This is a genomic window from Lutibacter citreus (genome assembly GCF_003260195.1).
GTDB lineage: Bacteria > Bacteroidota > Bacteroidia > Flavobacteriales > Flavobacteriaceae > Lutibacter > Lutibacter citreus.
Map to the genome: position 1 here is coordinate 230685 of NZ_QEIH01000005.1, position 57671 is coordinate 288355.

Here is a 57671-nt window from a genome sequence, read left to right on the forward strand (position 1 = left end):
GGTGATCCATATATTTATGGAAGAGCAGGTGAGGAAGCACGGTATTTAACCAAAGAAAAAATACCATTTAATGTTGTACCAGGTATTTCGGCGGCATTGGCAGCTGCAAGTTATTGCAATATACCTATTACTGAACGTCAAAAATCGAATGCAGTTTTAATTTGTACAGCGCATACCGCAGATTATTCATTTGATCAGCTAAAAGGAATTGCATCTTTATTAAAAGCCGGAAATTCATTGGCTTTGTATATGGGTCTAAAAAGTTTGGATAAGTTAATTCCAAAACTAATTGAAGTTACTGGAAACCCAAATATTCCAATAAATGCTATTTCCAATGTATCTAGAGAAAACGAGTTGTTGTTAAGTTCAACATTAGGAGAAATAGAAGCAGCAATAAAAGAAAATCCATTACCAATGCCAGTAGTATTTTTAATTGGAATAGAACCAATTCAATAATTATGAAAAAAGGAATTTTATTATGCGGTCACGGTAGTAGAACCAAAACAGGTACTTCTGCATTTAAAGAAATGGTAGATGCTCTTAAAGCAAGGTATACAGATTATGAAGTAGATTATGGTTTTTTAGAATTCAATCATCCGTTATATGAAGCTGCAGTAGAGCGTATGTATGAAAAAGGAATTCGTGAAATTTATGCGTTACCAATTATACTTTTTGCAGGTTCTCATGCAAAAAATGATATTCCGTATGAATTAAATACGTTACAATCATATCATTCAGATTTAACAATAAAAATGGGTAAACATTTAGGTGTTAGTTCTTTTTTATTGGATTTATCTCAGAAAATTTTGCTGGAAAAGGAACAAGAATTACCAGTAATTCCAAGAAAAGAAACAGCTTTAATTGTTGTAGGAAGAGGAACAACAGATCCAGATGCAAATTCTGATGTACACAAATTATGCAGTATGCTTTGGGAAGGAATGGGTTTTGGATTTGCAACCGTTGGGTATAGCGGTACGGCATATCCAAGTGTTAAAGAATCGATGGAATTTGTTGATAAATTAGGTTTTAAAAGAACGTATGTAATTCCATTTTTCTTTTTTACAGGAATTTTGTTAGAACGCATTTATAAAGCTGTTGAAGATTTTAATGAAACAACCACAAACAAATATATTTCAACAAAACCTTTTGGAAAAGATGAGTTGATTTTAAAGGCTTTTGATGAACGGTTAGATGAGGCAATTAATGGTACTGGAAATATGAATTGTCAGGTTTGTAAATACCGTAAGCAAATTGTTGGTTTTGAAGAAGAGATTGGAAAAGAACAAATTGGACACCATTTAAATGTGAAAGGGATTTTGTTTGAAGAAGATGAAAAAGTTGGTGCTAAAAAAAGCATTTCAAAAACATTAAAAAATATTTTAGGAATTTAATTAATTCCAATTAAAAGATAATAAATGAATACAGAATCAATAATTTATGGAGTTTCATTAGGTCCGGGAGATCCTGATTTAATTACATTAAAAGGATTAAAAGTTTTACAAGATGCAGATAAAATTTACTATCCCGGATCTTTGTTTAAAAATGGCGTAAAATCAAGTTACTCACTTAGTATTTTAGAACATTATAAATTAGATGAAACTAAATTTGAAGGTTTTTATTTAGAAATGGATTTGGCACGAGTTAAAGTAAGTAAATTATACGATTTAACTTTTGAACAAATTATATCAGATTATAAAAAAGGCTTGAAGATAGCAATAGTAAGTGAAGGAGATGTAAATACATTTAGCTCTTTTTCATATTTGTTAGAAAAAATTAAAAAAGAAAATTTCAACGTAGAATTAATTCCAGGAATCACTTCATATGCTTTAGCCGCTTCAGAACATTTAACGCCGTTATGTTTACAAAATGAGAAGCTAATTATTTTGCCAAGAGTTCAAACTGAAGCAGAATTAGAAGAAGCTTTAACACATTTTGATACCGTTGTTTTAATGAAAATTAAATCGGTGATGGATGTGGTTAATAATGTGCTTTCAAAAGGAAATTACGCTATTAATTATTCTGAGAAATTAGGAACAAAAAATCAATTTATAGCTTCAAATTTAGAAGAAATCAACAAAAGAGATATTCCATATTTCTCTTTAATAACTATTAGAAAATGAAAATTACAGTAGCAGGTCTTGGACCAGGAGATAAAAATTATATGTTACCCTTAGTAAAAAATGCGTTGGCATTGGCTGATGTTGTTATTGGGTACGATTATTATTTTCAATTTGGAAAAGAATTTTTTAAAGAAGATGCAGAGTTAATCTCAATGCCTTTGGGAAAGGAAGAAGCACGTGCCGAAAAAGCAATTGAAAAAGCAAAAGAAGGTAAATATGTTGTTGTAATTGGTTCTGGTGATGCTAGTATTTATTCAATGGCAGCAATTGTTTACGAAATGGTTGCTAAACGAGATATAGAAAATCTTGAATTGGAAACCTTGCCTGGTATTTCAGCATTTTTAGCATCAGGAAGTAAATTAGGAGCACCACTTGGTCACGATTTCTGTTGTATTTCATTGTCGGATTTAATGACACCTTGGAATGTAATTGAAAAACGAATTAGAGCTGCTGCAATGGGAGATTTTGTAACTAGTTTGTACAATCCAAAAAGTATTAAAAGACATTGGCAGTTAGGGAGATTGCAAAAAATATTTTTAGAAGAAAGAAGCGCATCAACTCCAGTTGCTATTGTAAAACAAGTTACACGTCCGGATGAAAATATTAAAATTACGACGCTTGGAGAATTCAATCCAGAAGATGTAGATATGTTTAGTTTGGTAATGATTGGGAATTCTCAAACATTCCAGTTTAAAAACTATTTGGTAACTCCTCGTGGATACTTAAATAGAAAACCGCATACAGGAAAAGAAATTCAGCAAGAAAGTTTTAGAATAGTTACAAATCATATTCAGGATTTGGACTATGCTAATAACGATAAATGGGCAATTACACGTGTAATTCATACCACAGGAGTTTTAGACGATCATCAGTTTTATAAATCTACTGAGAATGCAATTTTAAACTTGCATAATTACCTAAAAAACGGAGGTGAAATTATTACGGATGTTACTATGGTAAAAGCAGGAATTACGAAAGCTTTTAGTGGGCAATATGGAACAAGTATTCATTGCTATTTAAATGATGAAGATGCGCAGGAATTAGCCATAAAAGAAAATATTACACGTTCTCAGGCAGGAATTAGAAAAGCTATTGAGTTGCATCCAAATGCGTTATATGTTGTTGGAAATGCACCAACTGCTTTAATGGAAATTACAGATCAGATTAGAACGAATAAAGATTTTAAACCAACAGGAGTTATTGGAGCACCAGTAGGATTTGTAAATGTAATTGAATCTAAAGAACAATTATCGCAGGTAAAAGATACTGATTGGGTAATTATTGAAGGAAACAGAGGAGGAAGCAATGTTGCAGCAGCAATTGTAAATGCAGCTTATACATTAGAAGAAGCTTCAACTTATTTTGAAGAATAGTTAAAGGTATGTGCAAAAAAGCATTCGATAAAACACATTGTTTTGATTTTTATATTGTTGGAATAGGAAATCATTCCAAACCAATTATAAGCAAAGAGGTTTTGTTATTGATACAAAATACTTCGGTTTTTTCTGGTGGAAAAAGACATTATAAATTAGTAAAATCAATATTACCAAAAAAGCATACTTGGATAGAAATATCGGGTAGAATGGATGTTGTTCTTCTAAAATATGGAGAATATAAATTACCAATAATGATTTTTGCCTCTGGAGATCCATTTTTTTATGGCTTTGGAAATACGCTAAAACGGTATATGCCTGAAGCTAAGATTAAATCATTTCCATATTTCAATAGTATTCAACGGTTGTGTCAAAAAACAACAATTGATTATAGCTTATTGCGTTCGGTATCTGTTCACGGTAGATCTTGGTCAGCTTTAGATATTGCTTTAATTCATGAAGAGCCTTTAATTGGAGTTTTAACCGATAACAAAAAAACGCCTGCGGCTATTGCAGCACGATTGTTAAAATATGGTTTTGATAATTATAAAATTACAGTAGGCGAAGAGTTAGATGGAGAAAATGAAAAAATTAATACCTACGATTTAATTGAGTGTAAGTTTTTAACGCATCAAAATTTAAATTGTGTGCTTTTGGAACGAAAGTTTGCGAAAAACAGCTTTTTTGGAATTCCAGATGCTGAGTTTATTTCACTTCCAAATAGGTCGAATATGATTACCAAAATGCCTATTCGGTTAAGTACATTAAATGCTTTGCAATTAAAAAACGCGGTTACCTTTTGGGATATTGGTTCTTGTACGGGTTCTGTGGCTATTGAAGCGAAAAAACATTTTCCACATTTAGATATTATAGCTTTTGAAAAAAGAGAGGAATGCGGAGAGATTATTCAGAAAAATAAAGAACAATTTTCAGCACCTGGAATTAAAGTTGTAATCGATGATTTTTTCGATTTAAACTTGTCAGAATATCCAACTCCAGATGTTGTTTTTATAGGAGGTCACGGAAATAGATTGAAAGAAATGATTCATAAAGTATATGCGTTAAATCCTTCAGTACGATTTGTAACCAACGCAGTAAAAGAAACAACCAGTTCAACTTTTATAAATGAACTTACACAGCTGGAATATTCAATAGATAGTATGAATATTCAGGTAAACGAACATAATAAAATCACAATTCATTCAGCAGTGAAAAAATAGAAAAAATGAAAAAAATAAGCATTATAGCAATTACGGATAAAGGGATTGAACAAGCCTTAGTTTTACAAAAACAATTTCCAAAGTCATTAATAATTACAACGCGTACATCTGATAATGAACATGTATCAGTAGTATCTTCAATTTCAGATTATCTAGCTGATAATTTCTCAAAAATTGACGGCATCTGTTTTATTAGTGCACTTGGTATTTGTGTTAGAACTATTGCACCATTTTTAAATGATAAATATAAGGATGCAGCCGTAATTTGCGTAGATGAATTAGGATTAAATGTACAGTCTGTAATTAGCGGACATACAGGTGGAGCAAATGATTTTGCTGTTAAAGTAGCTCAGTTATTGGGTGGAAAAGCAATTATTTCAACATCAAGTGATGTGCAAGAAATTTGGGGGTTGGATACTCTTGGAAAACAATTTAATTGGAAAACAGAAAGTGCTTCAACGTTGAACGAAATAATGGCATTATTTGTAAACAATAAGCCTACCGCTTTATTGTTGGATATAAAGGATAATGGAACAGAATTCTTAGAAAAAACGTTGCCAAATTTTGTGACTGTTTTTTATAATGTAGCAGATATTGATTTCACTAAATTTGAATTATTAATTGCAGTAACTTATAAAGTAATTACAGCTACAATTCCTGTATTGTACTATGTTCCTAAAGTGTTATCTGTTGGTTCTGGTTGTTCAAAAAGTTTAGATGAACGTTTATTTGATGAAACTTTTAAAGCGAAATTTGAAGAAAAAGGATTGTTGTTTTCAGCAATTGAAAATTTTGGATCTATAGATATTAAAGGAAAACAAAGTGCTTATTTAGATTGGAGTACAAACAATAATATTCCGTTTAAAACTTTTACTTCTGAAGAAATTGATACTGTAAATGTGCCAAACCCAAGTTTAATGGTACAAGAAAAAATTGGTGTTGACGGAGTTTCAGAATCTACAGCTATGTTATTGTCTAAAAACAATAATTTATTGGTTGAAAAACAAAAAGTTATTCTTGATAATAACGAAAAATTTACGTTTGCAGTTGCTTTAAATTCAAAGGTTGAAAGAAAAGCTCAAATAGCAATTATTGGAGCTGGTCCTGGAGATGAAGAATTGATTACTGTAAAAGGAAAACAATACTTAGAAAATGCTGATTGTGTACTGTATGCAGGGAGTTTAATTCCTGAAGAAATGACAAATTGGTGTAAAAAAGGTGCTGTAGTTCGTAATTCAGCTTCAATGACTTTAGAAGAACAAGTTGCTTTAATGCAAGAACATTATATAAAAGGAAATTCAATAGTTCGTTTACAATGTGGTGATCCTTCAATTTATGGCGCTATTCAAGAGCAAATGACCATTTTTGATGAGTTAGGAATGGATTATTTTATTGTCCCTGGTATCTCTTCATTTAGTGCAGCTGCAGCCGCATTAAAATCGGAATTTACAATTCCAGAAGTTGTACAATCTATTATTTTAACTAGAGGAGAAGGTAAAACACCATTACCAGAATCTGAAAAATTAGTTGAAATGGCAAAACACAAAGCAACAATGTGTTTGTTTTTAAGTGTTGGTATTGCTAAGAAAGTTCAAAATCAATTATTAGAACATTATGATGCTACAACACCAGTTGCTGTAATGTATAGATTAACTTGGAAAGATGAAGAAATATACCAAGGAAAACTGGAAGATTTAGCTCAAATAGTTAAGGATAGTAAAAAATCGAGAACTGTTTTAATTATAGTTGGAGAGGCCATTGGAGCAAGAAAAAATAGATCACATTTATACAGTCCAGAATGGAAACATATTTTTAGAACCAATAAGAAATTTGTTTTAAGTGAGTAAATAGAGCGCACTTAGACAATCTCAGGGAGACAACTTTAGAAGAGAGGATAGAGAAGCACTTCGACAGGCTCAGTGTGACAATTAGAAGAAATAAAAGAATTTAGATAATAGAGATGATATTAGTTTTTGGAGGAACAACAGAAGGTAAACAAGCAATTGAGGTGTTAGATGCACTTCAATTGCAGTATATCTATTCCACCAAAACAGCAATAAAAGTGGAATTAGGTAAAAATGGATTGTATCGTTCTGGTGCTTTTTCTGTTGAAAGTTTAGAACAATTTATTTCTGATAAAAAAATTACAGCCATTATTCACGCATCACATCCTTTTGCTGAAGAATTACATAGAACAATTGATGTGGTGGCTAAAAGATGTGAATTACCAGTTTATAGATTACAAAGAGCATATCCTGAGAGAATAGAAAGTTCAATGATTTATTATGTGCAGAATTATGAAGACTCATTGAAAGTGTTGAATGAAAAATTTAAAGGAAAAATTTTATTGGGATTAACAGGTGTTCAAACAATTGAGAAGTTTGAAAACTTTTGGGAAAACAACTTGAGTTATTTTAGAATTTTAGATAGACCATCTTCAAAAGATATTGCGTTGAAAAGTGGTTTTCCTGAAAATCAATTGATTTTGGGTTATCCAAATACTTCAGTTGAAGCTGAGGTTGAACTTTTTCAACAAAAAAAGATAGCAGTTGTTATCACTAAAGAAAGTGGAAATAGTGGCGCTTTGTCTGTGAAGATTGATGCGGCAAAACAATGTAATATTCCAATTATAATTATAAAAAAACCTAAGTTACCAACATCTTTTCAATTGGTGAACAATAAATCGACTTTGTCAGAAATTTTAAAAACAACAGTTCAATAAAATGGGATTAAGAAAAGTACCAGACGGACCTTTAAGAGATGGTTTTACAACCGGAACTTCTGCTACGGCAGCTGTTAAAGCAGCGTTGGTATCTATTATTGAACAAAAAAAACAGTCGAAAGTCAACGTTCATTTGCCAATTGATAAAATATTGGAGATTAAAATTCATACCAATGAGTTTACAAATGATAGCGCAAAATGCAGTGTTATAAAAGATGCGGGAGATGATCCTGATGTTACAAATGGCGCTGAGGTTGGGTGTGAAATTCAATTGACGGAAAGTAAAGAAATTAAGTTTGTTGGTGGTGAAGGTGTTGGTACAGTTACATTGCCAGGTTTAGAGTTGGCAGTTGGCGAACCTGCTATTAATCCTGTTCCAAGAAAAATGATGACAAGTGCAGTTCAAAAATTATTGCACGACTTTGATTTAGAATGTGGATTGGTAATTTCAATTTTTGTAACCAATGGAAAAAAATTGGCGAAACGAACCTTGAATGAACGTGTTGGAATTTTAAATGGTTTATCCATTTTAGGAACTTCAGGAATTGTAAAACCATATTCCTCATCATCTTATATTGCAAGTATTGAACAAGGAATTGATGTTGCAGTTGCTAATGGAATTAACGAAGTTGTTATTAATTCTGGAGCGAGAAGTGAGAAGTATTTACGACAATTATTTCCCAATTTAACAGAGCAATCTTTTATACATTTTGGTAACTGGATTGGAGAAACTTTACAGAAAATAAGCACTTCAAAAATAGAAAAAGTTACGATAGGAATTATGTTGGGGAAAGCTGTAAAATTAGCTTATGGAAGAACAGATACACACAGTTGTGTTTCTAGTTGGAATAAAGAGTTTGTTGTGAGTGTTGCTGCAGCCTGTGGATATGATTCAGCAACAACTGATAAAATTTTGGAACTAAATATGGCAGGAAGATTAACTGAAATATTTCCATTCAATAATGATGAAATTTTTTATCAAAAGCTATTGGGAAAATGTTATTTCCAAAGCAAAGGAATAATTAATAAAGTAGCATTAGATGTGTACTTAATAGGTAAAAGTGGTGAGTTTATTAAATATAAAAAAATATGAGTATAGTTAGTTTAGTAAGACCTTTAATGGCGGGTGTTTTACACTCATTTGAGCCAGATCACGTTACGGCAATTTCTGTATTAGCAACAGAAAACGCAATAACAAAAGAAAAAACATCTTTTAAAACGGTATTAAAAGCATCCCAATGGGCTTTGGGGCATTCGCTAACCTTATTATTATTTGGAGTTGTAGCGCTTGTTTTTAGATCTTCTTTAGCCCTTTTTATTCACGATATTTCTTATTGGGCAGAAGTCTCTGTTGGCCCAATTATGATTTGGTTAGGAGTTACCGCTATTAGAAGAAATCATAGAATTAAAGAGATGATTCAAAAGCATAAAGAAATTGAAGAACACGATCATTTAGATTCAAATTTAATCCATTTACACGGAAAAGGTGGTGAAGAAATAGCTATGAATCCAATGAATAAATCTTTTTGGGTTGGTATGTTACACGGATTGGCTGGTACTGGAGGAGCGTTAACTTCTGCATTGGTTATTAGTGCTGCAACAATTACGGATGCTGTTATTGTTTTAGTGGTTGAATGCTTAGGAATTATCATTGCAATGGGTGTTTATAGTTATTCCTTAATTGCTGTAATGAGCCGTTTTATAGAGAAAAATCTTTCCATTTTTAAATGGATGAATGGTGTTGCTGGTTTGGCTTCTATTTTAATTGGTTCTTATTGGATTTATAATACAATTTTCGCAGTATGAAAACATTAAAAAACACATTTCCATTTTCTGCAATTGTTGGTCAGGACGATTTTAAACTAGCCTTAATATTGAATGTTATTGATCCTTTATTGGGTGGTGTTTTAGCTATTGGTGATAAGGGAACAGGTAAAACCACTTTAATCCGTTCTTTGGCTCAATTAATTAATGCTGAAGATTCGTTTCCTTTTGTGAATTTACCAATTGGTGTTTCTGAAGATCGGGTTTTAGGACACGTGAATTTGGAAAAGTTGATTAATGAAAAGAAAGAACAAGTACAACTTGGATTATTAGCAAAGGCAAACAAAGGCTGCCTATATATTGATGAAATTAATTTGTTAAATGATTATTTAATGGATGTTTTATTAGATGCATCCGCTACCGGATCTTACCATTTAGAAAGAGAAGGAATTTCAAAAACTATTGAAAGTCGCTTTTGTTTAATTGGATCAATGAATCCTGAAGAAGGCGATTTACGTCCGCAATTAAAAGACAGATTCGGATTAAGTGTTGTTATAAAAACAGCTGTTTCTTTGGAAGAGAGAACTCAAATTATTTCGAACAGATTGCAATTTGATGATGATCCACAAGAGTTTGTAGCTAGCTATTCAGAAAAGCAAGAAAAAATATATCATCAAATTAAAAACGCTCAAAAAAACTTGAAGTCTATAAAAATAGATGAAAGTTTATATGAAATAGCAGCTAATTTGGCCTTGTTAAATGAAGTTGAAGGACATAGAGCTGATATTTTATTATTGAAAACAGCAAGAGCGTATGCAGCGTATTTAAATGATACTACGGTTGAAGAGTTTCACTTGCAAAAAATTGCTCCGTTTGTATTGAATCATCGTTCAAATAATGGCGATTTTTCTAAAGAACAGAATAATTCTCAGGAAGAACAAGAACAACAAAAACAAGAGCAACAAAAAGAAGAAGAATCTTCAAATAGTTCACAACAAGAACATACGTTTCAATCTATCATTCCAGCCAATGAACGTAAGCATTCAAATGGTGTAAAGACTGGTTCAAAAAATGGAGCGAATACCAAGAGTTATCATCAGCAAAATCAATTGACTGAAAATCCTTCAGCATTGAAAAATATTGATAATCGAAAAACGGTTTCTCAATATTTAGCGACTGATAAATTCGAAATAAAAAACAAATTTCAACAAAGTAAATCACAACCGCATCTAATATTTTTATTGGATTCAAGCGGATCCATGTTAAAAGAGAAAGTGGTTGCTTATGCTAAAGGATTGGTAGAGAAATTCGCAAAATTAGAAAGTGGATTAAAACCAATATACTCATTAATTTCATTGTACAATGGTGATGCCGATTTAGTGCAAGAAGGATCTAAGGATATTGATGAATTATTAGAGAAACTGAAAGATATTAAAACAGGTGGAAAAACTAATATAGTTCCTGCTTTTAAGAAAATTAAAGCGTTGACAAACAATTCAAAAGATATTAATTATGAATTAATCATTATTACGGATGGGAAATTTAATACAGCTACTGAAAATGCTTTTGATGAAGCCGTTATTGCTTGTCAGACGTATTGTAAATCTGTACATCAATTAACAGTTGTTGATGCTGAAAAAGGTTTGGTGAAATTAAATTTAGCGCAAAAATTTGCAACAAAAATTAGAGCGAATTACGAACCTTTAATGCTACAAAATGGTTAAGCAAATTCCTCAATTTATTATAGCTGCACCTACAAGTAACTCAGGTAAAACGACCATTACTTTAGGTTTACTTCGTGCTTTAGAAAATCGTGGTATTTCCACACAATCTTTTAAAGTTGGGCCAGATTATATTGATCCTAAATTTCATAAAGTTGCCTGTGGGAAAAATGGTTTGAATCTGGATTTATATATGACAGATACCGAAGATATTTTAGCAACCTATGCTAAATATGCTAAAAATAAAGGAGCTGTTTGTGTTGAAGGAGTTATGGGCTTATTTGACGGTGCCAGAAGATCAAAAGGAAGTACTGCAGAGGTTGCAAAAATATTGGATTTACCCATTATTTTGGTGGTTGATGCAAAATCTGTTGCCTATTCTGTTGCTCCGTTATTATACGGTTTTAAAAACTTTGATAAAGCGTTGAATATTGCTGGTGTTATTTTTAACAGAGTGAATACCAAGAGTCATTATCAATTTTTATTAGAAGCTTGTGAAGATGTTGGAATTCCGGCTTTGGGTCACGTTCCATTTCTTCCAGATTGTGAAATTCCATCCAGACATTTAGGATTGTCTATTCAAGAAATGCAAGGTTACGATTCCGTAATTGAAAAAGTGGCAAATGCAATGGAAGAAACAGTGGATATAGATTCATTATTGGACTGTTGTTTATTAGATGAGAAGTCAACTAAAGAAATCCCAATTATTTCAACTTCAGAGAAAATAAACATAGCCGTTGCGGAAGATGAAGGATTCAATTTTAGCTATGTTCAAAATATTGAATGTTTAAAAGAGCTAGGAAACGTTGTGTTTTTTAGTCCGCTAAAAGATGAAAAATTACCCAATGTAGATTTGGTGTATTTACCTGGAGGTTATCCAGAATTTTACACAAAACAATTATCTGATAACAAATCAATGCTTCAAAGCATCAAGAATTTTGCTGATGCAGGAGGGAAGATTATTGCTGAATGCGGAGGGATGATGTATTTGGGGAAATCTATTATAGATAAAGAAGGCAATGAATTTGAAATGGCAAATGTTTTTGATCTCTCAACTTCAATGCAAGCAATGAAACTGAATTTAGGTTACAGAACCATTCAGTTTGATGATTTTCAATTAAAAGGACACGAATTTCATTATTCAACAATAATTCAGCATAAAAAATTTAAAAGTATAGCAACCGTGTTTAACGCAAGAGAAAGCGAAGTAGATACGGTTGTGTTTCAATATAAAAATGTTTTAGCATCCTACATTCATTATTATTTAGGACAAGAAAAACTATTAAAAAACCTATTAAAATTACTTACTAACTAAAAAATTAAAAGAGATGAAAGTTTACACTCGAAAAGGAGATAAAGGACAAACAGGAGTTTTTGGAGGAAGCAGACAATATAAAGACTCACCAAGAGTGGAATGTATTGGAACTATTGATGAAGCAAATTCGACCATAGGTTTATTAAGAGCCAAATTGGGTGAAACACACGAATGGCAACCAAATTTACATAAAATCCAAAAGGACATTATGAATATGATGTCTCATTTAGCACGTCCTTCAGATGCAAGAAAGGTAAATGAAAATCCGAGACCGGAAGATGGCGCAGCATTTTGTGAACAATGGATTGATGAATTGGAAGGTGCAATGAGTGCTTCTTCAGATTATTTTTTATTACCTGGAGGAAATGAAATCTCTGCATTATGTCACGTTTGTCGTACACAAATTAGAAGAGGAGAACGTAAAATGGTAACATTAATGCGTGAAGATCCTGAAAGTGTACACGATTATATTGCAGCATATATAAATAGATTGTCGGATTTGTTTTTTACAATGGCAAGAGCTGAAATGGACAGGCAAGGAGTTGCTGAAGAAAAATGGAATTTATTTTTATATAAAAGAAAAAAGAAAACTACTAAATAAAAATAGCTACAAATGAAAAAAATACCAATTACTGTTATAACGGGTTTTCTTGGAGTAGGAAAAACTACGTTAGTTCACAATATGATTAAAAATGCGAATGGTAAAAAAATTGCTGTTTTGGTAAATGAATTTGGTGAAGTTGGAATTGATGGAGATATTATAAAATCGGGTTGTGGAGATGATGAATGCAACTTAATTGAATTGGCAAATGGCTGTATTTGTTGCACAGTTCAAGAAGAGTTTTTACCCGCCATGTTAGATTTAATTGAGCGTAAAGATGAAATAGATCATATTGTTATTGAAACTTCCGGTTTGGCAATGCCAAAACCTTTGATTAGAGCTGTAAACTGGCCAGATTTAAAGCCACATATTACTATTGATTCTGTAATTACGGTTGTAGATGCAGTTGGAATGATTACAGGTGAATTATGTGACAGAGAAAGAGTTCAAAAGCAACGTTTGGCTGATGATTCTTTGGATCACGAAACACCAATTGAAGAATTGTTTTTAGATCAGTTGTCTTGTGCAGATTTAGTGTTGGTTAGTAAAACAGATTTATTGGAAGCTGATAAATTAGCTGAGGTTAAAGAATTAATAATTAAAAAAGCGAGACCAAATGTGAAGATTATTCCTGTTCAAAATGGATTAATAGACAATGAATTGTTATTGGGTATTGAAGCAAGTACGGAAAATGATTTAGATAATCGTCATTCAATTCACGAGCATCACCACGATCATCATCACGATCACGACCACGATGATGACATAAATACAATTGTGGTTGAAACTGCTGAAACTCCTGATATAAAACTATTGGTAAAAGAATTAAAAGCAAGGGTTCAGCAAGAAGAAATTTATAGAATAAAAGGTTTTGTAAATATTCCAAATAAACCAATGCGTATGGTTTTACAAGGAGTAGGAGAGCGTTTTGATTACTATTTTGATAGAGCTTGGGCTGTAGATGAAGAGAGAAAAACAAGCTTGGTTATTATAGGAAGAAATATTGAAGAAGCAACAAAAACTGAAGTATAGTTTTTAAAAAATAAGAAGTGCATAAAAACATTAAACTTTTATTATTAACCTCTATTTTAATACATTCAGGAGCTAATTTATTGGCTCCTATTTATGCAATTTTCATTAAGCAAATTGGAGGAGATTTAATTGATGCCGGAATAGCAATTGGTATTTACGCCTTATTAAAAGGTGTTTTTTATTTTCTATTTGGAAGAATAAAAGAAGAGTTATTCAGTAAAAGAATAATGATGTGTATTGGTTATTCTGTAATGGGAATTGGCTATTTGGCATATATTTTTGCTGCAAAACCACTCGATGTTTTTTTAATTCAAATTATTATTTCATTGGGAGAAACGGTTATTAATCCGTCTTGGAGTGCAATTATTGCAACTTCATTAGAAAAAGGAAAAGAGCGTCATTTGTATGCTAATTTCTTTGGATATCGTTCAATTTTTGAAGGAATAGCAGCCATTTTTGGAGGCTTATTTGCAATGAAATTTGGATTTAATGTGCTTTTTGGAATTATGGCAGGATTTGCTATAACATCAGGAATACTTTCATTATTTGTAGAAGAAAAACCAATTAAAACCGAAGTCAATTGCATTTAATATCAACTATACCTGGAGGCTGGAATCCAAATGATGAAGGTGTTTTTTATGTACAACAAAAACCTGGAGATGTGCTGTTTTTATCGGCAGCAGATACCGATTTGTACATTCTAAATAAAGTATATAAAAAATTATATGCTGAAAACAACAATCTTCCAAGTTTAAGATTGGCGAATCTCACCTATTTTAAGCAGGAATTAACCATTGATACGTATATTGAAGAGGTAGTTTCAAAGGCAAAAGTGGTTGTTTTGAAGTTGTTGGGAGGTACTGCATATTTTTCCTATTTATGTGAAGCTATTTCTGATTATGCTGAAGAAAATGACATTCAGTTAATCTTTATGCCTGGAGATGATAAGCCAGATTTAGAATTAATGCAATTGTCTACACTTCCATTAACAGAAGTAGATAGTATTTGGAAATATTTAATTGCTGGTGGATCGGATAATACAGAAGAAGCCTTAAAAAAAATATTGAATTCAACTTTAGCTGTTGAATTTCAAATTAAAGAAAAAATAAATACTCCAGATTTGTTTTTATTTCACCCAAAAGAAGGTGCGTTAACAACAGATTATAAACCAACAAACCTACCGTTGGTCATTATTTTTGGATATAGAAGCTATTATTTAGCCGATAATTTAGATCCAATTTTAAAACTTACTGAAAAATTAGAAGAAAACGGAGTGTTGGCCATTACCGTAATGGCATTATCTTATCGCGATAAAAATATAAAATATAGTATTTTTGAATTATTAAAAGAGCATAATTTAAGCACGCCAAAAGTAATTATTAATACCACTGGGTTTTCAATTCAGTCGTTTAATGAAACTACTGAAGACGGCTTGTTTGATACGTTTAATGTTCCTGTAATTCAGGGAATAATGGCAAGTTGTAATAAAGAAACTTGGGCTGAAGGTAGTTTTGGATTACCACCAACGGATGTTGCAATGAATATTGCTTTGCCTGAAGTTGATGGTAAAATTATTTCAACAGCTATTTCATTTAAGGAAGCTTTGGAAAAGGATGATTTAACCGATTCAGAAGTGGTAAAATATGTTGCTTTTGATGAAGGTTGTACTAGGGTTGCAAAGCAAGCGAAAGCTTGGATTACCTTGAATGCTAAAGAAAATAACCAAAAAAAAATAGCCATTGTTGTTCCTAATTACCCGAATAAAAATAGTCGATTAGCGAATGGAGTGGGATTGGATACGCCGCAAAGTACGGTAGATTTAATTCACGAATTACAGCAAGTAGGTTATGATTTAGGAACTGAAATACCAAATACTGTTGATGAATTAATTACACGGTTAACGGATGCAATTACCAATGATCCAGATTCGTTGCATTCAGCAAAAGTGAATTTAACAATTCCGGTAAGTGACTTTTTTGCCTATTACAATAATTTGGCTATTTCACTTCGTGAAAAGGTTGAAAAACAATGGGGAAACCCAACAGATTCGCCAAATTACAGAAATGGTAGTTTTATTATTCCAGGTGTTTGTTTAGGCAATGTATTTGTGAGTATTCAGCCGAGTAGAGGATATGATATCGATTTACAAGCTACGTATCACTCACCAGATTTACCGCCAACGTATGCGTATTTGGCATATTATGTTTGGTTACAACAGTATTTTAAAGCCGATGCTATTATTCATATGGGGAAACACGGAAACTTAGAGTGGTTGCCCGGTAAAAGTGTTGCTTTAAGTGAAGAAAGTTGTTTTCCGAGTGCTATTTTAGGTGAAATTCCTCATTTTTATCCGTTTATTATTAACGATCCTGGCGAAGGAACTCAAGCAAAAAGAAGAACGCACGCTATTATTTTAGATCATTTGATTCCTCCAATGACGCGTGCTGAAAATTACGGGGATTTGTTGAAATTAGAATTGCTCATTGATGAATTTTATGAAGCTGCTTTGTTGGATCCTAAAAGAGCCAGTTTGATAAAAAGCAAGATTGAAACATTGGTAAATACGACTCATTTGAAATCGGATTTAAACAATGATGGTAAAGATATTGATGCACTTTTAGAAGTAATTGATGGTTATTTATGTGAATTAAAAGAAGCGCAAATTAGAGGCGGACTTCATATTTTTGGAAAACATCCAGAAGGTGAAAAATTAACCGATTTAATGGTAGCCTTGCATCGTTTACCTTCAAACAATACCTTAGGAATTACACAAGCCATTGCAAAAGATTTAGGCTTAGATTTTGATCCGCTAAATGTTGATTTTGAATTAAGTTACAACCAAAATGTGGGTTCAATTCAATGTAGAACGTTTGGTCAAGCCGTTGAAGTTTTAGAATTGAAAGCGAAGAATTATATTGATGATTTATTAAATAATGAATTAAATAAAAAATTATTAGGTATTGAAATACAGAATGTTATTAACGTAATAGAAAGTTCTACTTTAATTAAGATTTTCCGTACGAAAGATGAAATTACAAATCTTTTAAAGGGCTTGAATGGTGGTTATGTACCGCCAGGAGGTTCAGGTGCTCCAACACGTGGTAGATTGGATATTTTACCAACAGGGAAAAACTTTTACTCCGTAGATACAAGAACAATTCCTTCACAATCCGCATATGAATTAGGTGTGAAAAGCGCCAAAAATATTATAGAAAGGTATGTACAAGATCAGGGAGAATATCCAACTTCAATAGGGATTTCAGTTTGGGGAACTTCAACAATGAGAACTGGTGGAGACGACATTGCTCAGGCTTTCGCTTTACTTGGTGTTCGACCAATTTGGTCTGGAATCAACAGAAGAGTAACCGATTTTGAAATTATTTCATTATTAGAATTAAAACGCCCAAGAGTTGATGTCTTATTACGAATTTCAGGATTTTTTAGAGATGCCTTTCCTGATGTAATTTCATTATTTAATGCAGCCATTGAAAAAATTGCGATGTTGGATGAAGATGATGAAATGAATCCTATAAGAAAACGATTCAATGCTGAAAAAAAGGATTGGGTTGCCAAAGGATTATCTGAACAACAAGCAGAAGAACGTTCGCTATACCGCGTTTTTGGATCGAAACCAGGAGCTTATGGAGCTGGATTACAAGGTTTGATTGATGGAAAGAACTGGGAAACACAAGAAGACTTAGCACAAGTTTATATCAACTGGAGTGGTTTTGCTTACTTCGGAAATAAAAATGAAGGAAAATCGGCTCACGAATCTTTTGAAAAGCGCTTAGAAAATATTGAAGTTGTAATTCAAAATCAGGATAACAGAGAACACGATTTATTAGATTCTGACGATTATTACCAGTTTCAAGGAGGAATGACTTCCGCAGTAACAAAAGTTAAAGGAGAACAACCAGAAACTTTTTTTGGAGATCATTCAAGACCAGACAATCCGAAAATTAAAACGTTAAAAGAAGAATTGCATAAAGTATATCGATCACGCGTTGTAAATCCGAAATGGATGAGCGGTATGCGTGATCACGGTTATAAAGGTGCTTTTGAAATGGCTGCTACAATGGATTATTTGTTTGCCTATGATGCTACCACAAATTTAATTGAAGATTTTATGTATCAGGGAATTACAGAATCTTACTTGTTTGATGAAGAGAATAAAGCATTTATTGAGCAAAATAATAAATGGGCTTTAAAAGATATGTCTGAAAGAATGTTAGAAGCTATTCAAAGAGGAATGTGGAAAAATCCTTCAGAAGAAACTGTTGAAAAATTACAGAATTTGTTTTTAGAATCTGAAAACGAGTTGGAGTAAATTAAAAGATTGATAATATGAGAAAAATAGGAATTGCTTTATGTATTTTAATAATACCTTTTAAAGGATTCAGTATGCATATTGCTGAAGGTTTTTTACCTAAAGAATGGGCCTTGTTTTGGATGGTTGTTTTTTTACCATTTTTAATAGTCGGTTTTAGAAAATTAAAAAAACAATTAGAAGATGTACCAAAAGTAAAAATGTTATTTGCAGTTGCAGCCGCATTTGTATTTGTATTATCATCATTTAAAATTCCATCAGTTGCAGGAAGCAGTTCGCATTTAACAGGTATTGCATTAGGTGCTATTTTGTTTGGAGCTTCAACTATGTCTGTTGCAGGAGTAATTGTATTATTATTTCAAGCTTTATTGCTCGCTCACGGAGGAATTACTACGCTTGGAGCAAATGCTTTTTCAATGGCTGTTGTTGGAGCATTTAGTGCCGTTTGGGTATATAAATTAGCTTCAAAACTAAAATTATCTCAATGGTTAAGTATTTTTTTAGCTGCATTTGTATCTGATATTTTAATATATGTTGCAACTTCATTACAATTAGCTTTAGCGTTTCAATCAGAAACAAATAGTTTATTGGAAAATGCTACTAAATTTATGAGTGTTTTTGCTATTACTCAGGTTCCATTGGCTTTAATTGAAGGTGTTTTTACCGCTTTTGTATTTAAACTTATTATGAATTATAGCAAGTCAGAACTACTATTAATTAACCCTTTATTAAAATGAAAAATAAAAAGATAATTAATATTACAATTATTGTTGTTGCCTTAGGACTAATTGCAATGCAGTTTTTTTTGGCAGATATTGTATCCAATTTTGAAGGGACAGATGATCAAGCTGTTGGAATAATTAATGAATTAGCTCCTAATTATAAACCTTGGGCTGAAAGTATTTGGGAACCATCAGGAGAATGGGGTGAAACACTTTTATTCGCTTTTCAAACAACTTTAGGGTTAGGTGTAATTGCATTTTATTTTATTAAAAGAAATTCAAAACAAAAGGTGTAAATGCTAATTGAAGATTTATATAATTACAATCACAAATTATCAAAAACACCTGTAGTCATAAAAAGTCTATATGTGTTGCCTGCATTTATATTGTCAATTATTTCAACTAATTTATTTTTTCATAGTAGTATTATTATCATTTTTTTAATAGCAATTATATATGTAACACAGCAGCCAATTTTAAAATTATTAAAATTGTTTTTAATACCAAGTGCTTTTATTTTTTTAGGATGTTTAACATTACTTATATCCATTAATTTTAAAGGGAATTGGAGCACTTTTATTTATTTTAACAAGGAAACATTACCTGTTGCTACAACAATTTTATTTAGAAGTTATGCAATTGTAAGTGTTGTATATTTTTGGTTATTAACGCATACAATTTCAGAAATAGCAGAAATTATGTATGCCTGTAAAATACCAAGGTTATTTGTGGAGTTGTTTGTACTTATTTACAAGTTTATTCATATGCTTATGCATACTACTAAAACTATGTTAATTGCTCAAAAATGTAGAATGGGATATTCTTCAATTCGAAAAAATTCAATAAACTCATTTGTCAATCTTTTTGGAGCTGTTTTTAAACAATCTATGCAGCAAACTTCACAAATAGAAATAGCAATGGATTCGCGTTTAGGAAATAATGAATATTTATTTGTGAAACCTAAAGTAGATTTTAATTTAAAGAAAATAATAATTCCGTTAGCAGTAAATATTATAATTATCTCTGTTTTTATATTTTGTATTATATGATTGAAAATATTATTAATTTAAACAATATTAGTTATACCTATCCAAATGGTGATACTGCAATAAATGGAATTAATTTAGAAATTCCAATAGGAAAAAAAATTGCTTTGCTTGGTGGAAATGGAGCTGGAAAATCAACTTTAATGTTGTTGCTTAATGGTATTTTAAAACCTACAAAAGGAGATTTATTATATAAAAATGTTGCATATAATTATAACAAAAAAGGGTTAAGAGAATTGCGGTCTAAAATAGGATTGTTATTTCCAGAACCCGATTATCAGTTAATTGCACCTACAGTATATGAAGAGATTTCTTTTGGTTTGTTGAATAAATTTAAAGATGATGAAGTTGTTCGGCAAAAAGTAGAAAACATATTAAAGGATTTTTCTCTTCAAGATATTGTTAATAAGCCACCACACCAATTAAGTACTGGGCAAAAAAAACGAGTATGTTTAGCTTCTGTATTAGCTATGGAACCTGAACTAATTGTTTGTGATGAGCCTACTTCTAATTTAGACCCTATGTATTCAAAATTAATTTTTAATTATTTAAATGAGTTGCATAATAAAGGGAAAACTATACTAATTTCAACACATGATGTTAATAAAGCTTATTCTTGGGCTGATTATGTTATTATTATGAATAATGGTAAAATTCTAGAAAAAGGTTTGCCAGATATTGTTTTTGAGAATAAAGAATTATTAAAATCAGCAAATTTAAATCAGCCATTTATTTTTGGCTTTTTAAATGAATTGGGAGATGGTTTTAAAGATGCATCAAAAATTATTGATGAATGGAAAAAATATTATAAAAAAAGGTGAGTTTTAAAGTGATTTTATATTTATTAAAAAGTACTTAAAAATACTTTTAAATTTAGAACTTTAAGGCCCAAAAAAAAGATTCAACAATTAATTTTTAACAGAAATAAATTGTTGAATCTTAAATATAAATTTTTTTTTATCTAAATTTTATTCATAAATAATGACTGAACGTCTTATTTAATTCAATAATTCAGGATTGTTTAGAATTAATTCTATCTTTTTTATAATTACCGTAATTTGATTCATTTGTATTTCTATATTTCTGAAATAGAGGCTAATATCTCTGTTAACCCAACTTTCAGAAATAACCCTTGCTCCTAAACTAATTCTTAAGATAGCACTTTCAATATCATTTCCATATTTTACATTAACTGCCTGTCCTATATGACATTTTTGAGCAGCAAGCCTAATAATTTCTAAAGGAGAGTCTTTAAATTGATCAGATAAATCAGAATTTAATAATGTATATAGTTTTTTTACTTTATCAATTGGTAAAACTTCTTTGTCTTTTAGAATAAAGAAAGGGAAAATTGTACGGATATTTCTTATTCCAAATTCTTTACTATTATAACTATTTGTTTTTGTTTCATTCTCATAAATAGGTTCTAAAAATGTTGCGTCCTTAATTGAATCTTCAGCGAAATTACAAAACATCTCAATACCCATATTTCTATATAAAATTGGTGTTTTGAAGTATCTTTCCATTTCAACTATTGCAGCGTTCCAACGCATATAAGAGCCGTAATTATATCCATCGGATAAATCATTTGAACAGAACCAAGAAGTTGGCCAATCAGAATGATTGTAGTATTTTGTTAAACCTTTAGGTAATGGATTTTTTACAGAGAGTATTGATTTACTAACACATTCAGGTAAAATTAAAGCACCAGAATAAGGAGGTCCTGTAAAGTATTTACTTCCTGTTATAGTAACAATATATCCTTTATTTAAATAATTTTGAATGTCTGTAGGGTCTAATCTAAGTTGAGCAGCATCTACAATAACCTGCATTGATAAATTCTTGAGCGTATTTAACTTTTGCATCATCTTTTCACTAGGGGATTGATAGCCTAGTTTAGATTGGTCCATAGTATGAAGTACTACATGTCTGCCTAATTCATTGGTTTTAGAAATGGCTTTAAAAATTTCATCATCTAATTGACTGGCTGATTTTAAAGCGCCATTTTCATCTCTAAAAGGAACTTTAATTAAATCAATATCTCTAAATCCATCAATTTTATCACCTTTTTTTACCGGATGATTTAAAGCTGTGGTGTTTTCAAAATGACATCCTTTTAATGCGGCAGGTACACCGCTACCAGTTTCATCTGAAGCAACTAAAACATGTGTAATGTCTTTAGTTGAAATAATCTGTGTGATTGCCGCTATTTGAAGAGCAGAATCTGTACCAGATGGTGAAAAAATTATTTGACATTCGTCATTTAATTTAAATATTTTTTTAAGGTTGTTTTTTAGTAATTCCGAAAACTCGATTGTAGCATTTTTTAACCCATTTTGTAAGCTGTTTTTTATTAGTATACTTCTAACTTTGTCTGTTTTATCAAAGGCAAAATTAGATACACTCGTAGCTGTTGAAGAAGCAAAAGTAAATGCTTCAGGTCTTGGAAATGGGCGACAACCATATTTATTTAACAAATCAATTTCATCAATATTCAATCTAAGGTCACCACCATCCATTAATAAATATTCAGTAGGTTTTGCTAGATTTTCAATAATAGATTTCCACGATTGTTTAAATATTTTATTGGTATTATTTAAAGAATGAAAAGCTTGTAATTCTTCATAATTTAATAAATGTTCGGCATTTAAACCTTTATCATTTTTAATTAAATCAATTAGGAAATAATCAAGAGATTTTAATTTTTCTTTATCATTTTTTGGTAATAATTTATAAAATATCCGAGTAACTTCAAGTGCAGCTATATCACATAAACCAGTATTATGTTTTTCATTACCCAAAGCTTTATACCAAAGTTGCCATTCAATACCATATCTTAAATAAACTAATGCTAAAACAGGTTTGTTTAAAAATAAAGAACCAATTATAATAGATTTATTTGGTACAATTTTAAAAATATTAGGCTTACTATTAGATGTAATAATATTTATATTATTTATTTTCGGGACTGTATTAAATCTTTTTAAAACGCGAACTAAATAATTCACATTTTCTTTTTCAAATAAACTTGTTCTTTTATATTGATCTTCAATAAGTATATTATTTGTCATAGGTGTATTAATGTAATCTTCTTTAATAAGGTGTAATTAAATACACCATGATATACTAAATAGAGTTTTAGGGGTGTAAAAATAAGAAAATAAACCTATAAAATAACTATAATTAAAAGAAGTTAAAAGAAAGGTGTAGATTTTAAATTGTTGTTTATTAAGGTTATGTGATTATTGATCTCTTTATGTATCTTATGTTACCGTAATAATTAAAATTTATAAAGGGACATTTAACTTATAAATATGGGTAAATAAGATATTTGAATTATACTATATTCAAAACAAATAAGATTTTAGCTAATTATTCTAAATCAATAGTTAAATTTGCAACTGAGAAATCAAAATTAAAAGCAATTGATTGATGAAAAAACTGAATGACTTTATTTGGGAAACACATGGTATTCATGCCGGAACAGAGCAAGATCGTGTAAAACATGGAATTGATAAATTAGAAAAGGTTGTTGATAAAGCAATAGAAGCAAATCACCCTAGCATTACATTTATAATACATTCTCCTCGCTTAACAAATTTTAGATATATTGCGGAAAGAGAAACAAACGTAAAGTTTATTAGAGGTAATAGATCTTATTTAAATTACCCAAAACGTATAGCAGGATTGCGTGAAAAGTACGAGGGTAAAATAAATATTAAATATGGTGTTGAACTTGAATGGATGGGCGCTGATTTAGGTTTACAGTGGAGCCGTTCAAAAATATTTCAGGCAGAAGATGCCGATTATGTTATTGGATCAGTTCACTTTGCTCCAGAAGGATTACCATATGATGGTTCAAAAGAAGAAGCGCTAGAATTGTTAAAAATTAGAGGAAGTCTAGAAGCATATTGGGACGGCTATTTTAACGAAAATATTCAAATGATTGAATGTTTTGGGGATATGATTCAGATTGTTGGGCATATAGATTTACCAAAACTGAATGTTGATATGCCTGAAGCATTAGTGAATTTTGAAACAAGTTCACATCCTTTAGCAAACAAGTTTAGAACTCTATTAGAGTTGATTGCCGATCGTAATTTATCTTTAGATGTAAATATGGCTGGTAAATTTAAAGGAGTAGGTGTTTATCCAACTCAAAATATTTTAAGAAGAGCAAATGAACTTCAGATTCCGGTTTGTGTAGGAACTGATTTACATCATGTACGCTATTATGGATTAAATTTTAAGGAAAGTCTTGAATATATTAGAGAAGCCGGATACGAGAGCTATGTGAGCTATTCAAAACTAATTCCTGAAAATCGTACCATTTATAATGATCACGATTTAAAATTGAAATATACAGTCTTAAATAAAGGTATTGAATTACTAAATCAAAGATTGGATACTACCCACAGAAATATTATGCCTGATTTTTCTTTTGGTGGCTCATTTTTAGAATTTGTAGATATTTATAAAAATTCTACAGGGATGGGGGATTATAACGCTATTAGAATTCGTAAATGGGGAAAATCAATTACAATTACAAATGAAATTCCTGAATCTACAAATCGTATTGTAAATGGATTGTTTTCGGAACATTTAGATGAGCCAGGAGTTATTTCTTCACTATTTAATACTTTAGCATCTGAAGGTATAAATGTTGAAACGGCAAGATTAAAGTCTAATAATGACGGTACTGCTGTTGCATTTTTATCAATTGAAAGTGATAATGGAAATATTAAAAATGCCATTGACTTTATAAATGGTACAAGTGCCGAAATGTTCCTTAATTTAACCTATAAAGAAAATGCTAAATTACCTAATTATTATCATGATGGTGTTTATTTATTAGAAATGGATGGTGTTAAATTGAATATGGCATTAAGTGAAAAAGTAATACTTACCAAACATAATAATGCTCCAGGAGTGCTGTTGATATTACTATCTGCTTTATCTTCAAAACAACTTAATATTATAGATTTAAGATTAGGTAAATTAAATAATGTAGGTTATTCTGCCATAGCAATTGATGGTGATAGTAATGTGATTAGAAATTTATTAACCAATTTAGGAGAGCAATATTATGAAGCAAATTTGATTGAATTTCATAGTATGTAATCTTTTTTTTTATAAAAATTAGAAAGTTGAACATTAGTAGTGTTCAACTTTTTGTTTTTAATAAAGGTTCACCATTATTTATAGGTAGAAAAGATTTCTTGCATATTATACAAAAGCAGATGAAAACTTACTAAATACAACTACTTAAAAGACTAACTTATTAATAAATATATTAAAACCTGTAGTCTATATTTTAAGATAAAACATAATAAAAATCGTATTATTGTAGTACTCTATAAATTATTTGTTTAAGTGAATTTTATTAAATCTATATGCGTTCTTTTTCTTTTTTTTACTGTTGTAATTTTAAATGCACAAGAATTACCACCTTTAGTTAATTACACACCTCAAGATTATTCGGGGAGGAACCAAAATTGGAAAATAGACCAATCTGCAGATAACTATGTATATATAGGTAATAATAGTGGTTTGTTAGAGTATAATGGATCGAACTGGAAATTATACCCATCTGAAAATAACTCAAGCATAAGAGCCGTAAAAGTTATTGGTGAAAAAGTTTTTACCGGTTGTTATATGGGGTTTGGTTATTGGATAAAAAATGATTTTGGGAATTTAACATATACCTCATTAATTAATAAATTAACAATTCCACTTTTAGAAGATGAAACTTTTTGGAATATTTTAAATTTTGAAGAGTATGTTTTGTTTCAATCCTTAAATAGGATTTATATATATAATTTAAAAGACGAAACATTTAAGGTAATAGAAGCTGAATCAAAAAGAGCTGTGCTTTTTCAAGTTGAAAATAGTATTTATTTTCAAAAATCAAATAAAGGTATTTTTAAAATAGAAAATGGAGAAGCCGTATTAGTTTCGGATAATGAAGTTTTTAAAAATCAAGAAATTGTAGGAGCTTTTTTAATTAATAAGGAACCATTATTTTTAACTAATAGGGGGAAGTTTTATTTTTATGAAAATAAAAAACTCATTAAATGGAATGTTAATTCGGAAGAAGAGTTAAAGGCTAAAAATATTTATAGCAGCCTGCGTTTATCTGATGGTAGTTTTATATTAGGAACTGTTTCAAATGGAGTGTATCATATTAGTTCAAACGGAAATGTTCTAAAAAATATAAATAAAGAAAAAGGATTATTAAATAATACCGTTTTATGTGTTTACGAAGATACTGATAAAAATGTATGGTTAGGATTAGATAATGGTATTTGTATAATAAATTTAAATTCTCCTTTTAATATATTTAATGATATAAAAGGAAATTTAGGAGCGGTATATACATCTATAATATTCAATAATAGGCTTTATTTAGGAACTAATCAAGGTTTGTTTTATTCAACATTAAACTCTAAACAAGAACCTGTTTTTATTAAAGAAACTCAAGGGCAAGTTTGGTTTTTAAAGAGTATTGATGGAACATTATTTTGTGGTCATAATTCTGGAACATTTATAGTTAATGAAGAAAAAGCCACTAAAATATCTGAATTTCCTGGAGCTTGGGATATTAAGAAAATTGAAGGATCAAATGATTTATTATTAGAAGGTAATTATAATGGTATATGTATCCTAGAAAAAGTAAATAATAAATGGAAATTTAAAAATAAAATAGAAGGTTTTGATATCTCAAGTCGTTTTTTTGAATTTATATCACCTAATGAATTATTAATTAATCATGAATACAAAGGTATTTTTAGAATTAAGATTAATAAAGATTTTACCAAGGTAACTTCTAAAAATAAATTAAAGCCATTTGGAGAAGAGTCTAGTTTAGTTACTTATAGAAATAATATTTTACATGCATCTAGCAGTGGAATTTACAAATTTGATAAAAGTAAGAATGATTTTGAAAAAGACACAGTTTTATCTTCATTGTTCTATCCAAAAGATGACCCCATAAATGGGAATTTAATAGCTGATAAAACAAACAAACTTTGGGGTTTTTCAAAGAAAAATATTGTATTTGTAAAGTATGATGATTTTAATAATAAACCTAAACGGGTAAATATTCCTGTTGAAGAATCTTACAAATCAAGTAGAGTTATATCTGGATTTGAAAACTTAAATAATTTGATAGGTGAAAAATATCTTTTAGGTAATTCCAGCGGATTTACAGTTTTAAATTTAAACAAGCTTAAAACAAATTCATATAAAGTATCAATTAATTCGGTTTATAAACAAGAATTAAACTTTTCAAAAGAACAACTAGTTCTTAACAAATTAAACCATCTAAGCGCAAGTGAAAATAACATTTACATTTCCTTTAATGTACCTGAATTTGATAAAAATACGGAAGTAAATTTTCAATATAGATTAAAGGGCTTTTATAACGAGTGGGGAGATTGGACTAACGAGTCAAATACAACATTTAAAAATTTACCTTTTGGAGACTATAATTTTGAAGTTAAAGCAAAAATTGGAAATGTAATTTCAGAAAACATAGCGACATATTCTTTTAAAATTGATAGACCGTGGTATTTTTCAAATTGGGCTATTGTATTATATTTAATTTTCTGTATTCTTTTATTCTTATTAATTCACACATTATATAAAAGGTATTTTAACAAACAAAAATTAGCTTTAGTAAAAAAGAAGCATAGAGAATTTGCCGTAGCTCAATTAAAGAGTGATAAGGAAATTATGAAACTTAAAAATGAAAAATTAGTAAACGAGGTAGATAGTAAAACGAGAGAATTATCGGTTTCAACAATGAGTATAATTAAAAAGAATGAATTGTTAAATACCATTAAAAAAGAATTATTGGTGTTAAAAAGTAATAAAGAGATAACACCTGTTATAAAAATTATTAATAAAAACCTTTCACCTAATAGTGATTGGGAAATGTTTCAAGAAGCATTTAATAATGCTGATACTGATTTTTTAAAGAAGATTAAAGATGTTCATCCAAATTTAACTCCAAATGATTTAAGGTTATGTGCGTATTTAAGATTAAACCTTTCATCAAAAGAAATAGCACCATTATTAAATATTTCAACAAGAAGTGTTGAAATAAAAAGATATAGATTACGTAAAAAAATGGAGCTACTTCATGAAAAAAGTCTTGTGGAGTATATTTTAGAGGTGTAATAGACTACTACATTATAAAAAATTACCACAACATTACCACAACATTGCAGTAACTACAAGGTTTTAGCTGAATTATTTTAACATTAGTTTAACCTTAAATTTTTATTTAAAAAGGTGTCTTAATCTTAAGTAAACATTAGAAAGTTGATAAAAATTACCCCATTTAAATGTTAAATTGACATTTAAATATAATTAGATTGTATGATTTTTGTATAGGTGGGTTTTAATAAAAGAACTACATAAAGAGTTAATTTTATTGAAACTTAATTCAACAAATTTATGAAGTCATTTTTATTATCAATTTTTCTAAGTTTTATGGGAGTCACATTAACTGCCCAAACTTATGAAATTAATGGAACTGTTACTGATTTAAATGGAACACCTTTACCTGGTGTAACTATATTAGTAAAAGGCACAGTAAAGGGTTCATCAACAGATTTTGATGGAAAATTTAACATTAAAAACGTAGAAAACGGAGAAACTCTTGTTTTCTCATATGTAGGGTTCTCTAATAAAGAAGTTGTAATAAACAGCTCTAACGTTTTAAATATTCAACTTACAGAGGATACAGAAAGTTTAGATGAAGTAGTAGTTATTGGGTATGGTACCCAAAAAGTAACTAAAGTCTCTGGAGCAATTTCAACTGTAAAAGCGGAGTCTATTGAAAAATTGAAACCTTTAAGAGTAGAAGAAGCACTTCAAGGTAGTGCATCTGGTGTTTCTGTAATACAAGGTGGGTCTCCAGGAAGTAAACCAACAGTATTAATTCGTGGGATTCCTTCTTTTTCGGGTGTTGATCCAGTTGTTATTATTGATGGTGTACCACAATCTTTAGATGATTTAAATTCTATAAGTTCTGCAGATATTCAATCACTTAATATTTTAAAAGATGCTGCATCAACAGCAATTTATGGTGTTAAAGGTGGTAATGGTGTAATTGTAGTAACTACTAAAAGTGGTAGAAAAAACCAAGAAACAGAATTTAATTTTAATTCTTATACAGGTGTTCAAAGCGTATATAGAAAAATTGGTTTATTAAATGCTTCAGAATATGCTGTTATGGCTAATGAAGGTAGTGCAGCAGCAGGAGGCAATATAATTTTTCCTAATATTTCTAATTTAGGAAAAGGTACAGATTGGCAAGATGAAGTTTTTAAAGATGCTAGCATAATATCAAATACATTATCAGCAAGAGGTGGATCAGAAAACATAGGTTACTTTTTATCAGCAGGATATTTAAGCCAAGGTGGAGTTGTAGGAGGTGATGATAAGTCTAATTTTAAAAGAGTAAATTTCACAGCAAATTTAGATTTTCAATTAACTTCTAAATTAAAATTCTTACTTAACACAAGTTATGCGAACATAAAATCTAAAACAATAGCGGAGAATTCATTTAATTCTATTTTAGGGAATGCTATTAATTTTGACCCTACAGTTTCTCCATATAATACAGATGCTAACGATTTTGCTTCCTACGGTTATAGTAATTTATTATTATCAGAAATTTTTAATCCAATACAAAGATTAGACAATACTTATAATGAGAATAATGGAGATAAATTATATGGTAAATTTGAATTTCAATATGATATTTTAGACAATCTTAAAATTACATCTCGTTTTGGTTATACTAAATGGGATCAAGTAAGTAAAGATTTCACTCCATTAGCATATTATGGACCTAATAATGTTTCAAGTCAATATTTACCTGATGGTACAGTATCATTGCAAACAGTAGATAATGGAGATGGTACAACAAGTATAATTCCAACATATAATAATAGTGTTAATGAAAAAGAGGAATCTAATTTTAGTTATACGTTTGAAACTTTTGCTAATTATTATTTTAGTTTAAATGAAAAACATAATTTTGATGTTGTTTTAGGTATTTCTAGAAGTAAATCTACTGGAGATGACATTAGCACTACTAGACAAGATGTAAGAGATAATTCTTGGGAATGGGCAGATATTAGTGCCGCAACTGGGGTTAATACCAAGTTAAATACAAATGCATACACAGGCGAAAGTAAACAAGATTTAGAACGTAGAAATATGTCTTTCTTTAGTAGAGTTAACTACGATTATGATGACAAGTATTTGGCTTCATTTTCAGCAAGACGTGATGGTTCTATTGCTTTTGGTGATGATAATAAATATGCTAATTTTTATGCAGGTTCTTTAGGTTGGGTTGTAACAAACGAAGATTTTTTCGATTCAGAATTTATAAATTTCTTAAAGATAAGAGGAAGTTATGGAACTGTTGGTAACGAAAATGTAGACCCACAATATGTTAGTATTACTGTTGGTGGTCCAAGTTATAATTCAACAGCAAATAGTAATGGATATACTTTTGGGTCTGAATTTGTATCAGGAGCCACAGTAAATTCATTTAACAACCCTACATTAAGTTGGGAGGAGCAAACGCAATATAATTTCGGTTTTGATGCTACACTTTTTGGCAACTTATCAATAACTGCTGATTATTTTAATAAATCTGTTGATGGGTTATTATTTACAGATGCACCATCACTTTATGCTGGTACTTCTGAACCAGTAACGTCTAACATTGGTAGTACAGAAAGTAAAGGTGTAGATTTAACAATAGGGTATAATACAAGTGGAGAGGATTTGAAGTTTAATACTTCTCTAACATTCACAACTTCTAATAACTTAGTAACAGAAACAAATAGTGATGGTACAGCATTTAAAACTGGAGGTTCTTATTTTAATGGTCAAGCCCACGATGTTACGCGTTTCCAAAAAGGTTTTACACCTGGATACTTTTATGGTTTTCAAACCAATGGTTTATTTCAAAATCAAACTGAAATTGATGCACATGCAACTCAAGCAGGGGCTCAACCAGGAGATATTCGTTTTGTAGATATTAATAATGACGGAATTATTAATGATGACGATAAAACAAAAATTGGAGATCCTTTTGCAAAATTCACTTTAGGTTGGAATGTAGGTTTTGAATATAAAAATTTCGATATGAGTATGTTTACATACGCTTCTGTTGGTAATGATATTTTTAGAGCTTATGAACGTAATTCGTTATATACTAACAAAGATAGAAGTATTTTAAATAGATGGACTGGAGAAGGAACAACTAACAATGCTAAAAATCCACGTTACACATTTGCAGATTCAAATAGTAATATTAGACCTTCTGATAGATATGTTGAAGATGGAAGCTTTATGAAAATTAAAAGTTTAATAGTAGGTTATACAATGCCAGAAATGGCTAATAATATTTTTAGTAAAGTACGTATATATGCACAAGCTAAAAACTTACTTACACTTACTAAGTACACAGGTTTTGACCCAGAGGTAAATGGATTTACTGGTGCAGAAGGAACTTCACAAGTTTTAGAGGCTGGTGTTGATAGAGGAGCTTATCCACAAGCAAGAACATTTCTAATTGGTTTAGACCTTAAATTTTAATATCCAAAAAATATATTAGTATGAAAAATATAAAAAACAGTATTGTGTTTATCATTATACTTTCAATCTTTGTTGGTTGTTCAGATGTTGTTGAGTTTGATCCGCATGATGAGTATGCTGTAACAGAAATAGATTATCTACAAACAGCGTCAGATTATAAAACCATGGCAGTAAGTTGCTATACACCTACACAATGGTTAAATGGAATAATGGTTATTGGAGATATTGCATCAGATAACGCAGTAGCTGGAGGAGAAAATGCTTCAGATGTGTTGACATTGCAAAATATAGATGATTATGATTATCAACTTTTAGCAAATAATAGTACACTAGAGGATTTATGGAAATCAGCTTACGAAGGTGTTAATAGAACAAATTATTTAATTAAATATAAAGATGCTAACCTTTTAGGTAATACAGTAGATTTTGATGGTAAGGAAGCTCTTTATGGTGAAATTTTATTTCTAAGAGCTTATTACTATTTCAATTTAACAAGAATGTTTGGAGATGTTGTTTTGTTTACAGACGGTAAATTAGGTATTTCAGATTTTGGAACTTTACAAAGATCACCTCAAGCAGATGTTTATGCTCAAATTGAAAAAGATTTAACGGATGCCATAAGTGTTTTACCTTCAACGGCAGCACAAAATGGACGTATTACAAAATATGCTGCACAAGCCTTATTAGGAAAAGCTTATTTATATCAAGAAAAATTTGACTTAGCAGCTTCTATGCTTGAAAATGTAGTGAATGGTCCATTTAGTTTAGTATCAAATTATGATGATATCTTCTTATTAGAGGGTGAAAATGGTCCAGAATCAGTTTATGAAGTACAGTATTCAAATGGTTCTCCATACTATAACTGGGGAGGTCAAACAAGAGGTCAAGGAAATTATGCGGTACAACAATGCGGGGTAAGAGGTTTAAATGGTTCTGCAGATATGCCTTATAATTCTGGTTGGAGTACAAATTTACCAACACAAGATTTAGCATTAGCTTATGAAGATGGCGATCAAAGAAAAGATGCTACTTGTTTTGATGTAGCTGCTTATGCTGCTAATAACCCAAGTCTTAATGTAACTTTCAACGTTGCACCTTTTAAAAATACCGATTTATATAATAAAAAGTATTTACCAAGAAAAGGGCAAACAAGCGGACAAGTTGAGTTGAATTATGAAAACAATCAACGTATAATCCGTTATGCAGATGTATTATTAATGGCTGCAGAAGCAAATTTGAGAGCTGCTTCAGCTAATTCAGGAAAAGCACAAATATATTTAGATAGAGTGCGAGATAGAGCTTTTGGAGATGAAGATCATAGAGTTACAGCTACAGTGCAAGCTGTTTGGGATGAAAGAAGACTAGAATTAGGTATGGAAGGTGATCGTTTTTTCGATTTAGTTAGAACAGGTCAGGCGGCTACAGTTTTAGGAAGTGGTTATAGTACAGCAACAAAAGGGTTGTTTCCAATCCCTCAAAGAGAAATTGATATTTCTGCCTTAACTCAAAATGATGGCTATTAAAAATTTAAAAAATAAATAATGAAAAAATTAAAAAATATATTTAGCACAATCTTAATTATAGCTCTGGTTTGGAGTTGTGAGGATGATAAGTTTGGCGAAACAGGTTTTATAAATGACATTGCTACTCCAGCAAATATTTCTGCTGGTGTAAATGTAATTCCTGATAATACAGGTCTTACACAAATATCACCCATAGGTGAAGGAGCGGTAAGTTATATAGTTGATTTTGGAGATGGATCTGAATTATCTGACCCGGTAACACCAGGAGATTATGTAGAGCATATGTATGTTGAAGGTTCTTATGAAGCTAAAATTACAGCTACAGGTATTACAGGTAAATCTGCTATAGGCACAAAAACAGTAACTGTATCGTTTAGAGCCCCTGAAAATATCGCTATCACAGCAGATATAGATAGTGCAAATCCATTTCTGTTAAATGTATCAGCAAGTGCTGATTATGCATCTAGTTTTTTGGTATTCTTTGATACTTCTAATCCAAATGAAGTAGGAACTCCTTTGGAGTTAGACGGAACTTTAAGTAATGAATATGCTGGTGTTGGAGACTACACTATTAAGGTTGTTGCCTTAAGTGGTGGAGCTGTATCTAGTGAGTTAGAAAAGGTAGTAACTATTTCGGCTCCTGTAATATTCCCTATTGATTTTGAAGTTTTTGATGCTTCTACATTTATAGGTTTTGGAGGAGCTTCAGCTAATGTAGTTGACAATCCTGATACAAACGGAAATTCATCTGCTAAAGTTGGAAAAATTGCAAAAGGCGGACCAGAAGTATGGGCAGGAAATGTTATTACTATGTCATCTCCAATTGATTTTAGCCTTAAAAAAGCAATGAAAATGAATGTTTGGTCTCCAAGACAAGGAGGGAAACTTATAATGAAACTTGAAAATCTTACCGATAGTAATATTTTCATTGAAAAGGAAGTTACTTTAAATGGGAATAGTGCTTGGGAAGAGGTTATTTTTAATTTATCAGATGTTGATGAATCTCAATCATATCAAAAACTAGTATTTTTCTTTGATTTTGGTGCTGTGGGAGACGGTAGTGCAGACTGGACATTTTATATAGATGATATTAATCAATCTATACCCGCAAGTGGTGTTACTGGATTACCTGGTAAATGGGTAATGTCACCAGAAGGAGGTGCTTTAGGTGTAGGTCCATCTTTTGGAAGTACAGAGTGGTGGAATTGTGATACTGATTGTGTTGGAGAAAGAGCTTGTTTTTATGATGATGTTTTTATTTTTGGACAAGATGGATCATTTTATAATGATTTAGGAGTAGATACTTGGATTGAAGGTTGGCAAGGAGGAAATGATTCTTGTGGAACTCCAGTTGCACCGCATGACGGATCAAATTCGGCAACTTATATTTATAATGAAAGTGCTGGAACTGTAACTTTAAATGGGGTTGGTGCATTCATAGGTATTCCAAAACCTTATAATGGTGGAGAATTATCAAGTCCTGCAGATGCTCCTGCTTCAATTACTTATAGTATTGAGTTTTTAGATAATGACACTATAGCCGTAGATATTGATGCTGGTGGAGCTTTTTGGCATTTTAAATTAATAAGAGCAGGTGTAGTAACTACTCCCTTAACCGGAACTTGGCAATTAGCTAATGAAGGAGGCGCTGTAGGTGTTGGTCCATCTGTTGGAGATGTTAGCTGGTGGAATTGTGATGCAGCTTGTGCAACAAGCAGAGCATGTTTCTATGATGATTTATATGTGTTTGGTGAAGATGGATCGTTTAAGAATGTTTTAGGTTCTGAAACTTGGACTGAAGCTTGGCAAGGTGGAACTGAATCTTGTGCTGCTCCGGTAGCGCCACATGATGGATCTATCCCTGCAACATATTCATATGACAGTGAAGCAGGAACATTTACACTTCATGGTAAAGGATCTTTTATTGGTTTGCCAAAAGCAGTTAATGGAGCAGAACTTTCTGATCCAAATGACGCGCCAGATGCAGTAGTATACAATGTAGAGTTTGTTGACCCCAACAATATAAACGTAAATGTTGATGTTGGTGGAGGTGTTTTTTGGCAATATAAGCTTGTAAAAATCTAAAAAAAATTAAATAATGAAAAACATAAAATATTATATCGGATTATTTTTAACGCTAACGTTAGTGTTTATTGGCTGTCAAGAGGACGATGCTACAGTTGGAGATATCATAGCGCCTACTAACGTTACTATTTCTGCAGAAATTGTAGGAGTAGATGCAGATAATCCTTACGGAGATGGTAGTGGAATTGTAAATTTTACATCTACTGCTGATAGTGAAATAACGTATCAATTTAATTTTGGTGATGGAAAAAGTGATCTAGCACCAACTGGTTCCATAGAACATAGATTTACCGTTACTGGAATAAATAGTTATACAGTTGTTGTGAACGCTGTTGGTACAGGTGGAGTTTTGTCTAGTACATCTATGAATGTAGAAGTATTTAGCTCATTCTCTGATCTTGATGCTGTAGATATGTTAGCAGGAAAAGCAATTGGAGGAACTAAAACTTGGTATTGGGCATCAAATATTCCGCTTCATGTAGGTTTAGGTCCTGTAACAGATGACTACGGAAGTGGTGAATTTGCATGGGAATCTTGGTGGAATGCTATTGGGCCATGGGATGAAGAAAAATCATGTATGTATACAGACGAATTTGTATTTACAAGATTAGAAGATGGTCTTACTTTTGAGCAAACTGTTGGTCCTGCGTTTATTCCAGGTACTTATGCTTCAGTTCTTGGTTTAGATGGTGATACTTGTTACGATGAAAATGTTGCTACAACAATGTTTGGTGTTAAAAATGTATCATTTGCTCCTTCATCTTCTAAAGCTGCTTTGGAAGGGACATATAATGAAGAACCTTATAGAGGAACAACATTTGAAATTTCAGATGGTGGTTTTATGGGGTGGTATGTTGGTGCAAGTACTTATGATATCATTTCAGTTACAGATGATTTACTAGAAGTTAGAATTATTGAAGCTGGAGGAGGAAATGCTTGGTATCAAAAGTTTACTTCTATTAAACCAGTTCAAGCAACTGAAACTTTAGTATGGTCAGATGAATTTGATACAGATGGAGCTCCAGATGCAGCAAATTGGACATATGATCTTGGCGCAGGAGGCTGGGGTAATGGTGAAGCTCAAACATATACAGATAATGCTGAAAATGTAGCAGTTTCTGATGGTGTGTTAAAGATCACAGCAAAGGCTGATGGAAATGGAGGTTATACATCTGCAAGATTGAAAACTGAAGGTTTACAAAGTTTTAAATATGGAAGAATTGAAGTAAGTGCAAAGTTACCAGCATCTCAAGGAACTTGGCCTGCAATTTGGATGTTGGGTGATAATTTTTCTACAGTTGGATGGCCAGCTTGTGGAGAAATTGATATAATGGAGCAAACAGGAGCAGATAAAAATACCTCATTAGGAACATTACATTGGTTAGATTTAGCTTCATCAACAAAAGCTAGTTATGGAGAAACAACTGCTATAGAAAATGTTTCAACAGAGTTTCACACGTATTCTTTAGAATGGACTGAAAATTCAGTAAAAATATTAGTAGATGATGTTCAGTTTTATTCATTGACTAATAATGAAGATTTACCTTTTAATGAAAACTTCTTTATGATTTTTAATATCGCAATGGGAGGAAGTTTAGGAGGAGATATTGATCAGGCATTTACAGAAGATTCAATGATTATAGATTATATAAGAGTTTACCAATAATTTGAGTTTAGGTAAAATTTTGACTAGTAAAGGTTGGTTTATCAAAACCAACCTTTCATTTAAATTTAAGTAAACTTAGTTGTTGATAGAAAGAAGTACAGCAATCAAATTTTTTACAATAAGTTACAGAGTGAATTTCAATATGTGTTTTAGAATTACACTAAAACAAAATTGAAGTAATAACTATTGTTTAAGCTTTAATGCGATAACATTTTTAGTTTAGAATATAAATATCACAAAGCCAAGAATAGGTTTTAAAATAAATTTCAAAAAATGAATAAGCAAAATTCAATGTTTATAGGAGGTACAAAAATTTCTTTTGAAGAAAATGAAGTAAAAGGGAAACAAGTTGTAATTGGGGATGAAGATTATTATAAAATTTCGAATGTAAACGAAATGCGTCCTTTTTTTATGAGTATTGTTAGTTACTCAAACCATTGGATGTTTATTTCAAGCAACGGAGGTTTATCTGCAGGTAGAAAAAATAGTGACAATGCATTATTTCCTTATTATACTGATGATAAAATAACAGAATTTGCTGAAATAGCAGGAAGTAAAACAATTTTAAAAATTGAATTAAAAAACAAAACTTATTTATGGGAACCATTCTCAAATAGGTATGAAGGTATTTATAATATTCAAAGAAATTTATATAAAAACAATTACGGTAACAAAGTAATTTTTGAAGAAATTAATATTGATTTAGGGCTAACTTTTAAATACAGCTGGAATTCTAGCGAAAAGTATGGTTTTATAAAAAAATCTGAATTAATAAATAATTCAAAAGAGATTAAAACTGTTGAGGTTCTTGATGGTTTACAAAACATTGTTCCTTATGGAGTTGGTGAAAATTTACAAAACGCCTACAGTAATTTAGTTGATGCCTATAAAAGAAGTGAGTTAGAGGTAGAAGTAGGGTTGGGGATTTATGCTTTAAGTGCAATAATTGTAGATAAAGCAGAACCTAGTGAAGCATTAAAATCTAACATTGTTTGGTCTTTAGGAATAGATAATCCACAATATTTAGTTTCATCATTACAATTAAATAATTTTAGAAGAGGAAAAGAAATTCAACAAGAGATTGATGTAAAAGCTGAAAAAGGAGCTTATTTTATTCATTTTGAAATTAAATTAGAAGCTGAAGCTAAAAAATCTTGGTTAATAATTGCTGATGTAAATAAATCAATTACTGCTATAAATCAATTAAAACATAAAATTAAAAATGAGCAAGATTTAGCTAGTTTAATTCAAATAGATATTAAAAACGGAACTCAAGAATTAGTTGAGTTAACCGGAAATGCTGATGGTATTCAACTAACAGCAGATAAATTGGTAAATACCCGCCATTTTGCAAATACTCTTTTCAATGCAATGAGAGGTGGGATTTTTGATGACAATTACCAAATAGAAAAAGCTGATTTTGTTACTTATATTTCAAAAGCAAATAAAGAAGTTTATAACCTTAAAAGTAAATTGTTAAATGAACTTCCAGAGTTATTTACTTTAAATTCTTTAAAACAAATTGTAAAAAAAGATTTAAATATAGATTTTAAAAGACTTTGTTTAGAATATATGCCGTTAAAATTTAGTAGAAGACACGGTGATCCAAGTAGACCTTGGAACAAGTTTTCTATTAATACAAAAAGTGAAATTGACGGTTCAAAAATATTAGATTATGAAGGTAACTGGCGTGATATTTTCCAAAATTGGGAAGCGTTAGCACTTTCATATCCAGAATTTATTGAAAGCATGATACATAAATTCTTAAACGCTACAACTTTTGATGGTTATAATCCTTACAGAGTTACAAAAGGTGGTTTTGATTGGGAGACTATTGAGCCAGATGATCCATGGTCTTACATAGGTTATTGGGGAGATCATCAAATTATTTATTTATTGAAATTTTTAGAGTTTAGCGAAAAATATTACCCAAATAAGCTAGCCGAATATTTTGGAAAAGACTTGTTTGTTTATGCAAATGTTCCTTATAAAATTAAGAGTTATTCAGATATATTAAAGAACTCAAAAGATACTATAGATTTTGATCAGAATGCTCAAGAGGCAATAGAGAAAGAAAGAGAACTAATAGGAGTTGATGGAGCTTTATTGAAAGATAAAAACAATACTATTTATAAAGTTAATCTTATTGAAAAATTGTTAGCTACAGTATTGGCTAAAGTTTCAAACTTTATTCCTGAAGGTGGTATTTGGATGAATACGCAACGCCCAGAATGGAATGATGCTAACAACGCATTGGTTGGTAATGGAGTTTCAATGGTAACACTTTATTATTTAAGACGTTTTTTAAGTTTCTTCAAAAAAATAGTAAATAATACTTCAATAGAGAATAACGAAGTTTCAACAGAACTTGTAGAATTTTTTAATGGTATAGTTTCAACTTTAGTTAAAAATAAGGAAGTTTTATCAGGGAAAATTACTGATATAGATAGAAAAACTGTTCTTGATGGATTAGGAATCGCTGCAAGTAATTATAGAAACACCGTTTATAAAAATGGTTTTTCAAATGCTAAAGAAACAATTTCAAAAAGTGATTTAGTAGTATTTATTGAAACAACTTTAAAATATATAGATCATACAATTAAAGCAAATAAAAGAGCAGATAATTTATACCATGCGTATAATTTAATGACTGTTAAAAATGAAACAGAAGTTTCAATTTCATACTTACCAGAAATGTTAGAAGGTCAAGTTTCTGTATTAAGTTCGGGATATATTTATGGTAAAGAAGCATTGGAATTATTAGATGCTTTAAAGAGTAGCGCACTTTTTAGAGAAGATCAATTCAGTTATATATTATATCCAAATAAAAACTTACCAGGATTTAGTGTTAAAAATAATATTCCTTCAGAAAAAGTACAAAAATCTCAATTAGTAAAACAACTTGAAAAAGATGGTAATAAAACAATTGTAGAAAAAGATGTGTTTGGAAATTATCACTTTAATGGATCTTTTAACAATGCAAGTAGCTTAAAAACGGCTTTGGAGAATTTACCAGAACAATACACTAGTTTGGTAAAAGAAGATTCACAATTGTTGCTAGCTGTTTTTGAAGAAGTGTTTGATCATAAGTCATTTACAGGTCGTTCAGGAACTTTCTTTGGTTATGAAGGTTTAGGTTCAATTTATTGGCATATGGTTTCTAAATTATTATTAGCTGTTCAAGAAGTTTGTTTAAAAGCAGTTGAAGATAAAGAAGATGAGGTGTTAATTGGTCACCTTTTAGATCATTATTATGAAATAGAAGCAGGTATTGGATTGCATAAATCACCAAAATTATATGGTGCATTTCCAACAGATCCATATTCACATACACCAGGAGGAAAGGGCGCACAACAACCAGGTATGACAGGGCAGGTTAAAGAAGATGTGTTGAGTAGATTTGGAGAATTAGGTGTTTTTGTAAATGATGGAAAAATTCATTTTAATCCAAGATTGTTAAGAGAAAACGAATTTTTAAAAGATGATAATACGTTTAAATACCAAGCTATTTCTAAAGAAAGTAAAGAAATTGAACTAAAAGAAAACTCACTTTGTTTTACCTACTGTCAGGTGCCTGTTATTTATCAATTATCTGATAAAGAAGGTGTTAAAATTAAATTTAACGATTCTAGTTTAATAGAATTAGAAGCACTTGAAATTGATAATGAAACAAGTTCAAAAATATTTAAAAGAACGGGAGAAGTAAATCAAATTACTGTTTTTATCAAAAAGAAATAATGAAATGTAAGTCTTTACATATACCTGGTTTGGAAGAAGCAGGAATTGCTGAAGTACTTTTTGAAGATTACAATTTTAAAGGGAAATCACCTCATTTTTGGCCAAAGTTGGTATCAGATTTTAAAGGGGAATATCGTACTAATTTCTGAGGGTTTGTCAATTAATCTTATGTTTCCATTTGGCTTTGGATTGCTTTATGAAGATAAAAATTAATAAATATGAAGATAAAAATATTGATAGGGTTTATTTTATTGATGCTTGTAAGTTGTTCTGAAAAACAAGAAAAGAAAGAGTTGTCTGCTAAAGAAATTTTAGGCAATCCAGCCTATTTAGCAATTTCTTATGGTGGTTATAGAGAAAATACAAGAGATGTTCAGCCAACAATTGAGGAGTTAAAGGATGATATGAAAATTTTATCAGCTATGAATGTTAAAATTATAAGGACTTATAATGTTCATTTAGCACAAGCTTCAAATTTATTAAAAGCTATTAGTCAGTTAAAACAAGAGGATGCAACCTTTGAAATGTATGTAATGTTGGGTGCTTGGATTGATTGTAAGAATGCTTTTACAGATATGGAACCTGATCATAATCAGGAAAGCGATAGAAATGCTGAAGAAATTGCAATAGCAGTTAAATTAGCAAAACAATATTCAGATATAGTTAAAATTATAGCAGTGGGTAATGAGGCTATGGTGCGTTGGGCTACAAGTTATTATGTGCAACCAAGTGTTATTTTAAAATATGTAAATCATTTACAAGGATTAAAAAAGAAAGGGGAGTTACCAAAGGATTTATGGATTACTAGTTCAGATGATTTTTCTTCTTGGGGAGGCGGCGATCCAACTTATCAAACCAAAGAATTAAAAGAATTAATTAAAGCTGTAGATTATGTTTCAATGCATACATACCCTATGCATAATTCTTATTACAATCCACAATTTTGGGTAGTGCCCAAAAATGAAGAAAACTTAACTAATGCTCAAAAAATTGATGCAGCAATGTTACGTTCTATTCAATTTGCTAAACAGCAATATAAAAGTGTTTCAACATATGTTAAAAGTATAGATTCAACCAAAACTATTCATATTGGAGAATCAGGTTGGGCAACGGTTTCAAACGGTCATTATGGTGTTAATGGTTCTAAATCGGTTGATGAGTATAAAGCAGGAGTTTATTACAAACAAATGCGAAAATGGACTGCTAAAGAAAAAATTTCATTGTTTTATTTTGAAGCTTTTGATGAGCAATGGAAAGATGCTAATAACCCACAAGGATCTGAAAATCATTTTGGTTTAATAAACTTAAAAGGACAAGCTAAATACGCCATTTGGGATTTAGTAGATAAAGGAATATTTAAAGGTTTAACAAGAAATGGAAAGCAAATTTTAAAAACTTATGAAGGTGATAAAAAGGCACTTTTAAAAGATGTTTTGGTTCCTCCAGCGAGTATTTCAGAAATTAATAAAGAATAAATTTTAAAAGCAAAATGAAGTTTTATAAAATCATATTATTAGTTGTTGTAGGGGTATTTATTTCCTGCGGAAGTAGAACGGATATAAATGAAGTTTCAATATCAAATAAAAAATTGTTAGTAAATAATAAACAATATTTAATAAAGGGTATTTGTTATCATCCAGTTTCAAAAGGGAAAGTTAAAAGAAGTTTTGAAAAGATAGATGAAGATTTAGCTTTAATGAAAGAAGCAAATATAAATACCATTAGAGTTTATGAACCAATTGATAATGAAGATATTTTAGATAAGATTAACAGTGCAGGGATAAAAGTAATTATTGGTTTTGGATATGATCAAGATGGAGTTTTTGATATAAAATCAGGAACTTTTATAGATTATGTAAATAAGTATAAGCATCACAAAGCTATTTTACTTTGGGAATTAGGAAATGAATATAATTACCATCCAGAGTGGTTTAAAGGAGATATTAACAATTGGTATTTAGCTATGGATAAAGCTGCACAGCTAATTCATAACAATGACAGCAATCATCCAGTTTCAACGGCACACGGCGAATTACCAAGTGATTTAGTTATAAAATCTTGTCCAAATATAGATGTTTGGGGAATGAATGTATATAGATGGGACAACCCTACTACAATATTTTCGGAATGGGAAAATATTAGCTCTAAACCAATGTATTTATCAGAAGCGGGAGGAGATAGTTATATGACAATTACTAAAGAAGGTTTTAACAAAGGAAACAATGAAAAAGCACAAGCAGCCGCAAATAGAAGCATTTTAAAAGCAGTTTTTAAAAATACAGAAATAGGTATAGGAGTTACTATGTTTTCATTTACTGATGGTTGGTGGAAAACCGGTAATCCTAGTTTGCAAGATGTTGGGGGTTGGGCACCAAATAGTAGCGGAATCCCTTATGATGGATCGCCAAATGAAGAGTACTGGGGAATAGTAGATATAGATAGAAATAAAAAATTAACGTTTGATGTTTTAAAGCAAGCGTTTAAATAATAGAATAATGAAAAATAATAAAACTTACATCATTTTGTTAATAGTGTTTGCCGTAATTTCTTCTTGTAAACAAGAAAATAAATTAAATGTTGAAGTGTATGAAACTTCAGCTGCAGGAAACCAATTAACACCAATTACAGAATTTAAAAAAGGTGAAATTTCAGCAGAAATAGCATTAAATGAAAATGAGAAATTTCAAACCATAACAGGTTTTGGAGGTTCTTTTACAGAATCTTCTGCTTACTTATTAAATAAACTATCTAAGAAAAAAAGAACTAAAATTTTGGAAGCTTATTTTGGTGAAAACGGAGCGCGTTATTCATTAACTAGAACACATATGAATTCTAGTGACTTTTCATTAAGTAACTATTCATATTCACCTGTAGAAGGTGATAAAGAGTTAAAGCATTTTACTATTCAAGAGGATAAAGATGATATTATACCTATGATAAAAGATGCTATGAAAATTTCAAAAGATGGTTTTAAAATAATTTCATCTCCTTGGACCGCAGCTCCTTGGATGAAAGACAACAACAATTGGGTTGGAGGAAAATTATTACCTGAATATTATGATACTTGGGCATTATTCTTTTCAAAATATATAGATGCTTACAAAGCTGAAGGTATTGATATATGGGGTTTTACTGTTGAAAATGAACCTCACGGAAATGGGAATAATTGGGAAAGTATGCATTATTCTCCTGAAGAGATGACAAATTTTGTTCAAAATTATTTAGGTCCAAAATTAGAATTAGATGGTAAAAAAGACGTGAAAATTTTGGGATATGATCAAAATAGAGAAGGCTTAAAAGAATGGGTTGATGTAATGTATAAAAACGAAGAAAGTTCTAAATATTATGCAGGTACTGCCATACATTGGTACGAAAGTACGTATGATTTTTTTCCTGAAGCATTACAATATGCACATTCAAAAAATCCTAATAAATATTTAATTCAAACAGAAGCTTGTGTAGATTCTGAAATTCCAAAATGGCAAGATGATGCTTGGTATTGGTCTAAAGAAGCTACAGATTGGGGTTGGGATTGGGCTCCTGAAGATCAAAAACATTTACACCCAAAATATGCACCGGTAAACCGTTATGCAAGAGATATAATTGGATGCCTAAACAATTGGGTAGACGGTTGGGTAGATTGGAATATGGTGTTAGATAAGCAGGGTGGACCAAACTGGTTTAAAAATTGGTGTGTTGCTCCGGTAATTGTAGATCCAGCAAAGGATGAGGTTTATTTTACACCAATTTATTACACATTAGCACATTTCAGCAAATTTATAAGACCTGGAGCAGTTGTAATTGGCGTTAAAAATTCAGACAAAGATTTAATGGTTACAGCGGCAAAAAATCCGGACCAATCTATTTCGGTAGTAATTTTTAATGAGCTTGATATTGAAAAATCAATAAGCTTAAAATTAAACGGTAAAACTGTAAAATTATCAATTGCAGCAAAAGCAATTCAAACGGTAGTAATACCAAAAAACTAAATTAACCTAATTATTATGAGCTCAAACAATACTAAAGTTTCATTCGGACAAAAAGTAGCATTTGGAATAGGAATGCTTGCCAATCAAATGTTTCCTGCTGCCTTAGGGATTTTTATGGTAGTTTTAGTTCAAGACTTGGGATTTTCGGGCTGGATGTGGGGAGTAATATATTTTTTCCCAAGAATATTTGATGCTTTTACAGATCCTATAATGGGCTTTATTTCAGACAACACTAGATCTCGTTGGGGGCGAAGAAGACAATATGTATTTTTAGGTGCTATAATTATGGGAATTTCATTTATCATAATGTGGCAACTTTATAGGGTAAACGGCATTGATTATAATTTTACTTATATCATGATTTGGTCGTTTTTATTTTATTTAGGATTAACTATTTTTAGTGTTCCTTATGTGGCTATGGGTTATGAAATGAGTAACGATTTTCATGAGCGTACCAATATTATGGCAATTGCACAATGGATAGGGCAGTGGGCCTGGGTTATTGCCCCTTGGTTTTGGGTAATTATGTATGATGAGAGTTTGTTTCAATCTGCAGATGTAGCTACCAGAACTCTTGCAGTATGGGTAGGGATTGTTTGTATGATTTTTGCTATGGTACCAGCTATATTCATTAAAAGTAAATCTACTTTAAATGAAGACTATTCGCCGCTTAATTTTAAAAATATAAGAGGAAGTCTTTGGAAAATATTGTATGGTTTTGTAGAGGCATTTAGAATAAAACCATTTAGACAACTTTGTATAGCAACCTTTTTAGTTTTTAATGCGTTTAATACAATTGCATCATTTACCTTTTTTATAATTGTGTACCATCTTTTTGGTGGTAATGCTAGCGCAGCTGGTATTTGGCCAACGCTTTTTGGCTCTCTGGGTGCTCTTGGAACAACTTTTTTAGTAATTCCTATTGTAACACGATTGTCTAAAACATTGGGGAAAAAGAAGGCTTTTATACTTTCGCAGGGAATATCTATTATAGGTTATATAATGCTTTGGTTTCTTTTTATTCCAGGAAAACCTTATATGTTCATATTTGCATTGCCATTTTTTTCATTTGGTATAGGAAGTCTATTTGTATTAATGATGTCCATGACTGCAGATGTTATAGATTTGGATGAATTGAATACTGGAAAACGTAGAGAAGGTACATTTGGTGCTATTTATTGGTGGATGGTGAAATTTGGTTTTGCTATTGCGGGAGGTTTAAGTGGAGTGATTTTAAGTTCTATAGGATTTGATTCTGGTGCAGAAACCCAAACTGAAAGTGCAATTATTGGTTTGAGACTCGCTTTTTCTGGGTTGCCAATACTAGGAACACTTATAGCAATGTTTGTTATGCGAAATTATAATGTAACTGAAGAACGTGCTAATGAAATAAGATTAGAGTTAGAGCAAAGAAAGGCTGTTATTTTAAATGAAAAATAGAATTATTTTCATAAAATATTTTAACTTTATTTTAAATTAACGTAACAATAAAAAATAGCTAAATATCATTGCCTTTTTAATTTTTTTTATTATAAACTAGTATACTAATTGCATATGCTTGTGTTTTATATTTTGCAATTAAAATGTAAAAGAAGTTATAATAAAAATACTAAATAAGAGCGGTTATCCCAGTTTTTGAAATGATAAACAGTATTTTTTAAAAGGATATGACGAGTTGTATACAATTTTGAAACGAACATTTAGTAAAAAATAAAAATTGTAGAAAGATTAAAAATGAAAAAGAATAATTATCTGATTTTATTATTATGTATTGGACTGATTTACTCTTGTGGAGAAAAGAAATATGAGGATTATGACGAGAATGAATTTAATGAGGTACAAGGAGTAATTACTAAAGTTAAACAGAGCTCAAGCCCTTTTGATTCTTCGAGAATAAGAGATATTGAATATTTCTATTATTTAGGAGAAAAAGAACCTTTCAGAGGTGGAGAAAAAAATATTGATTTATATTTAAATCCTGGACAACCAATTGTTGTTTTAGTTCATAAGAAAGATTCAACGATTAACTTTTATGGTTATAACGAAACGATAAATATCAATGATTTCGAAAAGGAGCAAAATACATTAGGAATGAGACAAACTTACTGAATGAGTAAAAAAATAGTATACAACACCTCATAAAATTTATGCTTACATTTAAACTAAATAACGAACTGACAAACATTTAATTAACGATTTGCTAGGGCAGAAAAATCTCAGATTTTCCAGTCTCACAAATCTTATAAAAATTCGTTCTATGTAATTTAAGAGAAATCGTTAATTATAAACATATACATTATGAAAAAAATATTTTTATTATCATTTATAATCCTTTTCGGACTAAAATCATTTGCTCAAGAAACGGGGAATGATAGTTACACAATTCAACGATTATTAATTTATAATCAAAAAGGAGAAGTATTATTGGAAAAAAACGATTTTGGCTGGATGACTCCTGCATTAAGACATAATTCTAAAACAACAATTAAAGATGGATTAATGAATTTAGCATCTGAATTTGGAGTGAAAGTAAATAGTCCTAAAATAGCTGCAATTTTTATGTTTATGTCGGACTATAAGCCGATTTCACAATTTAGATAGCACTATAGTTGTAATATGGTTGATGGAAAACTGAAAGTACCTGAAAACAAAAAAGATGCTCAATGGTTTTCAATTAGTAAAGCAATTGAAATGATGTCTTTACCAGACACTAAAGCACCGCTTGTAATAAGAGATATGACTAAACAGTTATTATATTATCCTGAAATAATTTGGGGAGGAACATTTCTTTTAAGTAAAAACGAAGGGAAAATAACATACAAAACAACAGAGGAATTTTATCCTTTGAAATAAAAAATGCCAAAGAACAAAGTATAAAATTTACGCTTATTTTTAAACTAAATATTAACGATAAAAATCTATCAATCCGATTTGCTAAAACTGAAAAATGTCCAATTTTCCAGTTGCATAAATCTTAAATTAGACCCTTATAGTCAATTAACTACCTTGAATAGAACTATTTCAACAATTATAAATTAACAATTAATGTTTGCATTACAGAAACCGAATATTACTCTTTTACAAATACTAACTATATTAAGTTTAATTTACTCCTGCTCTCCTACAAATAATGATTATGTAGTTGATGTATATCAAACTTCACAATCTGGAGACAATCTTAAATTAATTACAAAAAACCAAACTACACAAACAGTTGGGGAAATCAAAAAAGTTAGTTTACAGATTAACCCCAACCTGAAATTTCAGGAGTATGTTGGTTTTGGGGCTTCTTTTACGGAATCTTCAGCATGGAACTTGGCTACTATTCCAAAAACACTTCGTAAGGAAGTATTAACACGTCTTTTCAGTCCAACAGAAGGTGCTGGTTTTTCCCTTACACGCACACACATTAATAGCAGTGACTATTCAAATAGTCACTACACTTATGTTAAATCGGGGGATACGAGCCTTTCTACTTTTAGTATAAATGAAGACATGAAAGGTTTTACAGGTAAAGAAAATGATCAAGTGAGAGGTATTGAGTTGATAGAACCTAATTATGACATTATTCCAATGATCCTTGAAGCAAAAAGTATTAAAGGAGCAGATTTTAACATTATTGCCTCACCTTGGAGTCCACCGTCGTGGATGAAATCTGGAGAAACTTCAGAAATGACCAACGGTACTTTACTTCCTAAATACTATGGCGTTTGGGCAAAATATCTTTCAAAGTATGTAAGTGCTTATGCAGAACAAGGCATAGACCTTTGGGGAATTACTCCGCAAAATGAACCGCTACATGCACATAATGCACGTTGGGATAGCAATGGGTTTACTGCTAAGCAAGGGCGCGATTTTTTACGGGATTACTTAGGTCCTCAACTTGTTAAAGATGGCCATCTGAAACTTAATGATTTAGATGCAGGATTACGAGTGTTAATATATGACCATAATAAATCTTCAATGAATGATTATGTTAGAGTAACTTATAGCGATGTTGAGGCAGCTAAATATGCGTGGGGTACAGGGTTTCATTGGTACGCGAACTCAGAACTTGAAGAGAATAATTGGTTTAAAGATGAATTAGATATTTTGAGAACAACTTGGGCTAACAAAGGAATGATTCATACTGAATCGAGCATTGACATTGACGCTAACAATCCCATAGGTCAATATTGGAGGGAGAGTACTGACTATGCAGGTACTTTTGTGCCTTTCGATACTTACGCTCTCGATATAATCACAGATGTAAATCACGGAGTTCAAGGTTACATTGAATGGTGTATGATTCTAAGTAATAAAGGTCAGCCAAATCCTTATGACAACTTTAATAGTGCACCAGTATTAATTAACCCAGTTACTGACCAAGTTATTTATACGCCTCTCTATTACTTAATAAGTCATTTTAGTAAGTTTATAAGACCTGGAGCACACAGAATAGAATTGGTTGGCGAAGAGCTTGAGGGGCTTGCATATACAGCAGCAATAAACACTGATGGATCCATTGCCGTAGTTGTCTTTAATAGAACCTCAGAACCTCTTGAACTGGAAATAACTTTGCAATCTACAACCCATAAAATACAAATTGCACCAAGGGCTCTACAAACAATTAATTTTCAAAACAATAAATTAGATTAAAAGAAACTTTATAAATGAACTTGGCTATACAAATGGGTATGAAAAATAGCTGAATTCAGTAAAATAGCTGGATAGAAATCTGTACTCAATAACTTAACGTAACAAAACTAAATTTATAGATTTGGTAATATGATACCTAAAAAAAAGTTGAATTATCTGAAAGATTTTTTGAGCTATCTTTTTGGTGTAATTTCATCTATCATTATTTTAATTTTAATAGAGATTTTATTGGGAAAATTAATAAAATAGCAGTACCTATATTTAAGGACAAGACATCCATAATTAGTATGTTTTTTTGGGGGGGTAATAGAGGTGTTATTTTTTTATAATTTGAATGAAACTTATTTAAGTCTAATAAATTATCTTTATTTTTATGACCATTCTTGAAACATCAAGAATTTAAAGATTAATATTTATTATGCTTTAGGTTATATGATTAAATTAATAATGCGCTTAACGTTTATTATATTTGGGTTATTTCTTCTTATTTTTGCGATTTATAGATTTTTTCCATTTAAGGATAAAGTGATTGATACTGAAAAAACAGTCTATATAAAAAAAAATGGTGAAAACTTTAATATTATAAGGAATGGTGAAAATTTTTATATAAAAGGCGCTTCAGGAAAAAAGTATTTAAAAGAATTATCGAGTATTGGAGGTAATACTATTCGTGTATATGAGACTGAGAATCTTGAGGCAATATTGGATAGCGCTAAAATTAATAATATAGCAGTAATTGTTGATATTTATATACCAAAATTTTTTAAAAACGATAACTTTTATTCAATAAAAGAAAATACTTCTAAGCTAAGTCAAAATATTCAAGAATTAGTAAATAAGTATAAAGATCATCCCGCTCTTTTGTTTTGGAATTTAGGTAATGAGGTTAAATATCCTAATGTTATAATAAAAAATGATTTTATAAATACTTTTAATAACCTTATAAATCTTATACATACCATAGATCCCAATCATCCAGTATCTACCTCTATTATAGCGAAAAGAGAAATCTTTAGTATGCTTTTACATTCTCCTGAATTAGATTTATTTGGTTTTAACATTTTTGCTCATTTAAAGCATTTAGAATCGGATATTAGAAAAGCTAATTTTTTAGTAAAACCATTCCCTTATTATTTAAGCGAATATGGAAATGCTGGCCCTTGGGAAGAAGAACAATTAACTGCTTGGCATGTTCCTGTAGAGAAAAGTACAACAAAAAAAGCTGAACAATATAGAGATCAATATGAATTATATATAAAGTCAGATAAGAAATCTTTGGGTAGTTTAGCATTCTATTGGGGGTATAAGCAAGAATATACTCATACTTGGTTTAACATATTTGATGAAAAAGGAAGGAAATCTCATATTTATTACGCCTTAGAGTCAGTTTGGAATAACAAAAATTATGATGATAGTAATACTTCAGCAAGAATAAAATATATGTTGATAGAAGGAAAAGGAGCTAAAGATAATTTAATCTATAAGCCCAATGAAACAAAATCTGCGACTTTATTTTTTGATGGAAAAGTGGATTCAACTTACACCTATAAATGGAATATTTATAAAGAAAAATGGTATGATAATGATTCTTCTGTTGTTACAATTAAACCATTATTAAGTTTGGAAGGTATACCAAATACTAATAAATATTTTTTTACTTTTAGAACCCCCTTAACAGAAGGTCCTTATAGACTTTTTGTTAATGTAAATGATAATAAGGGCAATTTTGCTTCAACTAACACCCCCTTTTATGTCTTAAGCGATAATGAATAATTTAAATAAAATAAAGGGACCCAAAAGAAAACATAGATTTACAATTAGGTTACTTATTATTCTTGGTTTATTAAGTATTCTTAATTTTTTCTATTGGTTCACAAAACCAGAATTAATTGAGAATAAATTACTGTTTTGGTTTTTAACGGCTGTTTTAATTTTCGACTCCTTAAGAATTATTTTCTTGTGGTATCATTATTGGAATATTACGATTCCTGCAAAGTTGGAGCCTAAAAAAAAGTTTTCTGTTGATATTTTAACAACTTATTTTCCTGGTGAACCATATGATATGGTAATTACAACCTTAAAAGCCATAAAGAAAATAAATCATTCTCATACTGTCACTACATATTTGTGTGATGAAGCTAACGATGATTATCTTAAAAGGTTTTGTATAGATAATGATATAATTCACGTAACTAGAGACAATAGGATTAATGCTAAAGCAGGAAATATAAACAATGCACTTAAACAAGCAACAGGTGAAATTTCTTTAATATTAGATCCAGATCATGTTCCTTTTCCTAATTTTTTAGAAGAAACTATACCTTATTTTGAAGATGAAAAAATTGGTTTTGTACAATCTGTGCAAGCATATTATAATTATGACGAGTCTAAGGTAGCTTTAGCAGCGGCACAACAAACATTTCATTTTTATGGACCAGTTATGATGTGTATGAATGCTTATGGAACGGTAAATGCAATTGGAGCTAACTGTATTTTTAGACGAAAAGCCTTAGATTCAATTGGAGGCCACGCTCCAGGACTATCAGAAGATATGCATACAGCAATGCAACTTCATGCTAAAGGCTGGAAATCTACCTATGTACCTAAAGTATTAACAAGAGGTTTAACACCTGCAAGCTTAACTGCTTATTACAAGCAACAACTTAAGTGGTCAAGAGGAACTTTAGATTTGTTAACAACTGTTTATCCTAAGTTATTTAAAAATTTTACTTGGCGACAAAAATTACATTATGGGTTACTGCCAATACATTATTTATCAGGTATTTTCTTTTTAATTGGTTTCTTAATTCCAATCTTATCATTACTAAATGCATCATTACCTTGGAAAGGTAATATTACTAATTTTGGACTTATTTACGCGCCATTATTTGCTTGTTTAGTAGGTATTCATATTTATGTTCAACGTTGGTTGCTTCATAAGAGTGAAAGGGGGCTTCACGTTTTAGGTGGTGTTTTAATGATTTGTACATGGTGGATTTATCTTCTCGGTTTTATTTATACGGTAATTGGGAAAAAAGTACCGTATTTACCTACACCAAAGAATAGTGATGGAGTTACAAGTTTTAAGTTATTAATACCTAATCTTGTTGTGGCACTAGCATCGGTTTTTTCTATAATTTATGGACTTTCTATTGACTTTACGCCATTTACTATTTTTATGGCTTGTTTTGCAGCTATTAACGCCTTTTTTATGCTGTATACTTTAAAATTTGCTTACGATAAACCTTTAGCTGAAAATGCAGCTTTACAGAATTATGATAAACCATATTTAAAAACTATTAGAAATAAAGTTTTTAAAATTTTCAATAAATCTGTTGTTTCTATTGTTGTTTTAATTGCATTAACTTGTGGGTCACTTCAATATTATGGCGATTATATTAAATGGAAAGGTGTTTCTCCAGAAATTAAAGCAAAAAATAAAATAAGATATTTAGGTACTTTTACCCCTAAGTATGATAATGGATTAACAGATTTAAAAGAATTAAAAAAATCAGCTCAATTTAGAGAAGATGAATTTGATTTAATCTCTTTGTATTTAGCTTGGAATAAGGATATTGAATCTAATTTTCCAAGAACTTTAATAGATTCAATTTATAAACAAAACTCAATACCTTTAATTACATGGGAGCCGTGGTTAAATTCTTTTGAAAGTGATGAAAATACATTAGATAAAAATTTATATGAACAAATAGAAGAAGGACATTTTGATGAATATTTACATCATTTTGCAAAAGTTTTAAAGAGTTTTAACCGACCAATTTTTATCAGGTTTGCGCACGAATTTGATAACCCGTTTTATCCTTGGTATGTAGAAGGAGAAAAAGATAGTAAAAGCTTTAAAATAGCTTGGGTTCATGTTTATGAAATTTTCAAGAATTCTGGAGCAGATAATGTGATTTGGATTTGGAATCCTTGGAAAGCTGAAAATGTTAAAGACTATTATCCTGGTCCTGATTATGTAGATTGGATTGGAGTTGATATTTTAAATTATGGTAATTTAAACAAAGATGGAATAAATCATTACTTTAAAGATTTATATAAGCCTTTTCATGACGAATTTAAAAAACTTCCTAACACACCGGTTATTATAGCTGAATTCGGATCTTTAAAAAATACTAAATTTAAAGAGGTGCAAGAAAAGTGGATAGATAGTGCATTTCAAAATATAGAAAATGATTTTAATGAAATAAAATCAGTAGTTTATTTTAATAGTAAGGTAGATAATAATTTACCACAAGGAGAAAGTTCAAACATATATTTGGATTGGTCTGTAACATCAAAACAAACTTCAGTTAATATATTTAACAATAAAAAAGTGCCTAGTTATGTATTACAACCTTTTAAAAAAGGAAGTAATGAAATTAGTGAGTATGAAAACAACAAGAACCCCGAACAGATTAATAATATAAAGGGTGTAAATTTTAAAAAGGGACATAATTGGGATAAAGATTATCATGTTCTTACAAGAAATAATTTAATTTCTGATTTTGAAAAGTTATTTAAACTTGGAATTAAAACAGTTAATTATTTAGGTAATTCGGTTTATGATTATAATGTGCTAAATGTAAGTAAAGCTAAGGGTGTTGATATTTCATATAGCTTTTGGGTGCCAGAAAACTTAAATTTTGTCCTTGATACATTAAAATCTAACGCATTAAAAAAAGAAATATTAAATAAAATACATTATTTAAAAGATAATAAACAAATTTTTAGATGGAGTATAAAAAATGATGTGTTATATAATCAAAAAGATTTTTATCAGAAGCCAGAACTTTTATACCAGAATGAGGCTTATGTATTATGGATTAAAGATTTGTTGAAACGGATAAAAAAAATAGATTCTAAAAGATTAGTTGTTTTAGATATTGAAGTAAATAAACAAACTAAATACCACATTAATTATATTCTAAAATATATTAAAAATATAGATATTATTGGTTTAGTAGCAAAAGATGCTGAAGGTTTAGAAGATGTTATAGAATTTTTAGAAAAAACAAATAGGCCTTTTATCTTCAGTGAAATAGATGTAGAAACTATTAAAACTCATAAAATAATTGAAAGAGAAATACCATTTTATGTTAGTCAGTGGCAAGATAAGCATGAAAGTAATTATCTTAATTTTAAAGGGTTAATAGATAGAAAAGGCAGATTTAAATCTGAATGTTCAGAATTTTTAGCTTTACTTGGTAAAAGTAAATTAGTTTCCAATAATGAAAAGTATAATATCTTAAAACCATCTAAATATATTTTTGATGGTCAAGAAAACACTTACCGAGCAGTGGTTTATAATGAAGATAATGGATGGGGTTTTACATCAAAGTATAAGGATTTAAAGTATGAATGGTCATTAATAAAATGTGATGAGTTTGGTAATTATTTAGCTATAAATGAAATAGGGGAAGGGTCTGAATTGGTTTTAAAATTACCTAAGTCGCATGATTTATATAGGCTGCACTTGGCAATAATAAAAAAAGAGAATGTTATTGCTTCAATTGTAACTGAACTAAATACACCAATTATATTTAAGTGATTTTTGAGTTTAAGCTTCAATGATTAAATAATTATTTAGTTTATATTTTTTTACTATAATCAATTAATAAACTTTGAATAATAACTATAGAAAAAACCAAAGTAAACAGATTAAAAATAATTGCAGATTAGACAACACAGAAGCCCATATAAGATTTAGAGCAAAAGAATTTATAGCTCACATAAGAAATTACAAATCCAATAATAATAATAATAATAATAATAAATATTAAGGGATAGAAAATGGAAGAAATATATTGGTTGTTTAATTACTTTATAATATTATGTTTCAATCTTTGTTTCTTAAAATTGCTTATTTTACAAAGAATTCTCCATTATTAAATTTCATTCTTTATTTAGAGTATTTATAAAATGGTTTAAAGTTTCTTTAGAAATACTCCAATTTGGTGGCTCAATATCACCCCAAGCTTTAGGTGTGTCAGACATGTTAAAATAATTAGCACCTATTACTTGTGAATCGTTCTTAAGAGTTTTTGCAGCATTTTCTATCCATTTTCTTTGATAAGAATCAGGCCCTTTAACTCCAAATTCGGTTATAAAAATAGGTTTATCTAAAAATCTTATTCTTCTTTTTTTCATGTTAAAAATAGATTCAAATGATTTCTGCTTATTGGGGTCTGTTATATTTTTATCTGGTAACCCATATATTGCAAAACTTATGATATCTACAACGTCATTTCCAGGCCAAAACTCTATTGAACCCCTATCTCCTGCAGGTCCCCAAACTCTTTTTATATGAGATGGTAGTGTGTTTTTATAAGACATAAAGTATCTAAATGCTTTTATATAGGTAATTGGATTTTGGCTTTGCCATGGGTATCTTTTTATGGGGATTTCCATTTCATGTCCAAATCTTAAATAAACTTTTTTGGAAGTTTGCGAAATTATCGAATATAGCTTTTTTATTTCATCATCATATTCATTCTTGAGCATATCTTTAAGCACATCCATATCGTTTCTTCCTTTGGAGCCCCAAGGTTCAATTGTTACTATTACATCATGATTTCGGGCTAAGACATTTTTAAAATCTTTTTCAAAATTGCCATTATACAAACTAGAAAAATCGATAAAAAGATGTTCTGTTGAAACAGATGTTTCGGTATTAAGTAAATCATTTGGGTCATAGAGTCCAAATTCAAATGTATTGTGAAAAGACCTTTTAGTTTCACTTTTTGGTGTTATAAAATTATCTTCAGAATAAATAATTTCCTTTTCTGAATACACTTGTTTTTTCATAGAGTCTAGCAATTCTTGAGTAATGTTTAGTTTATCATCCTTTGGAGAGCCAAACACAAAAATAGGTTTATCTAAAAATCTCAATCTATGTAGTCTTCTAAATAAATCGTAATATATAGAACTATATTTGGGGTAATAATTTATTCGTTTTTCAGATTTGGAAGATAATACTACCGAAGCTATATCAACTTGCCTATCATCTGGGTAATATTCTAAAATTCCGGGGTACCCTGCTCCACCAAATATATGCTTAATCTGAGGAGCATAGGAGTTGGTTAAATTTGTTAAATGCTCAAATGCCTTCTGATAAGAGAGAACATAGCCTTGCCATGGGTAAGTAAAACTAGGAACTTCAATCTCAGGATTTAATCTAAAGTAAACATTTGGTCTGTCACCAATAATAGAAACACAAAACTCTTGAATAAGTTTATCATATTTTCCATTATATAATGATTTCATCTCATCTTGTTTAAACGAAAAATAGCTGTTTACACTCCATGTTTCTATGGTAAATATTAAAGGGATTGAAGGATTATTTATATCTTTTATTTCATTCCTATTTATATTAATCGCTGATGATTTAACTAGTTTAATTTTATAATGAACTGATTTTTCTATCAACTGAGATTTATTTAAATCCTTAAAAGAAAAAACAGCAAACAGTTTTGAATTGTTTGCTAATTCTATGGTATTGTTTAGGTTTAAATCAAACAAGTTTTTTAAATGATACCTATACTTCCATAAAAATGGTGAGCTTAAAATTATAAGAATAAAAGATACTGTTAGTATTTTCTTCCAATGCTTAATTACTTTTTTTAACATTTTTTTAGTTTAATAAATTTTCATTCACGAATTTATCTTGGTATTGAACCCAAGAAGCAATGCGTTTTTTTGCACTATTTATTTCTAATTCCGTAATTTCATTTGCAATATTAAACTTTTCGTCAGGATCATTTAACAAATCAAAAACTTCAACAGTTTTTGTAGTTTCATTAAAAATAAATTTTTTATTTTCTTTTCGATAACCAAACAAATAATCCGAGTATGGGGTGAAAAAAAATACCTCATCGTGATGTGTAGAAATGATATCCCTTCCATGCCATGTAGGTGGAACTTCAATATCTAATAATTTTAAAGTTGTTGCTGCGATGTCTTTCATTGAAACAATATCTTCTCGCTGTTCTCCATTAAAAAGTAATGGGTTTATAAAATACAATGGAATCTTTATGTTTTCTTCATAAATAGTTGATGCATGACCGTGGTTATTATGCTGATTAAAAGCTTCTCCATGGTCTCCAGTTACAACAATTAGTGTTGATTCGAATAATTTATTTTCTTTTAAAACCTCAATAATATCACCAATCATCTGATCGCAATGTTTAATGGTGTTTAAATATCTATTAAAATAAATATTGTTAACATTAAAATCTTCCTCTTCCTGTGAAAAGAAATATGGATAATGTCCTTGAACAGTCCAAATTGTTGAGAAAAAATTGTCTTTACTATTATTTTCTAGCCAAACCTTAAAACGTTGGGTCAAACAGAAATCGTCAATAGCATTACCTTCCTTATACATTTCCTGCCTATAATTATTATCACAATTAATATCAGAAAAGTCTTCAATTGTGTCAAATTGG

The 57671-nt window shown here is 30.2% G+C and carries 40 protein-coding genes (2 of these 40 cut by a window edge); 37 read left to right on the forward strand and 3 right to left on the reverse strand.

Annotated features, from left to right (window positions below; all coding sequences use genetic code 11):
- The 19 genes from cobA to DAD81_RS12165 form a co-directional block, all read left to right on the forward strand.
- A protein-coding gene (cobA, locus tag DAD81_RS12075; protein ID WP_179950054.1) for a uroporphyrinogen-III C-methyltransferase crosses the window boundary here: on the forward strand, positions 1-456 show its end. 1092 nt of this gene lie to the left of the window's left edge; 456 of the gene's 1548 nt are visible here — the last part of the coding sequence; its start codon lies beyond the left edge, outside the window; its stop codon occupies positions 454-456.
- A 2-nt stretch (positions 457-458) separates the two neighbouring features.
- Positions 459-1391, forward strand: coding sequence for a sirohydrochlorin chelatase (locus DAD81_RS12080; protein ID WP_245949246.1), 933 nt, complete (start codon positions 459-461; stop codon positions 1389-1391).
- A gap of 24 nt (positions 1392-1415) precedes the next feature.
- Entirely contained in the window at positions 1416-2120 is a 705-nt protein-coding gene (gene cobI / locus DAD81_RS12085; protein ID WP_111708525.1) for a precorrin-2 C(20)-methyltransferase, read from the forward strand.
- Entirely contained in the window at positions 2117-3493 is a 1377-nt protein-coding gene (cobJ, locus tag DAD81_RS12090) for a precorrin-3B C(17)-methyltransferase (RefSeq protein WP_111708526.1), read from the forward strand. The genes cobI and cobJ overlap by 4 nt, the downstream gene beginning before the upstream one ends.
- A gap of 8 nt (positions 3494-3501) precedes the next feature.
- Positions 3502-4713: a precorrin-6y C5,15-methyltransferase (decarboxylating) subunit CbiE gene (cbiE, locus tag DAD81_RS12095; protein WP_111708527.1), complete on the forward strand. Its 1212-nt coding sequence runs from the start codon at positions 3502-3504 to the stop codon at positions 4711-4713.
- 5 nt (positions 4714-4718) lie between these two features.
- Positions 4719-6560: a precorrin-4 C(11)-methyltransferase gene (cobM, locus tag DAD81_RS12100; RefSeq protein ID WP_111708528.1), complete on the forward strand. Its 1842-nt coding sequence runs from the start codon at positions 4719-4721 to the stop codon at positions 6558-6560.
- A gap of 113 nt (positions 6561-6673) precedes the next feature.
- Positions 6674-7435 (forward strand): precorrin-6A reductase, encoded by a 762-nt coding sequence (gene cobK, locus DAD81_RS12105; protein WP_111708529.1) that lies wholly within the window; start codon positions 6674-6676, stop codon positions 7433-7435.
- A 1-nt stretch (position 7436) separates the two neighbouring features.
- Positions 7437-8528: a cobalt-precorrin-5B (C(1))-methyltransferase CbiD gene (cbiD, locus tag DAD81_RS12110; protein WP_111708530.1), complete on the forward strand. Its 1092-nt coding sequence runs from the start codon at positions 7437-7439 to the stop codon at positions 8526-8528.
- Positions 8525-9241 (forward strand): cytochrome c biogenesis protein CcdA, encoded by a 717-nt coding sequence (locus DAD81_RS12115; protein WP_111708531.1) that lies wholly within the window; start codon positions 8525-8527, stop codon positions 9239-9241. The genes cbiD and DAD81_RS12115 overlap by 4 nt, the downstream gene beginning before the upstream one ends.
- Positions 9238-10923 carry an AAA family ATPase gene (locus DAD81_RS12120; protein ID WP_111708532.1) on the forward strand — a complete coding sequence of 562 codons (1686 nt, stop codon included), beginning with the start codon at positions 9238-9240 and terminating at the stop codon, positions 10921-10923. The genes DAD81_RS12115 and DAD81_RS12120 overlap by 4 nt, the downstream gene beginning before the upstream one ends.
- The gene (locus DAD81_RS12125) at positions 10916-12235 is read left to right on the forward strand and encodes a cobyrinate a,c-diamide synthase (RefSeq protein WP_111708533.1); all 1320 of its coding nucleotides are present in this window, start codon (positions 10916-10918) and stop codon (positions 12233-12235) included. Before DAD81_RS12120 ends, DAD81_RS12125 begins: the two co-directional genes overlap by 8 nt.
- Before the next feature lie 13 nt (positions 12236-12248).
- Positions 12249-12836, forward strand: a complete 588-nt coding sequence (locus DAD81_RS12130; RefSeq protein WP_111708534.1) for a cob(I)yrinic acid a,c-diamide adenosyltransferase — start codon at positions 12249-12251, stop codon at positions 12834-12836.
- Between the two features lie 12 nt (positions 12837-12848).
- Positions 12849-13868, forward strand: a complete 1020-nt coding sequence (cobW, locus tag DAD81_RS12135; RefSeq protein WP_111708535.1) for a cobalamin biosynthesis protein CobW — start codon at positions 12849-12851, stop codon at positions 13866-13868.
- 17 nt (positions 13869-13885) lie between these two features.
- Positions 13886-14458, forward strand: coding sequence for an MFS transporter (locus DAD81_RS12140; RefSeq protein WP_111708536.1), 573 nt, complete (start codon positions 13886-13888; stop codon positions 14456-14458).
- Positions 14449-18195, forward strand: a complete 3747-nt coding sequence (cobN, locus tag DAD81_RS12145; protein WP_111708537.1) for a cobaltochelatase subunit CobN — start codon at positions 14449-14451, stop codon at positions 18193-18195. Before DAD81_RS12140 ends, cobN begins: the two co-directional genes overlap by 10 nt.
- A 17-nt stretch (positions 18196-18212) precedes the next feature.
- Positions 18213-18932 (forward strand): energy-coupling factor ABC transporter permease, encoded by a 720-nt coding sequence (locus tag DAD81_RS12150; RefSeq protein WP_111708538.1) that lies wholly within the window; start codon positions 18213-18215, stop codon positions 18930-18932.
- A complete protein-coding gene (locus DAD81_RS12155) occupies positions 18929-19213 on the forward strand; it encodes an energy-coupling factor ABC transporter substrate-binding protein (protein WP_111708539.1) in 285 nt (94 codons plus the stop codon). The genes DAD81_RS12150 and DAD81_RS12155 overlap by 4 nt, the downstream gene beginning before the upstream one ends.
- Positions 19214-19966 (forward strand): energy-coupling factor transporter transmembrane component T family protein, encoded by a 753-nt coding sequence (locus tag DAD81_RS12160; protein WP_111708540.1) that lies wholly within the window; start codon positions 19214-19216, stop codon positions 19964-19966.
- A complete protein-coding gene (locus DAD81_RS12165; protein ID WP_111708541.1) occupies positions 19963-20784 on the forward strand; it encodes an energy-coupling factor ABC transporter ATP-binding protein in 822 nt (273 codons plus the stop codon). Before DAD81_RS12160 ends, DAD81_RS12165 begins: the two co-directional genes overlap by 4 nt.
- 177 nt (positions 20785-20961) lie before the next feature.
- On the opposite strand, the gene DAD81_RS12170 is transcribed toward DAD81_RS12165, so the two are convergent.
- Positions 20962-23034, reverse strand: a complete 2073-nt coding sequence (locus DAD81_RS12170; RefSeq protein WP_111708542.1) for a hypothetical protein — start codon at positions 23032-23034, stop codon at positions 20962-20964.
- A 361-nt stretch (positions 23035-23395) separates the two neighbouring features.
- Here DAD81_RS12170 and DAD81_RS12175 point away from each other — a divergent pair, with 361 nt between their 5' ends.
- The 18 genes from DAD81_RS12175 (at position 23396) to DAD81_RS12255 (ending at position 54778) form a co-directional block, all read left to right on the forward strand.
- Positions 23396-25084 (forward strand): histidinol-phosphatase HisJ family protein, encoded by a 1689-nt coding sequence (locus DAD81_RS12175; protein WP_111708543.1) that lies wholly within the window; start codon positions 23396-23398, stop codon positions 25082-25084.
- Positions 25085-25336: 252 nt separating this feature from the next.
- Positions 25337-28144 (forward strand): triple tyrosine motif-containing protein, encoded by a 2808-nt coding sequence (locus DAD81_RS12180; protein ID WP_245949248.1) that lies wholly within the window; start codon positions 25337-25339, stop codon positions 28142-28144.
- Between the two features lie 279 nt (positions 28145-28423).
- The gene (locus DAD81_RS12185; protein ID WP_111708544.1) at positions 28424-31588 is read left to right on the forward strand and encodes a SusC/RagA family TonB-linked outer membrane protein; all 3165 of its coding nucleotides are present in this window, start codon (positions 28424-28426) and stop codon (positions 31586-31588) included.
- A gap of 20 nt (positions 31589-31608) precedes the next feature.
- On the forward strand, positions 31609-33111 hold the full coding sequence (locus tag DAD81_RS12190; protein WP_111708545.1) for a RagB/SusD family nutrient uptake outer membrane protein: 1503 nt from the start codon (positions 31609-31611) through the stop codon (positions 33109-33111).
- An 18-nt stretch (positions 33112-33129) separates the two neighbouring features.
- Positions 33130-35196, forward strand: a complete 2067-nt coding sequence (locus DAD81_RS12195) for a PKD domain-containing protein (protein WP_111708546.1) — start codon at positions 33130-33132, stop codon at positions 35194-35196.
- Between the two features lie 13 nt (positions 35197-35209).
- Positions 35210-36862, forward strand: coding sequence for a glycoside hydrolase family 16 protein (locus DAD81_RS12200; RefSeq protein ID WP_111708547.1), 1653 nt, complete (start codon positions 35210-35212; stop codon positions 36860-36862).
- 273 nt (positions 36863-37135) lie between these two features.
- Entirely contained in the window at positions 37136-40600 is a 3465-nt protein-coding gene (locus DAD81_RS12205; protein WP_111708548.1) for a hypothetical protein, read from the forward strand.
- Positions 40600-40749 carry a hypothetical protein gene (locus DAD81_RS20710; protein ID WP_157961123.1) on the forward strand — a complete coding sequence of 50 codons (150 nt, stop codon included), beginning with the start codon at positions 40600-40602 and terminating at the stop codon, positions 40747-40749. The genes DAD81_RS12205 and DAD81_RS20710 overlap by 1 nt, the downstream gene beginning before the upstream one ends.
- Before the next feature lie 69 nt (positions 40750-40818).
- On the forward strand, positions 40819-42075 hold the full coding sequence (locus DAD81_RS12210; protein ID WP_111708549.1) for a glycoside hydrolase family 17 protein: 1257 nt from the start codon (positions 40819-40821) through the stop codon (positions 42073-42075).
- Positions 42076-42089: 14 nt separating this feature from the next.
- Positions 42090-43088 (forward strand): glycoside hydrolase family 2 TIM barrel-domain containing protein, encoded by a 999-nt coding sequence (locus DAD81_RS12215; RefSeq protein ID WP_111708550.1) that lies wholly within the window; start codon positions 42090-42092, stop codon positions 43086-43088.
- 7 nt (positions 43089-43095) lie between these two features.
- Entirely contained in the window at positions 43096-44589 is a 1494-nt protein-coding gene (locus DAD81_RS12220) for a glycoside hydrolase family 30 protein (RefSeq protein ID WP_111708551.1), read from the forward strand.
- A gap of 15 nt (positions 44590-44604) precedes the next feature.
- On the forward strand, positions 44605-46029 hold the full coding sequence (locus DAD81_RS12225; protein ID WP_111708552.1) for an MFS transporter: 1425 nt from the start codon (positions 44605-44607) through the stop codon (positions 46027-46029).
- Positions 46030-46323: 294 nt separating this feature from the next.
- On the forward strand, positions 46324-46698 hold the full coding sequence (locus DAD81_RS12230) for a hypothetical protein (protein ID WP_111708553.1): 375 nt from the start codon (positions 46324-46326) through the stop codon (positions 46696-46698).
- 189 nt (positions 46699-46887) lie between these two features.
- Entirely contained in the window at positions 46888-47190 is a 303-nt protein-coding gene (locus DAD81_RS12235; RefSeq protein ID WP_111708554.1) for a hypothetical protein, read from the forward strand.
- Between the two features lie 15 nt (positions 47191-47205).
- On the forward strand, positions 47206-47442 hold the full coding sequence (locus tag DAD81_RS12240) for a hypothetical protein (protein ID WP_111708555.1): 237 nt from the start codon (positions 47206-47208) through the stop codon (positions 47440-47442).
- A gap of 192 nt (positions 47443-47634) precedes the next feature.
- Complete coding sequence (locus DAD81_RS12245) at positions 47635-49227, forward strand: glycoside hydrolase family 30 protein (protein ID WP_111708556.1); 1593 nt, start codon at positions 47635-47637, stop codon at positions 49225-49227.
- A gap of 432 nt (positions 49228-49659) precedes the next feature.
- A complete protein-coding gene (locus DAD81_RS12250; protein ID WP_111708557.1) occupies positions 49660-51000 on the forward strand; it encodes a glycoside hydrolase family 2 TIM barrel-domain containing protein in 1341 nt (446 codons plus the stop codon).
- Positions 50993-54778 (forward strand): glycosyltransferase, encoded by a 3786-nt coding sequence (locus DAD81_RS12255; protein WP_111708558.1) that lies wholly within the window; start codon positions 50993-50995, stop codon positions 54776-54778. Before DAD81_RS12250 ends, DAD81_RS12255 begins: the two co-directional genes overlap by 8 nt.
- Before the next feature lie 344 nt (positions 54779-55122).
- Here the strand turns inward: DAD81_RS12255 and DAD81_RS12260 are convergent, their stop codons facing one another.
- Positions 55123-56856 (reverse strand): glycoside hydrolase family 26 protein, encoded by a 1734-nt coding sequence (locus tag DAD81_RS12260; RefSeq protein WP_111708559.1) that lies wholly within the window; start codon positions 56854-56856, stop codon positions 55123-55125.
- 4 nt (positions 56857-56860) lie between these two features.
- A protein-coding gene (locus DAD81_RS12265; protein ID WP_111708560.1) for a sulfatase crosses the window boundary here: on the reverse strand, positions 56861-57671 show its end. It continues 1700 nt past the right edge of the window; the window shows 811 of its 2511 coding nt (coding positions 1701-2511); the start codon falls outside the window, past its right edge; the stop codon is at positions 56861-56863.

What these genes read in the sequence shown, in the direction of transcription:
- DAD81_RS12080 (WP_245949246.1), top strand. Translation starts at nt 459, where the DNA reads ATGAAAAAAGGAATTTTATTATGCGGTCACGGTAGTAGAACCAAAACA.
- cobI (WP_111708525.1), top strand. Translation starts at nt 1,416, where the DNA reads ATGAATACAGAATCAATAATTTATGGAGTTTCATTAGGTCCGGGAGAT.
- cobJ (WP_111708526.1), top strand. Translation starts at nt 2,117, where the DNA reads ATGAAAATTACAGTAGCAGGTCTTGGACCAGGAGATAAAAATTATATG.
- cbiE (WP_111708527.1), top strand. Translation starts at nt 3,502, where the DNA reads ATGTGCAAAAAAGCATTCGATAAAACACATTGTTTTGATTTTTATATT.
- cobM (WP_111708528.1), top strand. Translation starts at nt 4,719, where the DNA reads ATGAAAAAAATAAGCATTATAGCAATTACGGATAAAGGGATTGAACAA.
- cobK (WP_111708529.1), top strand. Translation starts at nt 6,674, where the DNA reads ATGATATTAGTTTTTGGAGGAACAACAGAAGGTAAACAAGCAATTGAG.
- cbiD (WP_111708530.1), top strand. Translation starts at nt 7,437, where the DNA reads ATGGGATTAAGAAAAGTACCAGACGGACCTTTAAGAGATGGTTTTACA.
- DAD81_RS12115 (WP_111708531.1), top strand. Translation starts at nt 8,525, where the DNA reads ATGAGTATAGTTAGTTTAGTAAGACCTTTAATGGCGGGTGTTTTACAC.
- DAD81_RS12120 (WP_111708532.1), top strand. Translation starts at nt 9,238, where the DNA reads ATGAAAACATTAAAAAACACATTTCCATTTTCTGCAATTGTTGGTCAG.
- DAD81_RS12125 (WP_111708533.1), top strand. Translation starts at nt 10,916, where the DNA reads ATGGTTAAGCAAATTCCTCAATTTATTATAGCTGCACCTACAAGTAAC.
- DAD81_RS12130 (WP_111708534.1), top strand. Translation starts at nt 12,249, where the DNA reads ATGAAAGTTTACACTCGAAAAGGAGATAAAGGACAAACAGGAGTTTTT.
- cobW (WP_111708535.1), top strand. Translation starts at nt 12,849, where the DNA reads ATGAAAAAAATACCAATTACTGTTATAACGGGTTTTCTTGGAGTAGGA.
- DAD81_RS12150 (WP_111708538.1), top strand. Translation starts at nt 18,213, where the DNA reads ATGAGAAAAATAGGAATTGCTTTATGTATTTTAATAATACCTTTTAAA.
- DAD81_RS12155 (WP_111708539.1), top strand. Translation starts at nt 18,929, where the DNA reads ATGAAAAATAAAAAGATAATTAATATTACAATTATTGTTGTTGCCTTA.
- DAD81_RS12160 (WP_111708540.1), top strand. Translation starts at nt 19,214, where the DNA reads ATGCTAATTGAAGATTTATATAATTACAATCACAAATTATCAAAAACA.
- DAD81_RS12165 (WP_111708541.1), top strand. Translation starts at nt 19,963, where the DNA reads ATGATTGAAAATATTATTAATTTAAACAATATTAGTTATACCTATCCA.
- DAD81_RS12170 (WP_111708542.1), bottom strand. Translation starts at nt 23,034, where the DNA reads ATGACAAATAATATACTTATTGAAGATCAATATAAAAGAACAAGTTTA.
- DAD81_RS12175 (WP_111708543.1), top strand. Translation starts at nt 23,396, where the DNA reads ATGAAAAAACTGAATGACTTTATTTGGGAAACACATGGTATTCATGCC.
- DAD81_RS12185 (WP_111708544.1), top strand. Translation starts at nt 28,424, where the DNA reads ATGAAGTCATTTTTATTATCAATTTTTCTAAGTTTTATGGGAGTCACA.
- DAD81_RS12190 (WP_111708545.1), top strand. Translation starts at nt 31,609, where the DNA reads ATGAAAAATATAAAAAACAGTATTGTGTTTATCATTATACTTTCAATC.
- DAD81_RS12195 (WP_111708546.1), top strand. Translation starts at nt 33,130, where the DNA reads ATGAAAAAATTAAAAAATATATTTAGCACAATCTTAATTATAGCTCTG.
- DAD81_RS12200 (WP_111708547.1), top strand. Translation starts at nt 35,210, where the DNA reads ATGAAAAACATAAAATATTATATCGGATTATTTTTAACGCTAACGTTA.
- DAD81_RS12205 (WP_111708548.1), top strand. Translation starts at nt 37,136, where the DNA reads ATGAATAAGCAAAATTCAATGTTTATAGGAGGTACAAAAATTTCTTTT.
- DAD81_RS20710 (WP_157961123.1), top strand. Translation starts at nt 40,600, where the DNA reads ATGAAATGTAAGTCTTTACATATACCTGGTTTGGAAGAAGCAGGAATT.
- DAD81_RS12210 (WP_111708549.1), top strand. Translation starts at nt 40,819, where the DNA reads ATGAAGATAAAAATATTGATAGGGTTTATTTTATTGATGCTTGTAAGT.
- DAD81_RS12215 (WP_111708550.1), top strand. Translation starts at nt 42,090, where the DNA reads ATGAAGTTTTATAAAATCATATTATTAGTTGTTGTAGGGGTATTTATT.
- DAD81_RS12220 (WP_111708551.1), top strand. Translation starts at nt 43,096, where the DNA reads ATGAAAAATAATAAAACTTACATCATTTTGTTAATAGTGTTTGCCGTA.
- DAD81_RS12225 (WP_111708552.1), top strand. Translation starts at nt 44,605, where the DNA reads ATGAGCTCAAACAATACTAAAGTTTCATTCGGACAAAAAGTAGCATTT.
- DAD81_RS12230 (WP_111708553.1), top strand. Translation starts at nt 46,324, where the DNA reads ATGAAAAAGAATAATTATCTGATTTTATTATTATGTATTGGACTGATT.
- DAD81_RS12235 (WP_111708554.1), top strand. Translation starts at nt 46,888, where the DNA reads ATGAAAAAAATATTTTTATTATCATTTATAATCCTTTTCGGACTAAAA.
- DAD81_RS12240 (WP_111708555.1), top strand. Translation starts at nt 47,206, where the DNA reads ATGGTTGATGGAAAACTGAAAGTACCTGAAAACAAAAAAGATGCTCAA.
- DAD81_RS12245 (WP_111708556.1), top strand. Translation starts at nt 47,635, where the DNA reads ATGTTTGCATTACAGAAACCGAATATTACTCTTTTACAAATACTAACT.
- DAD81_RS12250 (WP_111708557.1), top strand. Translation starts at nt 49,660, where the DNA reads ATGATTAAATTAATAATGCGCTTAACGTTTATTATATTTGGGTTATTT.
- DAD81_RS12255 (WP_111708558.1), top strand. Translation starts at nt 50,993, where the DNA reads ATGAATAATTTAAATAAAATAAAGGGACCCAAAAGAAAACATAGATTT.
- DAD81_RS12260 (WP_111708559.1), bottom strand. Translation starts at nt 56,856, where the DNA reads ATGTTAAAAAAAGTAATTAAGCATTGGAAGAAAATACTAACAGTATCT.